The 56,202-nt window shown below is 63.9% G+C and carries 52 protein-coding genes and 2 pseudogenes (2 of these 54 only partly in view); 18 read left to right on the top strand and 36 right to left on the bottom strand.

Features of this window, described 5'->3' with window-relative positions; all coding sequences use genetic code 11:
* The 8 genes and pseudogenes from JANGC3_RS30000 to JANGC3_RS0124060 all read right to left on the bottom strand — a co-directional run.
* Positions 1-58: pseudogene (locus JANGC3_RS30000) on the bottom strand (ATP-binding cassette domain-containing protein) (its annotated part extends 980 nt beyond the left edge of the window); the annotation flags it as partial.
* A 53-nt stretch (positions 59-111) separates the two neighbouring features.
* Entirely contained in the window at positions 112-1,410 is a 1,299-nt protein-coding gene (locus tag JANGC3_RS0124090) for an NRAMP family divalent metal transporter (protein ID WP_026133443.1), read from the bottom strand.
* A 147-nt stretch (positions 1,411-1,557) separates the two neighbouring features.
* Positions 1,558-2,379: a Crp/Fnr family transcriptional regulator gene (locus tag JANGC3_RS0124085; protein WP_017879054.1), complete on the bottom strand. Its 822-nt coding sequence runs from the start codon at positions 2,377-2,379 to the stop codon at positions 1,558-1,560.
* A gap of 214 nt (positions 2,380-2,593) precedes the next feature.
* Positions 2,594-3,616: an extracellular catalytic domain type 1 short-chain-length polyhydroxyalkanoate depolymerase gene (locus JANGC3_RS29995; protein WP_198292051.1), complete on the bottom strand. Its 1,023-nt coding sequence runs from the start codon at positions 3,614-3,616 to the stop codon at positions 2,594-2,596.
* Between the two features lie 210 nt (positions 3,617-3,826).
* On the bottom strand, positions 3,827-4,381 hold the full coding sequence (locus JANGC3_RS0124075) for a hypothetical protein (RefSeq protein ID WP_017879052.1): 555 nt from the start codon (positions 4,379-4,381) through the stop codon (positions 3,827-3,829).
* Between the two features lie 213 nt (positions 4,382-4,594).
* Positions 4,595-5,020 carry a BLUF domain-containing protein gene (locus JANGC3_RS0124070; protein ID WP_026133442.1) on the bottom strand — a complete coding sequence of 142 codons (426 nt, stop codon included), beginning with the start codon at positions 5,018-5,020 and terminating at the stop codon, positions 4,595-4,597.
* Positions 5,021-5,038: 18 nt separating this feature from the next.
* Entirely contained in the window at positions 5,039-5,743 is a 705-nt protein-coding gene (folE, locus tag JANGC3_RS0124065) for a GTP cyclohydrolase I (RefSeq protein ID WP_051068414.1), read from the bottom strand.
* 428 nt (positions 5,744-6,171) lie between these two features.
* A complete protein-coding gene (locus JANGC3_RS0124060; RefSeq protein WP_017879049.1) occupies positions 6,172-6,375 on the bottom strand; it encodes a cold-shock protein in 204 nt (67 codons plus the stop codon).
* 386 nt (positions 6,376-6,761) lie between these two features.
* Here JANGC3_RS0124060 and JANGC3_RS0124055 point away from each other — a divergent pair, with 386 nt between their 5' ends.
* The 4 genes from JANGC3_RS0124055 (at position 6,762) to JANGC3_RS0124040 (ending at position 12,137) form a co-directional block, all read left to right on the top strand.
* Positions 6,762-7,277 (top strand): hemerythrin domain-containing protein, encoded by a 516-nt coding sequence (locus JANGC3_RS0124055; protein WP_017879048.1) that lies wholly within the window; start codon positions 6,762-6,764, stop codon positions 7,275-7,277.
* 360 nt (positions 7,278-7,637) lie between these two features.
* Positions 7,638-8,162 (top strand): transglycosylase SLT domain-containing protein, encoded by a 525-nt coding sequence (locus tag JANGC3_RS0124050; protein ID WP_081611968.1) that lies wholly within the window; start codon positions 7,638-7,640, stop codon positions 8,160-8,162.
* A 343-nt stretch (positions 8,163-8,505) separates the two neighbouring features.
* Positions 8,506-11,193 (top strand): DNA mismatch repair protein MutS, encoded by a 2,688-nt coding sequence (mutS, locus tag JANGC3_RS0124045; protein WP_017879046.1) that lies wholly within the window; start codon positions 8,506-8,508, stop codon positions 11,191-11,193.
* Positions 11,190-12,137 carry a hypothetical protein gene (locus JANGC3_RS0124040; RefSeq protein ID WP_017879045.1) on the top strand — a complete coding sequence of 316 codons (948 nt, stop codon included), beginning with the start codon at positions 11,190-11,192 and terminating at the stop codon, positions 12,135-12,137. Before mutS ends, JANGC3_RS0124040 begins: the two co-directional genes overlap by 4 nt.
* A gap of 173 nt (positions 12,138-12,310) precedes the next feature.
* Here the strand turns inward: JANGC3_RS0124040 and JANGC3_RS0124035 are convergent, their stop codons facing one another.
* Positions 12,311-12,865: an FKBP-type peptidyl-prolyl cis-trans isomerase gene (locus JANGC3_RS0124035; protein WP_026133440.1), complete on the bottom strand. Its 555-nt coding sequence runs from the start codon at positions 12,863-12,865 to the stop codon at positions 12,311-12,313.
* A gap of 151 nt (positions 12,866-13,016) precedes the next feature.
* Between JANGC3_RS0124035 and JANGC3_RS0124030 the strand changes: the two genes are divergently transcribed.
* The 3 genes from JANGC3_RS0124030 to JANGC3_RS29990 all read left to right on the top strand — a co-directional run bounded on the left by JANGC3_RS0124030 (position 13,017) and on the right by JANGC3_RS29990 (position 15,238).
* Positions 13,017-14,138: a ribosomal protein uL16 3-hydroxylase gene (locus JANGC3_RS0124030; RefSeq protein ID WP_017879043.1), complete on the top strand. Its 1,122-nt coding sequence runs from the start codon at positions 13,017-13,019 to the stop codon at positions 14,136-14,138.
* A 55-nt stretch (positions 14,139-14,193) separates the two neighbouring features.
* Positions 14,194-14,670, top strand: coding sequence for a DUF7931 domain-containing protein (locus JANGC3_RS0124025; RefSeq protein WP_026133439.1), 477 nt, complete (start codon positions 14,194-14,196; stop codon positions 14,668-14,670).
* Between the two features lie 301 nt (positions 14,671-14,971).
* Complete coding sequence (locus tag JANGC3_RS29990) at positions 14,972-15,238, top strand: hypothetical protein (protein WP_081611967.1); 267 nt, start codon at positions 14,972-14,974, stop codon at positions 15,236-15,238.
* Positions 15,239-15,404: 166 nt separating this feature from the next.
* Here the strand turns inward: JANGC3_RS29990 and bamC are convergent, their stop codons facing one another.
* The 9 genes from bamC to JANGC3_RS0123975 all read right to left on the bottom strand — a co-directional run bounded on the left by bamC (position 15,405) and on the right by JANGC3_RS0123975 (position 23,679).
* Positions 15,405-16,568: an outer membrane protein assembly factor BamC gene (gene bamC / locus JANGC3_RS0124015; protein ID WP_157406863.1), complete on the bottom strand. Its 1,164-nt coding sequence runs from the start codon at positions 16,566-16,568 to the stop codon at positions 15,405-15,407.
* A 105-nt stretch (positions 16,569-16,673) separates the two neighbouring features.
* Positions 16,674-17,552, bottom strand: coding sequence for a 4-hydroxy-tetrahydrodipicolinate synthase (gene dapA / locus JANGC3_RS0124010; RefSeq protein WP_017879039.1), 879 nt, complete (start codon positions 17,550-17,552; stop codon positions 16,674-16,676).
* A gap of 87 nt (positions 17,553-17,639) precedes the next feature.
* Entirely contained in the window at positions 17,640-18,197 is a 558-nt protein-coding gene (locus JANGC3_RS29985; protein WP_035787926.1) for a class I SAM-dependent methyltransferase, read from the bottom strand.
* A 5-nt stretch (positions 18,198-18,202) separates the two neighbouring features.
* Entirely contained in the window at positions 18,203-19,405 is a 1,203-nt protein-coding gene (locus JANGC3_RS0124000; protein WP_017879037.1) for a tryptophan--tRNA ligase, read from the bottom strand.
* A 6-nt stretch (positions 19,406-19,411) separates the two neighbouring features.
* On the bottom strand, positions 19,412-20,083 hold the full coding sequence (locus JANGC3_RS0123995) for a site-2 protease family protein (RefSeq protein ID WP_017879036.1): 672 nt from the start codon (positions 20,081-20,083) through the stop codon (positions 19,412-19,414).
* Positions 20,084-20,138: 55 nt separating this feature from the next.
* Positions 20,139-20,762, bottom strand: a complete 624-nt coding sequence (locus JANGC3_RS0123990) for an L-threonylcarbamoyladenylate synthase (RefSeq protein WP_017879035.1) — start codon at positions 20,760-20,762, stop codon at positions 20,139-20,141.
* A gap of 46 nt (positions 20,763-20,808) precedes the next feature.
* Positions 20,809-21,690: a protease HtpX gene (gene htpX / locus JANGC3_RS0123985; protein WP_017879034.1), complete on the bottom strand. Its 882-nt coding sequence runs from the start codon at positions 21,688-21,690 to the stop codon at positions 20,809-20,811.
* A 108-nt stretch (positions 21,691-21,798) separates the two neighbouring features.
* Complete coding sequence (locus tag JANGC3_RS0123980; protein WP_026133438.1) at positions 21,799-22,632, bottom strand: 3',5'-nucleoside bisphosphate phosphatase; 834 nt, start codon at positions 22,630-22,632, stop codon at positions 21,799-21,801.
* 171 nt (positions 22,633-22,803) lie between these two features.
* Entirely contained in the window at positions 22,804-23,679 is an 876-nt protein-coding gene (locus tag JANGC3_RS0123975; RefSeq protein WP_026133437.1) for an alpha/beta fold hydrolase, read from the bottom strand.
* 170 nt (positions 23,680-23,849) lie between these two features.
* Here JANGC3_RS0123975 and JANGC3_RS0123970 point away from each other — a divergent pair, with 170 nt between their 5' ends.
* The 3 genes from JANGC3_RS0123970 to JANGC3_RS0123960 all read left to right on the top strand — a co-directional run bounded on the left by JANGC3_RS0123970 (position 23,850) and on the right by JANGC3_RS0123960 (position 25,875).
* Complete coding sequence (locus JANGC3_RS0123970) at positions 23,850-24,374, top strand: gamma carbonic anhydrase family protein (RefSeq protein ID WP_017879031.1); 525 nt, start codon at positions 23,850-23,852, stop codon at positions 24,372-24,374.
* Between the two features lie 6 nt (positions 24,375-24,380).
* Positions 24,381-25,346, top strand: coding sequence for an Hsp33 family molecular chaperone HslO (hslO, locus tag JANGC3_RS0123965; protein ID WP_017879030.1), 966 nt, complete (start codon positions 24,381-24,383; stop codon positions 25,344-25,346).
* A 235-nt stretch (positions 25,347-25,581) separates the two neighbouring features.
* Entirely contained in the window at positions 25,582-25,875 is a 294-nt protein-coding gene (locus tag JANGC3_RS0123960) for a hypothetical protein (RefSeq protein WP_017879029.1), read from the top strand.
* Between the two features lie 158 nt (positions 25,876-26,033).
* Here JANGC3_RS0123960 and ftsB read toward each other — a convergent pair whose 3' ends face one another.
* The 4 genes from ftsB to JANGC3_RS0123940 all read right to left on the bottom strand — a co-directional run bounded on the left by ftsB (position 26,034) and on the right by JANGC3_RS0123940 (position 30,383).
* Positions 26,034-26,387, bottom strand: a complete 354-nt coding sequence (gene ftsB, locus JANGC3_RS29980) for a cell division protein FtsB (RefSeq protein ID WP_051068345.1) — start codon at positions 26,385-26,387, stop codon at positions 26,034-26,036.
* Positions 26,388-26,431: 44 nt separating this feature from the next.
* Positions 26,432-27,715 carry a phosphopyruvate hydratase gene (gene eno, locus JANGC3_RS0123950; RefSeq protein WP_017879027.1) on the bottom strand — a complete coding sequence of 428 codons (1,284 nt, stop codon included), beginning with the start codon at positions 27,713-27,715 and terminating at the stop codon, positions 26,432-26,434.
* A 119-nt stretch (positions 27,716-27,834) separates the two neighbouring features.
* The gene (kdsA, locus tag JANGC3_RS0123945; RefSeq protein ID WP_017879026.1) at positions 27,835-28,689 is read right to left on the bottom strand and encodes a 3-deoxy-8-phosphooctulonate synthase; all 855 of its coding nucleotides are present in this window, start codon (positions 28,687-28,689) and stop codon (positions 27,835-27,837) included.
* On the bottom strand, positions 28,686-30,383 hold the full coding sequence (locus tag JANGC3_RS0123940) for a CTP synthase (RefSeq protein WP_017879025.1): 1,698 nt from the start codon (positions 30,381-30,383) through the stop codon (positions 28,686-28,688). The genes kdsA and JANGC3_RS0123940 overlap by 4 nt, the downstream gene beginning before the upstream one ends.
* 313 nt (positions 30,384-30,696) lie before the next feature.
* Between JANGC3_RS0123940 and JANGC3_RS0123935 the strand changes: the two genes are divergently transcribed.
* The 7 genes from JANGC3_RS0123935 to JANGC3_RS0123905 all read left to right on the top strand — a co-directional run bounded on the left by JANGC3_RS0123935 (position 30,697) and on the right by JANGC3_RS0123905 (position 37,380).
* Positions 30,697-31,098 carry a PRC-barrel domain-containing protein gene (locus JANGC3_RS0123935; protein WP_017879024.1) on the top strand — a complete coding sequence of 134 codons (402 nt, stop codon included), beginning with the start codon at positions 30,697-30,699 and terminating at the stop codon, positions 31,096-31,098.
* A gap of 173 nt (positions 31,099-31,271) precedes the next feature.
* Positions 31,272-32,135 carry an STAS domain-containing protein gene (locus JANGC3_RS0123930; RefSeq protein ID WP_017879023.1) on the top strand — a complete coding sequence of 288 codons (864 nt, stop codon included), beginning with the start codon at positions 31,272-31,274 and terminating at the stop codon, positions 32,133-32,135.
* A gap of 9 nt (positions 32,136-32,144) precedes the next feature.
* The gene (locus tag JANGC3_RS0123925; protein WP_017879022.1) at positions 32,145-32,504 is read left to right on the top strand and encodes an STAS domain-containing protein; all 360 of its coding nucleotides are present in this window, start codon (positions 32,145-32,147) and stop codon (positions 32,502-32,504) included.
* Positions 32,501-32,929 (top strand): ATP-binding protein, encoded by a 429-nt coding sequence (locus tag JANGC3_RS0123920; protein ID WP_017879021.1) that lies wholly within the window; start codon positions 32,501-32,503, stop codon positions 32,927-32,929. Before JANGC3_RS0123925 ends, JANGC3_RS0123920 begins: the two co-directional genes overlap by 4 nt.
* On the top strand, positions 32,914-33,987 hold the full coding sequence (locus JANGC3_RS0123915) for an ATP-binding SpoIIE family protein phosphatase (RefSeq protein WP_017879020.1): 1,074 nt from the start codon (positions 32,914-32,916) through the stop codon (positions 33,985-33,987). Before JANGC3_RS0123920 ends, JANGC3_RS0123915 begins: the two co-directional genes overlap by 16 nt.
* Positions 33,984-35,840 (top strand): ATP-binding protein, encoded by a 1,857-nt coding sequence (locus JANGC3_RS0123910; RefSeq protein WP_017879019.1) that lies wholly within the window; start codon positions 33,984-33,986, stop codon positions 35,838-35,840. The genes JANGC3_RS0123915 and JANGC3_RS0123910 overlap by 4 nt, the downstream gene beginning before the upstream one ends.
* A gap of 7 nt (positions 35,841-35,847) precedes the next feature.
* Positions 35,848-37,380 carry an ATP-binding response regulator gene (locus JANGC3_RS0123905; protein ID WP_017879018.1) on the top strand — a complete coding sequence of 511 codons (1,533 nt, stop codon included), beginning with the start codon at positions 35,848-35,850 and terminating at the stop codon, positions 37,378-37,380.
* 7 nt (positions 37,381-37,387) lie between these two features.
* Here the strand turns inward: JANGC3_RS0123905 and JANGC3_RS0123900 are convergent, their stop codons facing one another.
* Positions 37,388-40,552: an error-prone DNA polymerase gene (locus tag JANGC3_RS0123900; RefSeq protein ID WP_026133435.1), complete on the bottom strand. Its 3,165-nt coding sequence runs from the start codon at positions 40,550-40,552 to the stop codon at positions 37,388-37,390.
* Positions 40,553-40,725: 173 nt separating this feature from the next.
* Between JANGC3_RS0123900 and JANGC3_RS33955 the strand changes: the two are divergent.
* Positions 40,726-40,962, top strand: a pseudogene (locus JANGC3_RS33955) (transposase); the annotation flags it as partial.
* A 426-nt stretch (positions 40,963-41,388) separates the two neighbouring features.
* Here the strand turns inward: JANGC3_RS33955 and JANGC3_RS0123890 are convergent.
* The 13 genes from JANGC3_RS0123890 to JANGC3_RS0123840 form a co-directional block, all read right to left on the bottom strand.
* Positions 41,389-41,907: a hypothetical protein gene (locus tag JANGC3_RS0123890; RefSeq protein WP_017879015.1), complete on the bottom strand. Its 519-nt coding sequence runs from the start codon at positions 41,905-41,907 to the stop codon at positions 41,389-41,391.
* On the bottom strand, positions 41,904-42,695 hold the full coding sequence (locus JANGC3_RS0123885) for a hypothetical protein (protein WP_017879014.1): 792 nt from the start codon (positions 42,693-42,695) through the stop codon (positions 41,904-41,906). Before JANGC3_RS0123885 ends, JANGC3_RS0123890 begins: the two co-directional genes overlap by 4 nt.
* Complete coding sequence (locus JANGC3_RS0123880; RefSeq protein WP_051068344.1) at positions 42,688-44,394, bottom strand: GspE/PulE family protein; 1,707 nt, start codon at positions 44,392-44,394, stop codon at positions 42,688-42,690. Before JANGC3_RS0123880 ends, JANGC3_RS0123885 begins: the two co-directional genes overlap by 8 nt.
* A gap of 2 nt (positions 44,395-44,396) precedes the next feature.
* Positions 44,397-45,584, bottom strand: a complete 1,188-nt coding sequence (locus tag JANGC3_RS0123875; RefSeq protein WP_017879012.1) for a type II secretion system F family protein — start codon at positions 45,582-45,584, stop codon at positions 44,397-44,399.
* 85 nt (positions 45,585-45,669) lie between these two features.
* Positions 45,670-46,149, bottom strand: coding sequence for a type II secretion system protein (locus JANGC3_RS0123870; protein WP_026133434.1), 480 nt, complete (start codon positions 46,147-46,149; stop codon positions 45,670-45,672).
* Positions 46,136-46,525 carry a type II secretion system protein gene (locus JANGC3_RS0123865; protein WP_017879010.1) on the bottom strand — a complete coding sequence of 130 codons (390 nt, stop codon included), beginning with the start codon at positions 46,523-46,525 and terminating at the stop codon, positions 46,136-46,138. Before JANGC3_RS0123865 ends, JANGC3_RS0123870 begins: the two co-directional genes overlap by 14 nt.
* The gene (locus JANGC3_RS0123860) at positions 46,519-47,001 is read right to left on the bottom strand and encodes a type II secretion system protein (RefSeq protein WP_017879009.1); all 483 of its coding nucleotides are present in this window, start codon (positions 46,999-47,001) and stop codon (positions 46,519-46,521) included. The genes JANGC3_RS0123865 and JANGC3_RS0123860 overlap by 7 nt, the downstream gene beginning before the upstream one ends.
* Before the next feature lie 9 nt (positions 47,002-47,010).
* Complete coding sequence (locus tag JANGC3_RS0123855) at positions 47,011-49,311, bottom strand: hypothetical protein (RefSeq protein ID WP_017879008.1); 2,301 nt, start codon at positions 49,309-49,311, stop codon at positions 47,011-47,013.
* A gap of 172 nt (positions 49,312-49,483) precedes the next feature.
* Entirely contained in the window at positions 49,484-50,008 is a 525-nt protein-coding gene (locus tag JANGC3_RS30970; protein ID WP_051068343.1) for a hypothetical protein, read from the bottom strand.
* Positions 50,005-50,565 carry a hypothetical protein gene (locus tag JANGC3_RS32990; protein WP_157406861.1) on the bottom strand — a complete coding sequence of 187 codons (561 nt, stop codon included), beginning with the start codon at positions 50,563-50,565 and terminating at the stop codon, positions 50,005-50,007. Before JANGC3_RS32990 ends, JANGC3_RS30970 begins: the two co-directional genes overlap by 4 nt.
* 331 nt (positions 50,566-50,896) lie before the next feature.
* Entirely contained in the window at positions 50,897-51,805 is a 909-nt protein-coding gene (locus tag JANGC3_RS32985) for a hypothetical protein (protein WP_157406859.1), read from the bottom strand.
* 27 nt (positions 51,806-51,832) lie between these two features.
* On the bottom strand, positions 51,833-55,765 hold the full coding sequence (locus JANGC3_RS0123845; protein ID WP_017879006.1) for an RHS repeat-associated core domain-containing protein: 3,933 nt from the start codon (positions 55,763-55,765) through the stop codon (positions 51,833-51,835).
* Between the two features lie 141 nt (positions 55,766-55,906).
* On the bottom strand, positions 55,907-56,202 hold the final stretch of the coding sequence (locus JANGC3_RS0123840; protein WP_157406857.1) for an FG-GAP-like repeat-containing protein. 3,025 nt of this gene lie beyond the right edge of the window; only the last 296 of its 3,321 coding nucleotides appear in the window; the start codon falls outside the window, past its right edge; its stop codon occupies positions 55,907-55,909.

Below are 56,202 nucleotides of genomic sequence, written 5' to 3'. Positions count from 1 at the left end.
AGGCGGCGTCGACGCCGCGCAGGTTGTGTTCGCGGGCGCCGCGCACCCGTACCATGCCGTCGGCGCCGGCGGGCGCCGCGAGCGCGACCGTTTTGCGCCCGGCGCCGCGCATCAAGCGCCCGCCAGCGACACGTAGGCCATCGTCGCCACAGCGGCGGCCATGACGCCGGTGCATAGCCAGCCCAGCACGGCCAAACGGCGCGAGATGGTCAGCCGGCCCATGACGTCGGCGCGCGCGGCCATCAGCATCATCACCGCCATGATCGGCACCGAGATCACGCCGTTGATCACCGCGCTCCAGTACAAGGCCTGGAACGGATCGATCTTGGTGAAACACAGCGCCACGCCGATCAGGGTCGACAGTACGACGATGCCGTAGAACTCCTTCGCCACGGATGGCCGCAACGCCAGACTGTTTTTCCATTTGAACGCGCCCGCGACGGCGTAGGCGGCCGAGCCGGCGAGCACCGGCACCGCCAGAAGGCCGGTGCCGATGATGCCGACGCTGAACAGGACGAAGGCGAATTCGCCGGCGACCGGGCGCAGCGCGTTGGCCGCGTCGGCCGCCGAGCCGATGTCGGTGAGGCCGTGGGCATGCAAGGCCAATGCGCTGGTGAGCATGATGAAGAAAGCCACCAGGTTGGAGAAGGCCATGCCGGCAAAGGTGTCGACCTTGATGCGTTGGAAATTGGCAGGGGCCAGTTCGGGCGCTTTTCTCAACGCCCGGGCGCGCGGGTCGGCGTTCAGGTCTTCCACCTCCTGCGAGGCTTGCCAAAAAAACAGATAGGGACTGATGGTGGTGCCGAACAAGGCCACGACCGTGGTGACGTAGGCGCGGTCCCATTGCAGTTGCGGCAGCAGCGTACTGCGCGCCACGTCGGCCCAGGGTATGTTCAGCGCCATCGCGGCGGCGAAATAGGCCAGTAGCGCCAGGGTCAGCCATTTCAGGATGCGCACATAGCGGCCGTAGGGCACGCATAGCTGCAGCAGTATGGACACAAGACCGAAGCCGAGGGCGAACAGATGGGCCGGACCGGGAACCAGCAGCGCCAGCGCCTGCCCCATCGCGGCGACGTCGGCCGCGATGTTAATGGTATTGGCGACCAGCAGCAGCCCGACGATCGCATGGAGCAGCCACGCGGGGTAGTGGCGGCGGATGTTGGTGGCCAGGCCGTGCCCGCTGACGCAGCCGATTTTCGCGCTGACGATTTGTATGCCAACCATTAAGGGATAGGTGAACAAGATCGTCCACAGCAAGCCGAAACCGAATTGCGCGCCGGCCTGCGAATATGTGGCGATGCCGCTCGGATCGTCGTCGGCGGCGCCGGCGATCAGGCCAGGGCCCAATCTCCCCAGCCAAGTTTGCGAAGCCTGTTTTTCCGCGACCTTGCCCGTTGCCGATGCCTGCATGGCGTCCCTTCATTTCCTCGATTGCCCGTTCGTTGAGGCGTCGTTATGTAGTAAGGGCATGTTTCGCTGCCCACGCCGTAGTCACCGCGCGGCACGCGCGCACGCTAACGCGCCACGCTCCGCCTCGCCGCAACCCAAGCCGGTACCCTAGTTGTGCATCGGCGTGTGGATCTGCGCCTGCATCTGCTCGTAGCCGGCTTTGGCGGCGCGGTAGCAGGTCCCGGCGGACAGCTCCAGGCCTTCGCGGTCGAGCACCGTCACCTTGCCGCGGCTGTATTCGATCAAGCCCTCGTCCTGCAGCTTGCAGGCGGTGGCGGTAATGCTTTCGCGGCGCACACCGAGCATATTGGCCATGCTGTCCTGGGTCACTTTGATGTCGGGAGACAGCGAACGGTCCAGGCGGTCGAGCAGCCAGCGGCACAGCTTTTGCTCGATCGTGCAATGGCGTCCGCCGACGACGTTCTGGGCCAGTTGCGCAAACAGCGCGCTGTTATAGCGCATCAACAATTGGGCCAGCGCGCCGCCCTCGTAGAACACTTCGCGCAGGAACGAGGTGTGCAAGCGGTAGCCGTAGCCGGCGATTTGCACCACCGCGCTGCAGGTGGCGCGCTCGGCCTCGAACAGCGCCACGCCGACCACGCCCTCGCGCCCGACGACGGCGATTTCAGTGCTGGCGCCGTCTTCCATCACATACATCAGCGAGACGATGGCGTTGGTCGGGAAATAGCTGTAATCGATCTTGTCGCCACAGTCGAAGAGTTTTTTACCGGCCGGCAGGACGACCAGTTCAAGGTGGGCAAACAGGCGTTCCAGGTCGGCCCGGTCGAGCGCCCTGAGCAGTTCGTTCTGCTGCGCGCCGGTCACGCTGACGGCGGCGGAAAGTACCGCCGGGCCGAAGGCGCCGCGGGCGGCGCTCTGGTTGTTGGCACTGGCTGCTTGGGTGGCAGCGTTGGTCTGAAGGTTTTGCATAGCGGCCTCGTCGTCAGATCGATCCTTCGGAATATGCCGTGTGGATCACATTAGCGCCCTGCGCTGCTGATGAGTACTACTTTAGTCCTGCAGCGCACATATGGGCGTGGGACATTCCGACGCGCAAATGTAGGCTGGGGACATTGCAAAATATCATCTTTATCCTACAAAAATACCCGCATTGAGGAAAAAACAAGCTTGTCGCGCCATCCGCCTAGCCCGGCGCGCCATGGCCGGCCGGCCGCGGCTGGGATGCCTCCACCGGTAAAAAGAAACGCAGCATTTCGCTGGCGGCGTCCGGTCCGGGGCCGCCGTGGCCGCCGCACCAGGCGTGGCCGGCGCCATGCACAATCCACTCCTCGGCGATCATTTCGCCGCTGCCGTCGCAGTGCACGTTGTGGGTATAGTCGCGCCCCGCGCCGACGCGCTGGCGCACCAGCGGCCGCCACGGCTGCGCGGCGTCGGGCTCGGTCTGAGCCGCCATCAGCGACTGGCGAATGATGCCGGCGCCGTGGCTGGGGTGGACCGTGGTGTCGCCGTCGCCATGGAACACGATGGTGCGCATGGGCCGCGGCGGCGGCGCAACGGCGCCGGGCGCCCATGCGGCGGCGCCGTTGCGCATCACATCCATGGCCGAGCCGGCGTCGTTGGCGGCGCCGTACGGCAAGCCCGAATGGCTGCCGACGGCCTTGAACACGTCCGGATAGGTGCGACCCAGGACGACGGCCATGGCGCCGCCGGCCGACAGGCCGGCGATGAACACGCGCGCGGTGTCGACGCCGTAGTCGGCGATGACTTCGCGCGCGATGCCGGCGATGATGGACGGCTCGCCCTGGCCGCGTTGCTGGTCGCGCTGGTTGAACCAGTTCCAGCATTTGGCGCAATTCGCCGACGACGACTGCTCGGGATAGGCGACGAAGCATTGGCGCGCCTCCGCCAGCAGATTCATGCGCGTCTCGGTGGCGAACTCGTCGGCGCTCTGGCTGCAACCGTGCAGCATGACCAGCAGCGGCAGCGGCTGCCCGGTGTAGGCGGAGGGAATATAGAGTTTGTAGTCGCGCGCGCCGGCGTCGTTGGCGTAGCGCCGCGCCACGAAGGCGCCGCCGGGCTGGCGCCGCGGCGGCGCGACGGGGTAGGCGGCCGGGTAGGCGAAGTCGAAAAACAATTTACCGATAGCATCCGGCGCCTGCCACGGCAGCACAAGGTTGGGCCACATGGCGCCCCAGGAATCCATCATCACGCTTCCTTCCGAAAAGAACCGGCCGGCGGGATCGCCGGCCAACATGGCTTGAAAGGCCAGTGTGGCCGCCGCGCGCGGCGCCCGGAAGGGGCGTTCCGGCTGTGGCCGGGTAGGACAAGCGGCGGCGCGCAAGAGGTAAGCGCGCCTACACCGGCCAAGCGGAAACGGCGCAGCCGGTCGCGAGCGGCTCGCCGCGCCGTACACGCCTTACATCAGGTTCCTGCTCGACGGCCCCACGACGTGCTGGCCGGAGCTCTCTTTCCAGCTGCTCTCGATATGCTGCGCATCTTCCGGCGAACGGGTGCGCAGGCCCATCAGGATGCCGCCCTGATTGATGCCCTGCTCATAATGCTGCACCCGCTCCTCGGGAATGCCGGCGCCGACCAGCGCGCCGATCAGCCCGCCGGTGACGCCGCCGGCGCCGGCGCCGGCAATCGCGGCGGCCAGCGGGCCGGCCACCACCAGGCCCAGGCCGGGAACCACCAGGCTGGTGCCTAACGCGGCAATGCCGGCCAGTACGGCGCCGATGGTGCCGCCGATACCGGCGCCAATGCCGGCGCCCTCGGCGGCCTTGCTGCCCAATTCGGTTTCAACGGTGTCGCCGCCGGCGAAATGGCGCTTGCGCGTTTCGTCGGACATCACAAGCGATACGTCGTCCTTGCTGTAGCCGCGCGAGAGCGCGGAATTGTAGGCGCGTTCGGCGCTGTCGCGGTCGTTGAACAGGCCGGTCACCATGCTCGAAGTGTTGTCTTGGTTAGTCATGCTATCTCCTTGGGTGAAATGAACAAAAATGCCGAAGAAAAATGCGGCGTTGCCGCTGGCGCTTGCATGAGGCTGCAAACAAACCAGCGACTCCACAATAGAGCGTATCCAACGGCATTTCTGTTCGCTGTTGCACCAAACCGGATAGGCGCTTGGGCCGGCTGATCTGGCGCAAGGAGTGGCGTAGAACGGGGAACCGGCTGCGGCAACCGACTAGGCGCGGCCGATGATGGCCGCGCTGGCCGCCAGTTCGTCGATCAGCGCCAGCGAGTTCTTGCCCGACATGGCGTGCGGGTTCAACTCCGGCAGCGTCGAAAAGCGCAGCAGGATGGAGGCGTTGACCTTGGCCAGGTTGGCCTGTCCCATGGTCCAGCAGGCGTAGCGCCGCTCGTTGATCTCCTCGTAGTGCAGCAGCACCACGTCGGTGTGGCGCGGGTCGCGCAAAATCTGGCCGTACAGCGCGTTGATCGGTTCGCGCCCGCCCTCGAGTACCTGCATGAAAACGCGCTCGCTGTGGCACAGGATGCCGGTGATGCCGTGCTGCGGATTGTGCGCTTGCGCCTGCTGGATGATGTCGTGGATCGCCTCCGGCGCGGCGCCGGCGACGACGCGGCTGGCATACAAAAGTCGAACTAGCATGGTGGCCTTTCGGATAAATTAGCGTTTAATCAGGGACAGGAACTCGCGCCGCAGCGCCGGATCCTTTTGAAACGAGCCGTGCATCACACTGTTGATCATTTTCGCGTCCATGTCCTTGACGCCGCGCCACTGCATGCAAAAATGGTCGGCCTCCATCACCACGGCCAAGCCGTCCGGCTGCATTTTTTCCTGCAGCAGGTCGGCCAGTTGCACCACCGCCTCCTCTTGGATCTGCGGCCGGCTCATGATCCAGTTGGCGATGCGGGCGTATTTGGACAGGCCGATCAGGTTCGAGTGCTCGTTCGGCATGACGCCGATCCAGACCTTGCCGATCACCGGGCACAGGTGGTGCGAGCAGGCGCTGCGCACGGTGATCGGGCCGATGATCATCAGCTCGTTCAAATGCGCGGCGTTGGGAAACTCGGTCACCGGCGGCATCGGCACGTAGCGCCCGCCGAACACCTCGTTGATGAACATCTTGGCGACGCGGCGCCCGGTGTCTTGCGTGTTGTGGTCGCTGACGGTGTCGATGACCAGGCTCTCCAGCACCCCCTGCAGCTTGGCGCTGACTTCGTCGAGCAAGGCGTCCAGCTCGCCCGGCTCGATGAACGGGGCGATGTTGTCGTTGGCGTGGAAACGCGTCTTGCTGGCCACCAGGCGCTGGCGGATGCGCTCGGAGACCGGAACGTTGACGGGTGTGAAGTGTGTCAAATCAGTTGACATGCGGCGGTCCTGTAAAAAAGTATGCAAAAGCTGCGCCGGGCGGCCGAGCGGGTACGCCGGACCGGCCATCGCTTAGGTCGGAAAATATGTTGCTGGCATTGCTGGTTGCACCCAGTGTAACGCCCCAACCCGACCGCATCAACAAGATCGCGGCCGGATCACAGGGCGGATGGTAACAGAGCCGCCCGGCGAACCAGGGCGGATCGCCTGCGGCCGGGGGAGGAGCGCTTACTTTTTCAGCGTCAGGGTTCAGCGTAATGCGTTAGCGCGGCGCCGTGGCTGGGGCACGCGGGCCGGAGAAAAAAAGGGGGGTGGGGAGAAGACGGGGCGGGGCGCATCGCGCGCGGCGGGCGGCGGGCGGCGCCGAATATGCGGGCGAAAAAAAAGCCCTCAATAGAGGACCTTCCTTTTACGGCTCGATCAGCACATTACTGTGGCTGGATGTTCGACGCTTGCTTGCCTTTAGGGCCGGTGGTCACGTCGAAAGTGACGCGTTGGTTTTCAGCCAAAGATTTGAAGCCATTCGAGTTGATCGCCGAGAAATGCGCGAACAGGTCTTCGCCGCCTTCGTCTGGCGTGATGAAACCGAAACCTTTTGCGTCGTTAAACCATTTTACAATGCCATTTGCCATTTCAATTTCCAATATCAGTAAGTTTCAGGATGCACAAACCAGTTCTTCGCAGCAGTCATTAAACGCCAACTAACGGCGCAACGCTGGCCGAGCAAAGCTCATTCTAGCAAAAATGGCGGGATATGCTCGCACTTTCTGTATCGTCCGGTGCAATTAACCCGTTTTTATTCCACAAAATTGTCATTAAGCACTAATTTCTACCGTTCGCAGGCCGATCCGAGCTTGGAAAGGGGGCGCGGCGCCGTTTGCGACACGACGCGCCAAAATCCTACAAAGCGCTGGCGAATCCGCCTATCCCTGAATTTTGGCAACAGATTATAGTGTAATTTCTATAACGCATTGGCCCGTAATTCAGCGCTGGCCAAGCACCCCTAAGGAGAGCCAGCATGACCGCCACAAGCAAAACCGCGCAAGCAATCCCGAAAAAAATCCCCACCGAATCGGCCAAACAACGCGACGCCATCGCGGTGCTGACGCAGGACCATGAGCACGTCAAGGCGCTGTTCGAGCAGTACGAGGCGCTGAGCGACCGCTCCCCGGCCAAGAAGAAAAAACTGGCGCACGAGATTTGCCTGGAATTGACCAGGCACGCGACGGCCGAAGAGGAGATTTTCTACCCCGCCGTGCGCGAGGCCAACGGCGACAACGAAGACCTGATCGACGAAGCAACGGTCGAGCACGCCTCGGCCAAGGAGCTGATCGCGCAGATCCTCGCCATGGAGCCGGCCGACGAGCTGTACGACGCCAAGGTCAAGGTGTTGTCGGAGCAAATCGAGCACCACGTCAAGGAAGAGGAAGGCGAGATGTTTCCGAAGGCGAAAAAAGCCAAGCTCGACCTGGCCGCGCTGGGCCAGGCCATCGAGGCGCGCAAAGAGGAAGTCGAACTGCCCTCGGTGCAATAGGCGGCGAGGCGGCTCCGCGGCGGCACCGAACTGTCCGCTGCGGGGCCGGCGCCGTGCGCTCCTCGTTTGCCCAAATCGAACGGATAGATATACAAGTGGATCGGCCCGCCGGCGAATGCCGGCGCGGCGCGCAGGTTTTCCACGCGCACCCAGTACACGCCGGGTGCCAGGGAAATGTCGGCGATTGTTTTGCAATATGAAGAGATGTGCATGCCGTCATCCCGAATGACTCAAAACAACAACCGCACGCATTGTCCCCTTCCTCCCCGCCCTTCCCGATACAGTCGTCACTGTAGAACTAGCCGGTGTGGCTTCACGCTTCACGCTTCCTGATGCGTCGAATTTCCGAAGAGAGTACCCATGAACAACCCGAGAATGCTGTCCTGGGACGACAAGCCGGTTCGCAAGCCGTGGTCTGAGCAACTGCTCGCGTCCGTCGCCGCGGCGAAGAACACATTGGACCTTGGTAATCCCGAGGGATTTGTCGCCGGTTACTCAACGTTGAGCCTGGAACACCAACTCAAGTTCTGGGCCGAACTATTGGTGGCGATAGCGTGGCGCGAATCAGCATGGAAGCCGACGGCGATTTATCACGAACCCGCGCCGCTGGGGATAGACTCGGTCGGATTGCTCCAGTTGAGCTATGAGGACGCCGTGAATTACACTTTGGAGCCGCTGGACCGCGCCGCGAAGAGCTTGGAGCAACCGCTGGTGAACCTGCGCTGCGCGGTAGTAATAATGGCCAGCCTGGTTTCCCGGGACAAGGTGGTGGCGTCAAGCTCGCGCAACAGGCACGCTGGCGGCGCGCGTTATTGGTCGGTGCTTCGCAAGGGCCATCACATCGTGGAGATTCAAGCCAAGGTCAAAACCGCATTGGGTCTATGACGCCCACGCCCTCCACAGTGGGGACAAAAGTCCACGCCGCCATCGAAAAGCCTCGCCCCATCGTCTGCCCCGCAAAAGCGCGGTGCGATAAAACCGGGCTTTCGTCGTTTTTAACCGCCGCGTCTACCTGCCCGGGCTTGCGGCCCTGATATGGCGCTCGCGAAGCGCGACGGAGAAGACCGGACAGGCGTCTAACTCGCGGTGATTTATTGATAATCGTTGCGCTTTCGTCCTGTCGGCGGCGGCGAAAGCGGTAAAATGGCGGCCTTAACGCAAGCGCAGCGCTGCCCCGCGATTGGCGGGCACATCAGCCGACCTGCCCCGCCCCACCGACAAAGAACACATGACCACCACCCCGACCGAAATCAACGCCGCCGCCATCAAGAACAGCCCGGCGGAAAAACACACTCCCATGATGGTCCAGTATCTGAAGATCAAGGCCGATCACCCGACGATGCTGGTGTTTTACCGCATGGGCGACTTCTACGAGCTGTTTTTCGAGGACGCCGAGAAGGCCTCGCGCATCCTCGGCATCACGCTGACCCAGCGCGGCGCCTCGAACGGCAACCCGATCAAGATGTGCGGCATCCCCTTCCACTCGCTTGACCCGTACCTGGCCAAGCTGGTCAAGCTGGGCGAGTCGGTGGCGATCTGCGAGCAGATCGGCGACCCGGCCACCAGCAAGGGGCCGGTCGAACGCAAGGTGATGCGGGTGGTCACCCCCGGCACGCTGACGGACGCCGACCTGCTGCCGGAGAAATCCGAGCGGCCGCTGCTGGCCCTGTGCGTGATCAGCCAGCGCAAGAGCCTCACCGCCGGCTTGGCCTGGCTGTCGCTGGCCAGCGGCGCGTTGAAGTTGATGGAGTTTTCCGGCGACGCCAAGTCGGTCACGGTGCGCCTGCAGCAGGAACTGGAGCGCATCGCCCCGGCCGAGATCCTGCGCGGCGACAGCGCCGACATGTTCGAAAACCACGCCGGCGCCAACGTCAACCGCGTGCCCGACTGGCACTTCGACGTGCTGGGCGGCCACAAGGCCCTGCTCGAACAGTTGAGCGTGGCGACCTTGACCGGCTTCGGCGCCGACGGCCTGGGCGCGGCGTTCGGCGCCTCCGGCGCGCTGCTGCGCTACGCCCACTCGACCCAGGGCCGCGGCCTGCAACACGTGCGCACGCTGACGACCGAGACCGAAAACGAATTCATCGGCCTGGACGCGGCCACCCGGCGCAACCTGGAGCTGACCGAAACCATCCGCGGCCAGGAGTCGCCGACGCTGTTCTCGCTGCTCGACCATTGCCGCACGGCGATGGGTTCGCGCCTGCTGCGCCACTGGTTGCACCACGCCCGGCGCGACCAGGGCGTGGCGCGCGCGCGCCACCAGGCCATCGCCGCGCTGGCCCATAGCGACGCCAGCGGCGCGCTGGCGGCGACGCTGGCGCAGGTGCCCGACATCGAACGCATCACCACCCGCATCGCCCTGCTGTCGGCGCGCCCGCGCGACCTGGCCGCGCTGCGCGACGGCCTGCAACAATTGCCGGCGCTGCGGCAGGGCGTGCTGCGCTGCGACGGCCCCGGCTTCGACGGCAGCCTGCTGGCCTCGGTCCACGCGGCGCTGGCCACGCCGTCGGCCTGCCTCGACCTGCTGCAGCGCGCCGTCGCGCCGGAGCCGGCGGCGATGGTGCGCGACGGCGGCGTGTTCGCGCGCGGCTTCGACGCCGAACTCGACGAGTTGCGCGCGCTGTCCGAAAACGCCGGCCAGTTCCTGGTCGACCTGGAAACGCGCGAACGCGCCCGCACCGGCATTGCCAACCTGCGCGTCGAATACAACAAGGTGCACGGCTTCTACATCGAGGTCACGCACGGCCAGACCGACAAGGTGCCGGACGACTACCGCCGCCGCCAGACGCTGAAAAACGCCGAGCGCTATATCACGCCGGAACTCAAGGTGTTCGAGGACAAGGCCCTGTCGGCGCAGGACAAGGCGCTGGTACGCGAAAAGGTGCTGTACGAACAGTTGCTGTTCGACTTGGCGCCGCACATCGGCACCCTGCAAACCATCGCCCAGGCGCTGGCCAAGCTCGACACGCTGGCGGCGCTGACCGAGCACGCGCTGCACCACAACTGGAACGCGCCGCAACTGGTGAGCGAGCCGTGCATCAACATCGTCGAGGGCCGCCACCCGGTCGTCGAGAAGCAAATCGAGCGCTTCATCGCCAACGACTGCAACTTCGTCAACGAACGCCGCCTGCTGCTGATCACCGGCCCGAACATGGGCGGTAAATCGACCTTCATGCGCCAGGTCGCGCTGATCACGCTGCTGGCCTACATCGGCAGTTACGTGCCGGCCGCCAGCGCCGTGATCGGCCCGATCGACCGCATCTTCACGCGCATCGGCGCCACCGACGACCTGGCCGGCGGGCGCTCCACCTTCATGGTCGAAATGACCGAGTCGGCGGCGATCCTGAACGGCGCCACCGAGCATTCGCTGGTGCTAATGGACGAGGTCGGCCGCGGCACATCGACCTTCGACGGCCTGGCGCTGGCCTGGGCCATCGCGCGCCACCTAATCGACACCAGCCGCAGCTTCACGCTGTTCGCGACCCACTATTTCGAGCTGACCCAGTTGCCCGAAAGCCACCCGAGCGCGGCCAACGTGCATTTGTCGGCGGTCGAGCACAAGGACAGCATTGTCTTCCTGCACGCGGTCCAGGCCGGCCCGGCCTCGCAAAGCTACGGCTTGCAGGTGGCCCAGCTGGCCGGCGTGCCGCAAGCGGTGATCAAGGCCGCGCGCAAGCACCTGGCGCGGCTGGAGGCGCAGGCGCTCGACGCCACGCCGCAGCGCGACTTGTTCGCCGCGCCGGCCAGCGATCCCTACGCGCAGGAGGAAGAGGCGGCGCCGGCGCCGGCCGCCAACCCGGCGCTGGCCGAGTTGCTGGACGCGCTAGACGTGCTCGACCCGGACGCGCTGACCCCGCGCGAGGCGCTCGAGCAGTTATACCAGTTGAAGCGCCTGTCCGTGCCGGCCCAGGCATGAGCCAGCGCCGCAATGCCGTGCTGGCGGCGCTGCTGGCCGCCGCGCTGGCGTGCCAGCCGGCCGCCGCCCGCAGCGCGCGCGCCGGCGAGACCTTCCAGTTCGGCGTGATCGGGCATTCGTTCCAGTCGGGCCCGGACGACTCCGAGCTGCGCCAGGCGATCCGCGACACCAACCAGGCCAACCTGGCCTTCGTGGTCGCCACCGGCATCAAGGCCGACAGCGAGTCGTGCAGCGACAAGCTGTACGCGCGCCGCGTGGAGCTGCTCGACGAGAGCGAGTGGCCGCTGGTGGTGTCGCTGGCCGCCAGCGACTGGAGCGGCTGCAAGAATTCGGCCGGCCGCTCGAACGCGATCGACCGCCTGAACCGCCTGCGCGAGCTGTTTTTCGCCGACGACAATTCGCTGGGCGCGCGCAAGCTGGCGCTGGCGCGGCTGTCGGCCAACGCCAAGTTCCGCAGCTACGCCGAGAACAGCCAATGGGAGTCGGGCCGGGTGCTGTTCGCCACCATCAACCTGCCGGCCAACAACAACCATTTTTTGCCGGAAGCCGGGCGCAACAGCGAGTTCGAGGACCGCCTGGTGGCCAACCGTTCGTGGTTGCAGCGCCTTTTTGCTGCGGCGCAGCGTAAAAAATTGGACGGCATTGTGCTGTTTTCCGACGGCGACGTCGGCGTGCAAAACGAGGACGAGCGCTCGCTGCTGCCAAGCTTTAACACGAAACAGGATGGTTTTGCCGTGATGCGGCGGCAGATCAGGACGCTGGCGAAAAAGTTCAGCGGCAAGGTTTTGCTGATCGATACGAAGCGCGGGAAAAATCCGCCGGCGCCGGCCATCGAGTGGAACGACAACCTGGGGCATGTCAGCGTCAACGCCGGTTGGGTGCGGATCCAGGTCAACCCCGGACGCGCCAATTTGTTCGATATTAAAAACGGCGAAGCGCAGTAATGGCGGAGGATGCGCGCAGTTGCGGCAAATTTCCGCCCGTAGGTCGGCGGAACGCGTAGCCCGACGCCGAGCCGCTGCCGACGCCAGTCGGGTTACGCCGACGCGGTTAAGCCCAACCCCAACGCCCCGCCAGTTCGCCGCATCTCAGCGGCGTTTGAATAACTTACGCGATCTTAATGGATCGGGTGGCTGCGGAAGTGGTCGCTGTCTTCGGCGTCGCCGTCATCTTCGTCGTCATGGTCGTGGCCGTGGCCGTGGGCGCCATGGACGTGGCCGTGGGCGATCTCTTCGTCCGTTGCGGCGCGCACGTCGGCGACCGTCAGCGAGAAGCGCAGTGCGATGCCGGCCAGCGGATGGTTACCGTCGAGCACGACTTTATCGTCGGCGATATCGGTGACGGTGAAAATCATCGCCTCTTCGTCGGCCGAATCGCTGTCCGGCATACCTTCGAACTGCATCCCCACTTCCAGTGGATCCGGCAGGCGGCTGCGCGGCTCGACCTTGACCAGCGCCGGGTCGTATTCGCCAAACGCATCGTCCGGTTCAATCTGGATGGTGTTCGCATAGCCGACTTCCTTGCCGTCGAGTTCTTCTTCGATTTTCGGCAGGGTGTTCTCATAGTCACCGTGCAGATAGACCATAGGCTGACGGCCGTCTTCGATCAGATTGTCTTGAGCATCTGACAGTTTGTAATTTACAGTCACGACCGTGTTCTTGGCAATCTTCATTGTGCTTCCTTTCATTGTATAAGCTGGCAAATTATACCCTCTTAGCCAGGCGAATGAGGGAATCCGCGCCGGCGCGCCAGGCGCGTTGCGCGGGCGGGCGGCTTGGCGCCCGATTCCCCGCCGCGCCACGGCGCATTGTTATAATGGTGGAATGAAAAAACCATCCATCCTCGGCGATATCACGCCGGCGCAGTTCCTGCGCGACTACTGGCACAAAAAGCCGCTCTTGATCCGCCAAGCCATCCCCGGCTTCAAGCCGTTGATGAGCATTGCCGCGCTGGCGGCGCTGGCCGCGCAAGACCACGTCGAAGCGCGTCTGGTCAGCCACACCGGCGGCGAATGGCAGATGCGGCAAGGCCCGCTGGCCACCCTGCCCGGCCGCGACGAAAAGGAATGGACCCTGCTGGTGCAGGGCGCCAACCTGCACAACGACGACGCCGACGACCTGCTGCGCCGCTTCCGCTTCATCCCGGACGCGCGCCTGGACGACCTGATGATCAGCTTTGCCACCGACGGCGGCGGCGTCGGCCCGCACTTCGACTCGTACGACGTGTTCCTGCTGCAAGCCCAAGGCCAGCGCCGCTGGCAAATCGGCCCGCAGAAGGACCTCAGCCTGGTCGAAGGCCTGCCGCTGAAGATCCTCAGCAAGTTCAAGCCGACCGAGGAGTTCGTGCTCGAACCGGGCGACATGCTATACCTGCCGCCGCACTACGCGCACGACGGCGTCGCCGTCGGCGACTGCCAGACCTACTCGATCGGCTTCCGCTCGCCGTCCTACCAGGAGCTGGGCGAAGCCTTCCTGCAATTCATGGCCGACTCGATCGACCTGCCGGGCCGCTACGGCGACCCGGACCTGGAAGTGACGAAGCACCCGGCCGAAATCCCGCGCAAGATGCTCAGCGCCGTCGCCGAGGAAATGAACAAGGTGCGCTTCACCGAGGACGACGTCACCATCTTCCTCGGCGAACACCTGTCCGAACCGAAGCACAACGTCTTCTTCAAGGGCCCGGCCAAGCCGCTGACGCCGGAACGCTTCGCGCTCAGCGCCGCCAAGAAGGGCGTGGCGCTGTCGCGCAAGAGCTTGATGCTATACCGCGGCAAGCACGTGTTCATCAACGGCGAATCGTTCGCCATCGGCCGCGCCGACAAGGTCGCGCTGGAGGCGCTGGCGAACCAGCGCGCGCTGGAAGGCGCGGCCCTGGCCAGCGCCTCCGAGGATGTGATGGACGCGCTGTACACCTGGTACCAGGACGGCTGGCTGGAATTGGCGTAACGGCTTTTACGGCAAGGCGTCGCCGAAGTGTTGGTTTGACAAGCAAGGAGTGGCAATGGAAAAGCAAGTGTTTCATTTTTCAAGCCGGAGCGAGTTCGAGCAACACCTCAGGCTTTGCCTTGGGCGCGCGCAATGGCGCTTGCGCCTGTTCGACCCCGACTTCGCGCTATGGGGGCTGGGTAGCACCGAGGTCGACGCCACGCTGCGCCGCTTCCTGCTAGGCAAGGGCCGGATTGAACTGGTGGCGCACAGCAACGCCTTGCTGGAGCGCCAGTGCCCGCGCCTGCTGCGTCTGCTGACGCAATTCAGCCACCTGATTGAATGTCGCGTAACAAGCAAGAACCTGCGCCATCTGACCGATTCTTTTTGTATCGCCGACGATCTGCACGTGGTGCGGCGCTTCCACTGCGATTATCCGCGCGGCGAGGCGGTATTCGACAGCGAAGCCGACACCAATTTGTGCGCGGAGCGCTTCGGCGGCATCTGGGCGGAATCCGATCCGGGACTGCACGCGAGCACGGCCGGAATATGAGCAAAATCAAGAAATGCCTTATCATGGCGCCCGTGAATCTGCTTTCGGGGTAACTTTGCATCAAATGGAAATGTATCGCTCCGGTAAATATTGCGTTATCACAAAATAGTTGCGGAATTGACGGTTACTCCTATTGCGATGCACCAAAAATCGCTATAATATTCGGTTAGGAAGTTTCCGTTGTCTGGCAGAGCACCTCTAGGTACGAAAAGCCTTCGAAGAACGACCTAACGAGCGATAATTACCGGTAATTATTCATCGCAACATTGTTGAACATTTTTGAAATATTTAAGGAAAACACATGAAAAAATCCCTGCTGATCGCCTCCCTGTTGGCTGTTGCTCTGGCTGCTTGCAGCAAAAAAGAAGAAGCTCCAGTAGCTCCTGCTGTTGTCGAAGCTCCTGCTGCCGCTCCAGCTGCCCCAGCTGCTGAAGTTGCTCCTGCTGTTGCCGCTGACGCTGCTGCTGCCGCTTCGGTTGCCGCTTCGACCGCTGCTGACGCTGCTGCTGCCGCTTCGGTTGCTGCTTCGACCGCAGCTTCGGCTGCCGCTTCGGCCGCTTCGAAGTAATATCAGCTTGCTGTAAAAAAGCCGGTCTTCGGGCCGGTTTTTTTACGCCTGGACTGCGGCAACGGCGCATGCGCCAAGGCCGCGATCGAAGCGAACGGCGATAAAAAAGCCGACCCCCGGGTCGGCTTTTTAACGTTTGGCCGCGCGCTGGCGGCCAGCCATGGCCTTACTTTAACTGCTCGTTGAGCAGCGTCAGGATTTTCTCAGCGGTGGCCGACACTTCCGGTTTGCCGTCGTTGCTCAGCACCGTGACCAGGCTGTTGGCGCCGCTACCGGCCTTGACCGAGATGCGGTAGCGCAGCGCTTCCTTGTCCTTCTCGGACGCACCAAAGCTGAGCAGCTTCTTGAAGAAGCTTTCGGTCTTGGTGACGTCCGGGTCGAGGTAGCGCACGAAATACGTGCCCTGGGTGCGGTCGCGGTCCTCGACGGTGAAGCCGACCCGGTCCAGCGCCAGGCCGACGCGGCGCCAGGCGCGGTCGAAGCCCTCGTCCACTTCCACCGCGCGGCTGCCGGCGGCGCCGGTCAGCTTGGCGTGCAGCGCTTGCACGACGGCCTTGTCGACGGCGGTCTTCGCCTGCGTGTCGTCGCCGCTGCCCAGGCGCGTCATCAGGCGCGCCAGGAACATGGCCTCCAGGCCCGGGTCGTTCGGCCGCGCGGTCCAGATGGTGCCGTCCTTTTGCTGGCCGGTGACCACTTCCTCGGCGCCGCGGTGGCTGATGTAGATTTCGCTGGAACCGTCCGGCAGGCGCTCGACGCGGGTGCGGTACTTGTCGCGCTCGCCGGTCGAATACAGGGAATCGAAGACCTTGCCGATGGTGCTGCGCACGAAGTCTTGCGGGATCTTCGCGCGGTTTTCATTCCATTCCGTTTCCATGATGCCGGCCGCCGGTTGCTCCAGCGCCAGCGTGAAGCCGGAATCCTCCCAGAAGGTTTTCAGCTGCGGCCACAAGGCCTCGGGCGTCTGCTTGACGACCAGCCAGCGCTGGTTGCCGGCGCGCTCGACGCGCGTCTCGGCGGTGCCGGCGAGCACGCCGGGCGTACCGGCCGCGGCCATCGGCGCGGCGCTTTTTTGCGCGTTGTAGCCGGAAGCCGTGGCGACGCCGTTCTTGGCGTCCGGCAGCGTGTAACGATTGTCTTTCTGCAACTGGGTCAGATCCGGCGGCACGTCGAGCGTGCTGGCTTTCTTGGCCGACTTGTAGTCGACCTTGTCGTTGCCTACCACGGAGCTGATCATGCCGCAGCCGGCCAGGCTGACGACAACGGCGCCGATAACGAGGCCGCGCTGTGCCATGGCGGCGTGGGCCGGGTAAAGTTTATTGCGAATAGTCATGTCGTTACTGGATGAGAAGCTAAACAGCAGCTGAAATCAGGGAAGATCCGGACCGTTTCAAGTCGGGGCTCATGGCCAGCCCGCCGGGTCGCGGCGGACTGGGCCTTATGGTAATACGCCGGCTTCGCGCAAGGCGCCGCGGACGGTGTCGTGGCAGTCTTCGGCCAGGCCGACTAGCGGCAGGCGTATGCCCGACGGCATCATGCCCATTTCCGTCAACGCCCATTTGACCGGCACCGGGTTCGGCTCGACAAACAATTTCTGGTGCAGCGGGATCATCTTGTTGTTGATCGCCACGGCGCCGGCGATGTCGCCGCCCATGGCCGCCACGCACAACTCGTGCATCGCGCGCGGGGCGACGTTGGCGGTCACCGAAATGTTGCCCTGGCCGCCGCAAAACATCAGCGCCATCGCCGTCGGGTCGTCGCCCGAATACACGGCGAACGACGGCGGCACCATGCGCAGCAGGTCGGTGCCGCGGCCGATGTTGCCGGTGGCGTCCTTGACGCCGACGATGTTCGCAATCTCGGCCAGGCGCGCGATGGTCTCGTTGGACATGTCGGCCACGGTGCGGCCCGGCACGTTGTACAGGATGATCGGCAGGTCGACCGCCAGGGCGATGGCCTTGAAGTGCTGGTACATGCCTTCCTGGGTCGGCCGGTTGTAGTACGGCACCACTACCAGGGCCGCGTCGGCGCCGGCTTCCTTGGCGAACTCGGTCAGCTTGATCGCCTCGGCGGTCGAATTGCCGCCGCTGCCGGCGATGATGGGAATGCGTCCCTTGGCGTGCTCGACGGTCGCACGGATCAGTTCGCAGTGTTCTTCCACGCTGACCGTTGCCGATTCGCCGGTGGTGCCAACGATGACGATGCCGTCCGTACCCTCGGCGATGTGCCAGTCGATCAGCTTGCGCAAGCCTGGAAAGTCCAGACTGCCGTCCGCGTGCATCGGGGTGACGATTGCTACAATGCTGCCCTTGATCATAGTAAGTATGGTGCGCCGAGAATTAAAACATCGATTGTAGCGGATAGGCCGCGCCTGTGGTGCATCTTGCACCTGTTTTACAGTTCATTACAGTACGCCGTCGCACGCGGCCAGCAGCGCCGCCTGCGGCGGGAAATCGGCCCGCACCGCGCACAGGCGCTGCACCATGGCCGCTTTCGGCGCGTCCACCCTGCCCTCCTCGAACGCCACCACGCGCAAGCCGTGCCGGGCGGCCCAGGCCAGCAACTCGCCGGAGGCCAGCAGGAAGGCCGGATTCGACGGTTTGCCGAACTCGGCGTTGCCGGCGCTGAAGGTTTCGTACAGCAGCACGCCGTCCGACGCCAGGCTGCGCGCGATGCCGGCCAGCAGCGGCCGGTGCAGGTAGTTGGTGACGACCACGCCGGCGAAGCGCCCGGCCGCGTAAGGCCAGGCCGCGTCCGCCTCCTCGAGGTCGAACTGGGCCGTGACGACGCCCGGCCCGGCCGCGCGCGCCAGCGCGTCCGGGTCGCGGTCCAGCGCCAGCACCTCGTGGCCCAGCGCCGCCAGGTGGCGCGCGTGGCGGCCGCCGCCGCAGGCCAGGTCGAGCACCTCGCCGGCCGGAATCAGCGGCGCCCAGCGCCGCACCCAAGGGGAAATGGCGTCCATCCCCATCAGCTGTACGCCAGGCCCATGGCCTCGCGCACGTCGCGCATGGTTTCCTGCGCCAGTTTGCGGGCCACGTCGTTGCCGTCGGCGACGATGGCGCGGACCAGCGTCGGGTCGTCGAGGTATTGCTGGGCGCGCTCGTGCATCGGTTCCTGCTCCTTGATAATGGCGTCGATGACCGGCTGCTTGCATTCGATGCAGCCGATGCCGGCCGACTTGCAGCCCTTCGCCACCCACTCCTTGGTGGCGTTGTCGGAATAGACTTCGTGGAATTGCCAGACCGGGCACTTGGCCGGGTCGCCCGGGTCGCTGCGGCGCACCCGCGCCGGGTCGGTCGGCATGGTGCGCACTTTCTTGGTGACGCTGTCCTTGTCCTCGCGCAGCGCGATCGCGTTGCCGTAGCTCTTGGACATCTTGCGCCCGTCCAGGCCGGGCAGGCGCGAGTCCGCCGTCAGGCGCGCGTGCGGCTCCACCAGGATCAGCTTGCGGCTGCCCTCGAGGTAGCCGAACAGGCGCTCGCGGTCGATCATCGACAGGCTCTGGGCGTCGTCGAGCATGGCCTTGGCCTGTTCCAGCGCCGCGTCCTTGCCCTGTTGCTGGTAGTCGGTGCGCAATTCGTTGTAGAGCTTGGCGCGCTTGCTGCCCAGCTTTTTCACCGCCTCCTGGGCCTTCGCCTCGAAGCCCTTCTCCTTGCCGTACAAATGGTTGAAGCGGCGCGCGATTTCGCGCATCATTTCAATGTGCGGCACCTGGTCGTCGCCCACCGGCACCTGGCTGGCGCGGTAGATCAGCACGTCGGCCGCCTGCAGCAGCGGGTAGCCGAGGAAGCCGTAGGTGGCCAGGTCCTTGTTGCTCAGGTTCTCGATCTGGTCCTTGTAGGTCGGCACCCGCTCCAGCCAGCCCAGCGGCGTGGCCATCGACAGCAGCAGGTGCAGCTCGGCGTGCTCCGGCACCTTCGACTGGATGAACAGCGTCGCCTGCGACGGGTCGATGCCGGCCGCCAGCCAGTCGACCAGCATGTCCCAGGTGCTGCGCTCGATCAAGCCCGGGTCGTCGTAGTGCGTGGTCAACGCGTGCCAGTCGGCGACGAAGAACAGGCAGGGCAACTCGGACTGCATCTTGACCCAGTTCTTCAGCGCGCCGTGGTGGTGGCCGAGGTGCATGGAGCCGGTCGGGCGCATGCCGGAGACAACGCGGTCGGGGTACATAGTTGATCAGTTCAAAAGAAGGGTCAGGGGCAGCACCAGCACCTTGAAGACGCCGATCAGCAGTTGGACCGCGGCGATCAGCGCGCCGTCGAGCACGTGGAAATACATCAGCGCCACCAGCACGCCGAACACGTACACGCCGTACTGCTCGATGCGGCCGAACTTGCGCGCCAGCGCCAGCGGCAGCAGGCCGGTCAGCACGCGTCCGCCGTCGAGCGGGGGCACCGGGATCATGTTGAAGACGCACATGGCGGCGTTGACGCTGACGCCGGCGGCGGCCATGCGCAGGAAAAACGACTCGTGCACATTGGCCGTGGCCAGCAGCACCGCCAGCACCATCCAGCCCAGGCCCATGCAGAAATTGGCGCCCGGGCCGGCCAGCGCCACCCAGGCCATCTGCTTTTTCGGATTGCGCAACTGGCTGTAGTCGACCGGCACCGGCTTGGCGTAGCCGAACGGGATCTGGATCGTCAGGTATAGCAGCAGCGGCAGCAGGACGGTGCCGAAGGGGTCGATGTGCTTGGCCGGGTTCAGGCTCAAGCGCCCCTCGTTGGAGGCGGTGGGGTCGCCGAAATAGCGCGCCACGTAGCCGTGGGCAGCCTCGTGCAGGGAAATCGCGAACAGGACCGGAATCAGGAAAACCGCAATGGTTTGTACTATGTGGTTGATGTCATTCATATCGCGATTCTACCAGAGCGCCGACAACGGCCCGCCGCGGGCGCGCGCGGCGCCGTCACAGGCCCAGCAACGCGGCGTCGCCGCGGCCCTGGCGCACCAGCACCGGCTCGGCGCCGGTCAGGTCGACCACGGTGGTCGGCTCGAAACTACAGGCGCCGCCGTCGACGATCAGCTCGATGTGCTTTTCCAGCCGCTCGCGGATGCTGTCGGCGTCGGTCAGGGTGTCGTCGTCGCCCGGCAGGATCAGGGTGGTGCCCAGCAGGGGCTGGCCGAGTTCCTCCAGCAGCGCCTGGACGACGCGGTTTTCCGGCACGCGCAGGCCGATGGTCTTGCGCGACGGATGGCTCAGGCGCCGCGGCACTTCCTTGGTCGCCTCCAGGATGAAGGTATAGGGACCCGGCGTGGCCGCCTTGAGCAGACGGAACTGGCGGTTGTCGACGCGGGCGTAGACGCCGATTTCGCTGAGGTCGCGGCACAGCAGCGTCAGATGGTGCTTTTCATCGATGCCGCGGATGCGCCGCAGCCGTTCGACCGCGCCCTTGTCGTCGAGGTGGCAGACCAGCGCGTAGCACGAGTCGGTCGGCAACGCGACGATACCGCCGGAGTGGATGATGTGCGCGGCCTGCTTGAGCAGGCGCTGCTGCGGGTTCTCGGGGTGGATCTGGAAAAATTGGCTCATGTCGCGTTATGCCGGGCATGCTCGGCATGCCGCCTTGTTAGAATTGTCACGATTGTACGCCACGCAGCGCGGCGATGCGCGCCTCCAGCGGCGGATGGGTGGCGAACAGCGCGGTCCAGCCGCCGCTGCCGGCGGTGATGCCGAGCGCCGCCATCGACTGCGGCAACTGTCCGGGCGCCACGCCGCCCAGGCGCGCCAGCGCGTGCATCATCGGCGCCGGGCTGCCCAGATACTTGGCGGAACCGGCGTCGGCGCGAAATTCGCGCTGGCGCGAAAACCAGGCCACGATCAGCGAGGCGGCGATGCCGAACAGCACTTCGCAGGCCATCACGGTAACGCTGTAGCCGATGCCCGGACCGCGCTCACCGTTGCCTCGCAACAAAACCTTGTCGACGAAAAAGCCGACCACCCGCGCCAGGAACACCACGAAGGTGTTGACCACGCCCTGGATCAGGGTCAGCGTGACCATGTCGCCGTTGGCGACGTGGGCGATCTCGTGGCCCAGCACCGCTTCGACCTCGTCGCGGTTCATGCTTTGCAGCAGGCCGGTGGAGACCGCCACCAGCGCCGAGTTCTTGAACGCGCCGGTGGCGAAGGCGTTTGCCTCGCCCTCGTAGACGGCGACCTCGGGCATGCCGATGCCGGCCCGCTCGGCCAGCGCGCGCACGGTGTTGACCAGCCACAGCTCGGTGGCCGAGGACGGGTTGTCGAGCACGCGCGCGCCGGTCGACCACTTCGCCATCGGTTTGCTGATCAGCAGCGAGAAAATCGCCCCGGTAAAACCGACCACCAGCGAAAACAGTAGCAGGCTGCCGAGGTCGAGGCCGCCGCCATACGGCTGGCGCCCGACGCCGAGCACGGTTAGCACGATCGACAGCACCAGCATCACGGCCAGGTTGGTCAGAATAAACAGAACGATGCGTTTCATGGCGGGGCTCTCCGGTGTGAGTGGCCGAGACTTCAACGGCGTAAGCATAAGGTAGGAGCGGCGCCGCCAAAAACAAGGCGGCGGGCGCGCAGCGGCGCCGCCGGCGGGCTAAAACCAGTCGTGCCAGACCGGCGTGACGTTGCCCGGCAACGGCGGCAGCTGCGCGAAGTCGACGCGCGACTCGCCCGGCGCGTGGAAGTCGGTGCCGCGCGAGGCCAGGAAGCCGTAGTCGTTGGCCAGCCGGGCGTACTGCGGATACTGGTCCGGGCTGTGGCTGCCGGTGACGACTTCGATGGCGGCGCCGCCCAGTTGCTTGAACTCGTCGAACAGCGCGCCCTCGGCGGTGTCGCTGAAGCGGTAGCGGCCCGGATGGGCGATCACGGCGACGCCGCCGGCGCCGCGGATCCAGCCGACCGCCTCGGCCAAGGTGGCCCAGCGGTGCTCGACATAGCCGGGCTTGCCTTCCGACAGGTATTTGCGGAACACCTCGGGAATGTTGGCGCACTTGCCGCATTCCACGATGTAACGGGCGAAATGGGTGCGCGACATCAGGTCGGGATTGCCGACGAAGCGCAGCGCGCCCTCGTAGGCGTCGGGGATGCCGGCGGCGGCCAGTTGGGCCGAAATGTCGCGCCCGCGGGCGTCGCGCCCGGAGCGGGTGCTGGCCAGGCCGCGCAGCAGCGCCGGGTTGGCCTCGTCGATTTGCAGGCCGACGATATGCACCGTCTCGCGCGCCCAGGTGATGGAAATCTCGACGCCGGCGACGAAACGCATGCCATGCCCGGCCGCGGCGGCGCGCGCGGCGGCGACGCCCGAGACCTCGTCGTGGTCGGTCAAGGCCCAGACGTCGACGCCGGCCTTGCGCGCGTAGGCGGCCACGGCGGCCGGCGCCAGCACCCCGTCGGAAATATTGGAATGACAATGAAGATCTACATTAAGCATACGGAAAAAGCCTAGCGTCAGCTGAACAGGAGGTAAGGATTCATTGTACGCTGCTTGTCCAAATCGCACGACGCGGCGCCGGCGCGCCTGATCCCGCGCAACACGCCACCGGGGACAGACCACGATTTCCGAGCAACTAGTTGCTCGGAAATCGTGGTCTGTCCCCGCCCCCTACGCCAAAAACTCCTCCACCATCCGCGCCAGCACCTCCGGCTGGTCGTGGTGCAGCATGTGGCCGGCGTCGCTGATCATCTTCGCCGTCACATCGCGCAGGAAACCGAGGCGGCGGTCGATCTCGATGCGCGCCTCCGCCTTCGGCCCCATCCACAACCACATATTGGTATCGGCCGCCTCGACCCACAGCACCGGCGCGGTAATCGCGCTCCAGCACGCCATGAAATCCTCGACGTGGTAGGGCAAGGGGCTGGCCTTCTTATGCTGCGGATCGCCCAGGATGTCCCATTGGCCGGCGGCGTTTTGCGCGGCCCAGTGGCGCGACAGGTACTCGGCGCGCTCGTCGGACAGGCGCGGATTGGTTTTTTGCAGGCGCGCGGCGACCGCGGCGCGGTCCGGATAGCTGCGCATCTCGGCCGGCTCGAGCAATTCGTCGAGCCACTTGGCGTAGCGGCCCGGCACCTGCTCGGGCAGGTTCGAGCGCAAACCGAAGCCCTCCAGATTGATCAGCTTGCGGATGCGCCCCGGGCGCGCGCCGGCATAGATGCCGATGACATTGCCGCCCATGCTGTGGCCGAGCAGGTTGACGGCCTGATCGGGCGAATAATGGCGCAGGATCGCGTCGAGATCGGCGACATAGTCGGGGAACCAATAGGTGTCGGCGCGCGGCCGCTCGCTCAGGCCGAAGCCACGCCAATCCGGGGCGATCACATGCCAGTCGCCCTGCAGCGCGTCGACGACGAACTGGAACGAGGCCGACACGTCCATCCAGCCGTGTAGCATGAACAACTTGGGCGCGCCCTCGCGGCCCCAGTGCCGGACATGGGTGCGCAAGCCGCGCACGGTGATCATTTCGGAGCGAGACAGTTGCATAATGGTTCCACCTTGAAAGTAACAAAGGCGCCGCCAACGACCGGCGACGCGCTACAATAAACCCGAATATAAAAGCACGATCGTTCCATTATACAGAATTGCGCTTGCCGGACGGGAAATGCCGGCGAGGGCGTAAAATAGCGCGATTCCAACGTTCACCGGACCCCACCATGACCATCTACCAATTGGGCGAGCACGCGCCGCATATTGACGCGTCCGCCTTCATCGCCGACACCGCCACCGTGATCGGCAAGGTCAGCGTCGGGGCCAACGCCTCTGTGTGGTTCGGCGTGACGCTGCGCGGCGACAACGAGCGTATCACCATTGGCGAGAATAGCAATGTGCAGGAATCGTCGGTGCTGCACACCGACATGGGTTTTCCCTTGTCGATAGGCAAGAACGTGACGGTCGGCCACCAAGCCATGCTGCACGGCTGCAGCATTGGCGACGGCGCGCTGATCGGCATCCAGGCGGTGGTGCTGAACGGCGCCAAAATCGGCAAGGGCTGCCTGGTCGGCGCCGGCGCCCTGGTGACGGAGGGCAAGGAATTTCCCGACAATATGTTAATCATCGGCTCGCCGGCGAAGGCGGTGCGGCCGCTGACGCCGGAAGACATCACGCGTTTGCAGGGCAACGCCGCCAGTTATGTGCAGCGCGCCCAGCTGTTCAAGACGCAACTTACAAAGATTGGATAAGAAACAATGACGACAGACGTAAAGACAGACGCCGGCATCGACACGCTGCAAAAATTTATTTTCGATAACGCGGCCGTGCGCGGCGAGTTCATCGACATCTCCGCCACCTGGCGCGAGACGCTGTCGCACAACAGCTACCCGCCGGCGGTGCAGGCGGTGCTGGGCGAAATGGTGGCCGCCGCCGCCCTGCTGTCGGCCAACCTGAAGTTCAACGGTTCGATCATCATGCAAATCCACGGCGACGGTCCGGTGCGCCTGATGGTGGTCGAGTGCGACGCCGAACTGCGCCTGCGCGCCACCGCCAAGCTCGACCCGAAGGCGCAGATCGCCGACGACGCGACGGTGCCGGCGCTGCTCAACGCCAACGGCAACGGCCGCTTCATCATCACCCTCGACCCGAACGACAAGATGCCGGGCCAGCAACCCTACCAGGGCATCGTGCCGCTCGACGGCGACGACCTGGCGACGGTGATCGAGAATTACATGCTGCGCTCCGAGCAGCTCGACACCCGGCTGTGGCTGGCCACCAACGACACCACCTCGCGCGGCCTGTTGCTGCAAAAGCTGCCGCACCACGGCGGCAAGGCCGAGGCGGTGCCGCTGTCCGAGGAGGACGCGCTGGACACCTGGAACCGCGCGGTGATGCTGGCGTCCACGCTGAAGCCGGAGGAGATGCTGTCGACCGATATCGACACGCTGATGCAGCGCCTGTTCTGGGAGGAAACCATCCGCGTGTTCGAGCCGACCCACCCGAGCTTCCATTGCTCGTGCACCCGCGAAAAGGTCGGCAATATGTTGAAGATGCTGGGCCAGCCCGAGGTCGACGGCACCCTCGATGAATTCGGCGAAGTCAGCGTCAACTGCGACTTCTGCGGCCAGCGCTACGCCTTCGACAAGGTCGACTGCGCGCAACTGTTTGTCACCGACGCGCCCGCCGAAGCGCTGATCAGCGCCAGCGCCGTCAAGCACTAAGCCTTCCAAGCGCCCCGCCCGGCCTCGGGCCGGGGCGCTCCGCCCCAGCCGCCACGCCCGCCGCGGCGGCAAAAAAATTGTCACGCACGAGTATATTTTTACGCACCAAAAAGGCGCATCTACGCCCCCATTATGTGCATTGTGAATTTCTGAAATTTGAAAAGGGAATTGGACGTATAACCGCGACTCCGATATTGTGCAATGCAGCATCCCCTCTATCTTAAGGAGTCACACCATGTCCACGATCACCAACAACTTCGCCGCCCAATCAACCCCATCGAGCGGCTACCTGAGCCAAGTCGGCGCCGCCGCCCGCTCGCTGCTGTCAGCGCTGCTGGCCGTCAAGCCGTACCAGGAATTGGCCGTCAAGGACGCCGGCGCAAGCAGCCGCGCGTCGCGCGCCGCCACCAAGCCGTCGCCGCGTCAACGCGCACGCGATATCGCCGCGCTGTACGCCGAAGCGAACCGTCACGAGTCGAGCATGCCTAACCTGTCGGCCGAGTTGCGTTTCATGGCGTCGCGCGGTTAAGTCGTTTTGTTTAATTGAGCAGTGTTGGAAATACAGCAGGTAAGCGGCAAGTCGTAGGCAGCAAGTAGTAGGCAGCAAATAGTAGGCAGGCAGGTAGTACAGTTGAGCCCTCCGGGACGAGAGTCGAACATTGCTTCCTCCGTCCTCCGGGGCTAACGTCAGTGTGGCGCGGGCGCGTTGCCGGTGCTTACAGCCGGCGCCGGGGCGGTGGCCGCGGCGGACACAATCGGCGGGGTCTGGCCCTTGCCGACGATTTGCACGAAAATTTCGTTTTTCTTGACCATGCCCAGTTCAAAACGGGCACGCTCCTCGACCGCTCCGGTGCCGTCTTCCAGATCGCGCACTTCGGAATCGAGTTTGGCGTTGCGGGCTTTCAGTTCCACATTCTTCTTTTGCGCCATTTCCACCTGGTTTTCCAGGTCGGACACGCGCAACCATCCCCCTTTGCCTATCCACAGCGGGAATTGAATCAACAACAGCAGGGCCGCGAGTGCGAGCGTAATCAGACGCATGGGAATGAAACCGGCCGGAGTACAATCCGGCCGGTTGAGGTGAATTACTTCAGGTTATAGAAAGCGTCGCGGCCAGGGTAGCTGGCGATGTCGCCCAGGTCTTCCTCGATGCGCAGCAACTGGTTGTACTTGGCCATGCGGTCCGAACGCGACATCGAGCCGGTCTTGATCTGCAGCGCGTTCATGCCGACGGCGATGTCGGCGATGGTCGAGTCTTCCGTCTCGCCGGAACGGTGCGAAATAACGGCCGTGTAGCCGGCGCGTTTGGCCATTTCAATCGCGGCGAAGGTTTCGGTCAGCGTGCCGATCTGGTTGATCTTGATCAGGATCGAGTTGGCGATGCCCTTTTGGATGCCTTCTTTCAAGATCTTGGTGTTGGTGACGTACAGGTCGTCGCCGACCAGTTGCACCTTCTTGCCCAGCGCTTCGGTCAGGATCGCCCAGCCTTCCCAGTCGCCCTCGGCCATCGCGTCTTCGATCGAGATGATCGGGTACTTGTCGCACCAGGTCGCCAGCAGGTTGGTGAAGTCGGTCGCCGACAGGCTCAGGCCCTCGCCGGCCAATTCATACTTGCCGTTCTTGTAGAACTCGCTGGCGGCGCAGTCCAGGCCCAGCGCGATCTGCGTGCCCGGCTCGTAGCCGGCCTCTTCGATCGCCTGGATGATCAGCTTGATGGCTTCTTCGTGGCTGGCCACGGAGGGCGCGAAACCGCCCTCGTCGCCGACCGCCGTGGTCAAGCCCTTTTTCTGCAGGATCTTTTTCAGCGTGTGGAACACTTCCGCGCCGTAACGCACGGCTTCCTTGAAGCTCGGCGCGCCGACCGGGATAATCATGAATTCCTGAATATCGAGGTTGTTGTCGGCGTGCGCGCCGCCGTTGATGACGTTCATCATCGGCACCGGCATTTGCATCGCGCCCGAACCGCCGAAGTAGCGGTACAAAGGCAGGCCGGCTTCTTCGGCGGCGGCCTTGGCGACGGCCATCGAGACGGCCAGGATGGCGTTGGCGCCCAGGCGGCTCTTGTTTTCGGTACCGTCCAGGTCGATCAGGGTACGGTCCAGGAACGCTTGCTCATTGGCGTCCAGGCCCATGATCGCTTCCGAGATTTCGGTGTTGATGTTCTCGCACGCTTGCAGCACGCCCTTGCCGAAATAACGTTTCATGTCGCCGTCGCGCAGCTCCATCGCTTCGCGCGAGCCGGTCGAGGCGCCCGACGGCACCGCCGCGCGGCCCATCACGCCCGACTCCAGCAGGACGTCGCATTCCACGGTCGGATTGCCGCGCGAGTCAATGATTTCACGGCCGATAATATCAACGATAGCACTCATGTCATTCTCCAAAGTTAAGCGTAACAGGTCTCGGCAAGCGGCGTTTTCACGCCACTCATCCAGGAATTTTCAGGGTATTCCCGGCGCGGCGCCGCGCCGGGGGAGTCCAGCTTGCAAGATCAAGTAAAGCTGTTTTCCAGGAAACCAGCCCTCTTGGTGACGCGGTCCAGCTCGATCAAGGTCGACAGCAACTCTTTCATGCGCCCCAGCGGCACCGCGTTCGGGCCGTCGGACAGCGCCTCGGCCGGGTTCGGATGGGTTTCCATGAACAGGCCGGCGACGCCGACGGCGACGGCGGCGCGCGCCAGCACCGGCACGAATTCGCGCTGGCCGCCGGACGAGGTGCCCTGGCCGCCCGGCAACTGCACCGAGTGGGTGGCGTCGAACACGATCGGGCAAGCCGTCTCGCGCATGATCGCCAGCGAACGCATGTCCGACACCAGGTTATTGTAGCCGAACGACACGCCGCGTTCGCAGGCCATGAAGTTATCTTCCAACAGCCCCTTGGCGCGGGCCGCGGCGCGCGCCTTGTCGATGACGTTTTTCATATCGCCGGGGGCCAGGAACTGGCCCTTCTTGATATTCACCGGCTTGCCCGACTGGGCGCAGGCGGTGATGAAATCGGTCTGGCGGCACAGGAAGGCCGGCGTTTGCAGCACGTCGACCACCGCCGCCACCGCGGCGATGTCCTCGACCGCGTGGATGTCGGTCAAGACCGGCACGCCCAGCTCGCGTTTGACGTCGCCGAGGATTTCCAGGCCCTTGTCCATGCCGAGCCCGCGGAACGAGGTACCCGACGAACGGTTGGCCTTGTCGAACGAGGACTTGTAGATGAACGGGATGCCCAGCGCGGCCGTCATGTCCTTGAGCGCGCCGGCGGTGTCGAACGCCATCTGGCGCGATTCGATCACGCAGGTGCCGGCGATGAGGAAAAACGGCTGGTCAAGGCCGACGTCAAATCCGCATAATTTCATGCTGCATCTCCTAAGGCGGTGCCGGCGACGGCGTGCAGGTGCGCCACGGTGGTGCCGCCCGCCGCTTGATGCGCCAGGGCAGCCTTGATGAACGAGGTAAACAGCGGATGGCCGGTGCGCGGCGTCGACTTGAATTCAGGATGGTATTGCACGCCCATGTACCAGGGATGGGCGTTGGCGCCGGTGCGCGGCAATTCCATGATTTCGCACAGGTCTTCGCTCGGGGTACGGGCCGACACCACCATGCCGGCCGCTTCGACGCGGCCGAGGTAATGGTTGTTGGCTTCGTAACGGTGGCGATGGCGCTCGGTGACGACGCTGCCGTAGATCTCGGCGGCCAGCGTGCCCGGGTTGACGGCGCAGGTTTGCGCGCCCAGGCGCATGGTGCCGCCCAGGTCGGAGTTCTCGTCGCGCAACTCGACCTTGCCGTCGTGGTTTTGCCATTCATTGATCAAGGCCACCACCGGCTGGTCGGTGTCGAGGTCGAACTCGGTCGAATTGGCGTTGGCCATGCCGGCCATGTGGCGGGCGTACTCGATCAGCGCGACCTGCATGCCCAGGCAGATGCCCAGGTAGGGGATCTGGTTTTCGCGGGCGAAACGGGCCGCCGCGATCTTGCCTTCGACGCCGCGCTTGCCGAAGCCGCCCGGCACCAGGATCGCGTCGTACTTCGACAGCTCGGCGCAACCCTTGGTCTCGATCTCTTCGGAGTCGATGTACTCGATGTTGACGCGGCTTTCGGTGTGGATGCCGGCGTGGCGCAGCGCCTCCGTCAGCGACTTGTACGACTCGGTCAGCTCGACGTACTTGCCGACCATGCCGATCGTCACTTCCGCCTTCGGATGCTCGAGCGCGTAGATCAGCTTGCTCCACATCGACAGGTCGGCCGGCGCCGGGTCCAGGCCCAGCGCTTCGCAGACGATCGCGTCCAGGCCCTGGTCGTGCAGCATCTGCGGCACCTTGTAGATGGTGTCGGCGTCCCACACGGAGATGACGGCCTTTTCCTCGACGTTCGAGAACAGCGAGATCTTGGCGCGCTCGTCGTCGGGAATCGGCCGGTCGGCGCGGCACAGCAGCGCGTTCGGCGAAATGCCGATTTCGCGCAGCTTTTGCACGCTGTGCTGGGTCGGCTTGGTTTTCAGCTCGCCGGCCGACTGCAGGTAGGGCACCAGCGTCAGGTGGACGAAGGCCGACGACTTGCGTCCGGCGCGCAGGCTCAGCTGGCGCGCCGCCTCCAGGAACGGCAGCGATTCGATGTCGCCGACGGTGCCGCCGATTTCCACCAGCGCCACGTCGAAACCTTCGGCGCCGCGGTAGATGTAGTCCTGGATTTCATTGGTGATGTGCGGGATCACTTGCACCGTCTTGCCCAGGTATTCGCCGCGGCGTTCCTTGCGGATCACCGATTCGTAGATCTGGCCGGTGGTGAAGTTGTTGACCTTTTTCATGCGGGTCGAGATGAAACGCTCGTAGTGGCCGAGGTCGAGGTCGGTTTCGGCCCCGTCGTCGGTGACGAACACTTCACCGTGTTGCATAGGGCTCATCGTGCCAGGATCGACGTTGATATACGGGTCGAGCTTGAGCATGGTGACTTTGAGGCCGCGCGATTCGAGGATCGCGGCGAGAGAGGCGGCGGCAATCCCTTTACCAAGGGAAGACACGACGCCGCCAGTGACGAAGACAAATTTGGTCATTGCGGATAGTGCCGAACGGCACGTGCGGGAAATTGAAATTATACACTAAAGACCGCCCGGCGTTCCCGCCCGGCGCGGAAAAATCCGTCAAACCGCGGCCAACCCCGGCCTCCATGCTGCAAGCGCACAACATCGTCGGGCCGCCGCGTTTCCCGGCCGCCCCGCCATGCACCCAGCTTAGCCCACACCGGGCGGCGCCGGGGCGCGCCGCGCGCATGCCGCCCATTCCCGATCAGATATATATGTGTGCGTCAGCGAACAGAAACTTTTCCGCCGCGCAGGCACTCTCACGTCTTTCACCACGGAGGTCACCATGAGCTACGAAGAACGCGACGTATATGGAATGTATGTGGACACCGGCCACAAAGGCCCGGGCCCGGAACTGATGGGCGCCGACACGCTGATCGGCGACCACGTCCACAATCTGAAGGACGAGCACCTGGGCGAGATCAAGGAAATCATGCTGGACATGCGCTCGGGAAAAATCGCCTACGCGGTCATGTCGCGCGGCGGCGTCTTCACCATCGGCGAAAAGCTCTTCGCCGTGCCGTGGGAGGCGCTGACGCTGGACACCGTCAACAAGCGCTTTACACTGAACATCGACCAGCAGCGCTTCGAGACGGCGCCCGGCTTCGACACCGATCGCTGGCCCGACATGGCCAACCAGGCCTGGGCCACCGAAGTGCACGGTTTTTACGCCACCAGCGGGCGCTAAGTCCGCTTGTACCGCGCCGCCGCGCCGGTGCCCGCGATGTGTATTCGCGCCGTCCGCGACCGGCGGCGCGCCACCCCGCGGCCGAGCAGGCCGCGCCAACCCCGGCGACAGCAGCATCGCTGAGGCGAGGCGGCGCGACGGCGCCGCCAGCCGGCGCCGCCCCGAGGAACAGCATGAACCACTACACCACCACGCAATTAGGCGCCATCATCGAACAACACCAGAACAGCCTGCTCGAAGGCTGGCTGGCCGGCATGATGGCGCGCATGATCCGCCGCGACAAGGCGGCCGAGGCGCAGTTGCGCGAGCAGGCCGGGCAGTTGCTGCCGCTGCTGGCGCAGGCGATACGCCAGGGCGCCAGCAGCGACATCGAAGGGCCGGCGTGGGACGACACCCGCCACCTGCTCAGCGAGCTGTCGCAGGCGCGCGTGCGCCAGGGCTTTTCGTCGATTGAAACGGCCAGCTTCGTGTTTTCGCTGAAGGAGCCGCTGTTCGCCCACCTGCGCGCCGAACTGGCCGGCGACCCCGCCGCCATCGTCGCCGAGAGCGCCTACACCAGCGCGCTGTTCGACCAGCTCGGCCTGTACACCGTCGAGGTCTACCAGAAGGCGCGCGAACAGGTGATCTTGCGCCAGCAGCAGGAATTGCTGGAACTGTCGACGCCGGTGGTGCAACTGTGGAAAAACGTGCTGGCGCTGCCGCTGATCGGCACGCTCGACAGCGCCCGCACCCAGGTCGTCATGGAAAGCCTGTTGCAAAAAATCGTAGACACCGGCGCCTCGATCGCCATCATCGACATCACCGGCGTGCCGACGGTCGACACGCTGGTGGCCCAGCATTTGCTCAAGACCATCGCCGCGGCGCGCCTGATGGGCGCCGATTGCATCATCAGCGGCATCCGCCCGCAGATCGCCCAAACCATCGTGCACCTGGGCGTCAACCTGGAGGACGTGACCACCAAGGCCACGCTGGCCGACGCCTTCGTGGTGGCGCTGAAACGCACCGGCTCGACCATCAGTTATTCGGAACCCGACTAGGAGGCGCGCATGGACCGCATCCCGATCTTGAAAATGGGCACGCTGCTGCTGGTGACGATCCAGGTCGACATGCACGACCGGCTCGCCATGACGCTGCAGGACGACCTGACCGAGCGCATCGTCAAGGACCGCGCGCGCGGCGTGCTGATCGACATTTCCGCGCTCGACATGGTCGACTCCTTCATCGGCCGCATGATCAGCAACACCGCGGCGATGGCGAAGATCCTCGACGCCCGCACCGTGCTGGTGGGCATGCGCCCGGCCGTCGCCATCACGCTGGTCGAACTGGGGTTGACGCTGGACGGCGTGCGCACCGCGCTCAACGTCGACGCCGGCATCAAGCTGTTGCGGCGCGAGGCGCCGTTTTGAACGCCGCCGCGGCGCAACCGGCGGCGCTGCCGGCGGTGCTGCCGCTGAACAGCGACGAGGACGTGGTGCGCCTGCGCCAACAGGTGCGCGAACAACTGGTGGCGCTCGGCTTCAGCCTGATCGAGCAGACCAAGATGGTCACCGCCGCCAGCGAACTGGCGCGCAACACCTTGCGCTACGGCGGCGGCGGCAGCGCGCACATGCGGCGGCGCGACAACGGCGCGCGCCGCGGCGTCGAGTTGCGTTTCGTCGACGAAGGCCCCGGCATCGCCGACGTGGCGCTGGCGCTGACCGACGGCTACACCAGCGGCGGCGGGCTGGGCCTGGGGCTGAGCGGCGCCAAGCGCCTCTGCGACGAATTCAGTATCGATACAACGACGGGCAAAGGCACTACGGTGACGATAACCAAATGGACACTCTTTTAAACCTGGCCGGGCCGCAACACAACTACCGCATCGGCGAGCCGAGCGAAGTGGCGGCGGCGCGGCGCGCCGGCAACGAACTGGGCCGCCGGCTCGGCTGGGACGAGGTGCGCGTCGGCCAACTGGCCCTGCTGGTCACCGAGGCGGCCACCAACATCGTCAAGCACGCCGGCCACGGCGAAATCCTGCTGCGCCCCTTGTACGGGTATGACGGCGGCGGCGCCGCCGTCCTCGGCGTCGAGGTGACGGCGCTCGACGCCGGCCCCGGCATCGCCAACCTGGCCCGCCAGATGCAGGACGGCCATTCCACCGCCGGCAGCTACGGCGTCGGCCTGGGCGCGATGCGCCGCCTGGCGCACGAATTCGACGCCTACACCGCGCCCGAGCGCGGCACCGTGCTGCGCATGGCGCTGTGGGGCGCGGCGCCGCTTCCGCCGGCGCCGCTTCCGCCGGCGCCGCTGTTCCAACTCGGCGCGGTCTGCCTGCCCCTGCCCGGCGAGCAGGAATGCGGCGACGCCTGGCTGGCCACGCCCGGGCGCGACAGCCTGACGCTGCTGGTGGCCGACGGCCTGGGCCACGGCCCGCAGGCCGCCGCCGCCGCCCAGGCCGCGCTGGCGGCGGCCGCCGGCGACAGCGCCAGCGCGCCGGCGGCGCTGCTGCAACGCCTGCACGCGGCGCTGCACGGCAGCCGCGGCGCGGCGCTGGCGATCGCCCGCATCGACCTCGGCGCGGCGCAGCTGCGCTTCGCCGGGGTCGGCAACATCGCCGGCTGCGTCTTCGACGGCGCCGCCCGGCGCCACCTGCTGTCGCACAACGGCATCGTCGGCAGCAACCTGCGCAAGGTGCAGGAATTCGCCTTGCCGTGGCACGCCGGCGCCACGCTGGTGCTGCATTCGGACGGCGTCGGCACGCGCTGGAACCTCGACCACTACCCCGGCCTGGAGCGCTGCCACCCGGGCATCATCGCCGCGCTGCTGTACCGCGACTTCGGCCGCGGGCGCGACGACGTCGGCGTATTGGTGCTGCGCGACTGCGGCGCCGGCGCGGAGGCGGCGGTATGACGCGGCGCATCCTCACGGTCGCCGTCAAGACCGAACTCGACGTCGTGGCCGCGCGCCAGCGCGCGCGCCAGGTGGCCGCCCTGTGCGGCTTCAACAAGCAGGACCAGGTGCGCATCGCCACCTCGGTCTCGGAACTGGCGCGCAACGTCTACAACTACGCCGGCGGCGGCAGCGTCGAGTTCGCCATCGAGGGCGCGACCTCGCCGCAGATCCTGCGCATGCGCATCGTCGACCACGGCCCCGGCATCGCCCAGTTGGAGCAGATCCTGGCCGGCGCCTACCGCTCGCCGACCGGCCTGGGCCTGGGCATCCTCGGCGCGCGCCGCCTGATGGACCGGGTCGACATCCAGACCGGGCCGGAGCGCGGCACCGAGATCACCTTGCACAAGCTGTTCCCGCGCGAGGCCGCCGCGCTGGACGCGACCATGGTCGGCGCGCTGGGCGCGCAACTGGCCGCGCCGCAGGAAAACACCACCCTGCTCGAGGTGCAGCGGCAAAACCAGGAACTGCTGGCCACGCTGGCCGAGTTGAAGACGCGCCAGGACGAGTTGCTGCAACTGACGCGCGAGCTGGAGGACACCAACCGCGGCGTGGTCGCGCTGTACGCCGAGCTCGACGAACAAGCCGGCCACCTGCGCCGCGCCGACCAGATGAAGTCGCGCTTCCTGTCGAACATGAGCCACGAGTTCCGCACCCCGCTCAGCTCGATCCGCGCGCTCGCCAAGCTGCTGCTCGAGCGCGTCGACGGCGAGCTCTCGGGCGAGCAGGAAAAGCAGGTCAGCTTCATCCTGGAAGGCGCCGTCGCGCTCAACGACCTGGTCAACGACCTGCTCGACCTGGCCAAGATCGAGGCCGGCAAGGTCGAGATGCGCCCGGTCGAGTTCGACGTCGCCGACACCTTCAGCGCGCTGCGCGGCATGCTGCGCCCGCTGCTGGTGTCGGAAACGCTGAGTTTGAGCTTCCACGCCCCGGACGGGCCGTGCCCGATGTATACGGACGAGGCGAAACTGTCGCAAATCCTGCGCAACTTCATTTCCAACGCGCTCAAGTTTACCGAGCGCGGCGCCATCACCGTCAGCGCCGTCGCGCTGCCCGGGCAGGACAGCGTGCGCTTCGACGTCGCCGACACCGGCCTGGGCATCGGCGCCGCCGACCTGGAACTGATTTTCGAGGAATTCAGCCAGGTGGAAAACCACCTGCAGCGCGGCGTCAAGGGCACCGGCCTGGGCCTGCCGCTGTGCCGCAACCTGGCCGGCCTGCTGAACGGCCGGGTCGGCGTGCAAAGCACGCTGGGCGTTGGCTCGGTGTTTAGCGCCGTGATCCCGGCGCGCTACGTCGCGCCCGGCGCGGCCGTGGCCGGCGCCGGCGCCGGCGTCGACGCCGGCGCGGCGGCGCGCGACCAACGCATCCCGGTGCTGGTGGTCGAGGACCACGCGCCAACCCGCCTGCTGTACGAGAAATACCTGATGGACAGCGAGTTCCGCGCGGTGCCGGCGCGCAGCCTGCGCGAAGCCGACGACCTGTGGCCGGCGCTGCAGCCGGCCGCCGTGATCCTCGACATCATGCTGCACGGCCAGCACTCCTGGCATTGGCTGGCCGAAGTGAAAAGCGACCCGCGGCGCCAGCGCGTGCCGGTCCTGGTCGCCACCGAAATCGACGACAAGCGCAAGGGCCTGGCCCTGGGCGCCGACGCCTACTGCTCCAAACCGCTGTTCCGGCAGGAGCTGCTGGCCACCTTGCGCCTGCTGACCGCGGCGCCGCCGCAAGCCGGCGGCGGCCGCCCCGCCCCCGCCCCCGCCCCGGCAGCGCCGGCGCCGGCGGGTTCCACCAGCGTCATCACCAACCCGGATTGAGGCCACCATGTCGCCCCCCACCTTTCCCGACTCCGTCATCCTGAACGTCGACGACAGCGACGGCGCGCGCTACGCCAAGTCGCGCATCCTGACCCGCGCCGGCTTCCAAGTGATCGAAGCGGCCAACGGCGGCGACGCCCTGCTGCGCGCGCGCGCGGCGCGGCCGAACCTGATCCTGCTGGACGTCAAGCTGCCCGACATCAACGGCTTCGAGGTTTGCCGCCGCCTCAAGAGCGACCCGGACACCCAGGCCATCCTGGTGCTGCAAACGTCGGCCTCGTACATCGGCGTCGCCGACAAGATCAGGGCGCTCGACGGCGGCGCCGACAACTATTTGTTCGAACCGATCGAGCCGGAGGAGCTGGTGGCCAACGTCAAGGCCCTGCTGCGCCTGGGCAACGTCGAACGCGAGCTGCGCGAGGTCGACCGCCGCAAGGACGAGTTCCTGGCGACGCTGGCGCACGAGCTGCGCAACCCGCTCGGGCCGATCCGCAACGCCGTCGAACTGCTGCAGCGGCTCGACCCGGACGTGCCGGAATGGCAGCGCAAGGCGCGCCAGACCATCCGCCGCCACACCGACCACATGGTGCGCCTGGTCGACGACCTGCTCGACGTGTCGCGCATCTCGCAAGGGAAAATCACGCTGCACCAGGAGCGCGTCGAACTCCACACCGTCATCGACAGCGCGCTCGAAAGCAACGCCCACATCGTCGCCAGCCGCCGCCACGCGCTCACGCTGGACTTGCCGGCGCAACCGGTGTGGCTGCCGGGCGACTATGTGCGGCTGTCGCAAATCGTCGGCAACCTGCTGCAAAACGCCGCCAAGTTCACCGCGCCCGGCGGCGCCATCGCGCTGTCGGCCCGGCTCGACGGCGGCCAGGTGCTGATCCGCGTGGCCGACAACGGCGTCGGCCTGGCGCCCGACCGCATCGACTTCATCTTCGGCCTGTTCGCCCAGGACCGCCACGCCAACGACCGGGTCCAGGACGGCCTGGGCATCGGCCTGTCGCTGGTGCGCAAGCTGGTCACGCTGCACGGCGGCAGCGTCGGCGCCAGCAGCGCCGGCCCGGGCCACGGCAGCGTCTTCGAGGTGCGCCTGCCGGCCGAGGCCGGCCCGGCCGACGCGCCGCTGGCCGGGCCGGCGCCCGACCCGGCGCCCGCGCCCGGCGCGCCGCTGGCGGCGCGCATCCTGGTGGTCGACGACAACGAGGACGCCGCCGACACCCTGGCCGACCTGCTGGAAATCGACGGCCACCAGGTCAAGACCGCCTACAACGGCGGCCAGGCGATCGACTGCGCGCGCAGCTTCCGGCCGCAGTACGTCTTCCTCGACATCGGCCTGCCGGACCTGAGCGGCTACGAGGTCGCCGTGAAGCTGCGCGAACTGCCCGACATGCGCGACGCCACCCTGATCGCCCTGACCGGCTACGGCCGCCAGCAGGACAAGGACCAGGCCTTCGACGCCGGCTTCGACAAGCACGTCGTGAAACCGATCGACTTCGCCAAGCTGGCCACGCTGAACCTGCATTCGCAGGGCTAGCCCGGCGTCAGCAAAAGTCGCGGCTGCCGGTGGGCAGGCGCCCGAGCAGGCGCGACATGTCGACCAGGCGCTTGGCCACCAGGTGGCGCACGATGCCCTGGCGCTGCCAGACGCCGTACACGCCCAGCAGCGGCGCGCCGAGCACCTCGCGCCGCTGCTGTTCGACCAGCGAGGGCCAGACGATGACGTTGACGGTGCCGGTTTCATCCTCCAGCGTGATGAACAGCACGCCCTTGGCGGTGCCGGGGCGCTGGCGCACGGTGACGATGCCGCAGGCGCGCGCCAGCTGGCCGTCCTGGAAGTGGGCCAGCGCGGCGGCCGGCAGGAAGCGCTGCTCCAGCAATTGCGCGCGCAGCAGCGCCAGCGGATGGCGCCCCAGCGTCAGCCCCTGCGAGCGGTAGTCGCCGAGGATCTCGTCGCCCTCCGAGGGCGGACGCAGCAGCGGCAGCGCCTCGTCCGGCGTGGTCGGGCGCAGCAAGTCCTTGTCCGGCACCGCGCCGACCGCCTGCCACAGCGCCTGGCGCCGGTTGCCGGCCAGCGCCAGCAGCGCGTTGCCGCCGGCCAGCACCTGCAAGTCGTGCCGGTCCAGGCCGGCGCGCCGCGCCAGGTCGGCCACGCCGGCGAACGGCCGTACGGCGCGCGCGTCCTCGATGCGCTGGGCGCTATCGGCGCGCATGCCGCGCAACAGCGCCAGGCCGAGGCGCACCGCCGGCTGCCCGCGCGGCCCCGGGTCGTCCTCCAGCGCCGACTCCCAGCCGCTGGCGCTGACGTCGACCGCGCGCACCTCGACGCCGTGGCGGCGGGCGTCCTGCACCAGTTGCGACGGGCTATAAAAGCCCATCGGCTGGCTGTTCAGCAGCGCGCACAGGAAGGCCGCCGGCTCGTGGCATTTCAGCCAGGCGCTGGCGTAGCTCAGCAGCGCGAAACTGGCCGCGTGCGACTCCGGGAAGCCGTACTCGCCGAAGCCCTGGATCTGGCTGAAGATCGCCTCGGCGAACTGCGGCGAGTAGCCGCGGTCGAGCATGCCGCTGACGATGCGTTCGTGGTGGTGGTCCATGCCGCCCTTGCGCTTCCACGCCGCCATCGCCCGCCGCAAACCATCGGCCTCGCCCGGCGTGTAGCCGGCCGCGATGATCGCCACCTGCATCACCTGCTCCTGGAAAATCGGCACGCCCAGGGTGCGCTCCAGCGCCGGGCGCAGGTCGTCCTTCTCGTAGGCGACCAGCTTGGGGTTCTGCCGGCGCTGCAAATACGGGTGCACCATGCCGCCCTGGATCGGCCCGGGCCGCACCAGCGCGACCTCGATCACCAGGTCGTAGAAGCGGCGCGGCTGCAGCCGCGGCAACATGCTCATCTGCGCGCGCGACTCGATCTGGAACACGCCGACGGTGTCGGCCAGGCAGATCATGTCATAGGTCGCCGCGTCCTCGGCCGGAATGTCGTGCAGCGCGAACCCGCTGCCGCGGCGCCGGCCGACCAGCTCGAGCGCGCGCCGCAGCGCCGACAGCATGCCCAGCGCCAGCACGTCGACCTTCATCAGGCCCAGCTCCTCCAGGTCGTCCTTGTCCCACTGGATCACGCTGCGCTCGGCCATGCTGGCGTTCTCAATCGGCACCAGGCGCGACAGCTTGCCCTGGGCGATGACGAAGCCGCCCGGATGCTGCGACAGGTGGCGCGGAAAGCCCAGCAGGGCCTGCGCCAGCGTGGCCCACTGCTGCGACAGCGGCGCCTGCGAATCGAGGCCGCACTCGGCCAGGCGGTTCAGCAAGTCCTGCTTGCCGTCGAACCAGTGGTGCGCCTTGGCCACCTTCTCGACCACCGCCAGGTCGATCCCAAGCGCCTTGCCGCTGTCGCGCAGCGCGCTTTTGGGCCGGTACGAAATAACCACGGCGGCCAGCGCCGCGCGCTCGCGGCCGTATTTGGCGTAAATATACTGGATCACCTCTTCGCGGCGCTGGTGCTCGAAGTCGACGTCGATGTCGGGCGCCTCGGCGCGCTCCTTCGAGATGAAGCGCTCGAACAGCAGGTTGCCGCGGGCCGGGTCGACCTCGGTCACACGCAGGCAGTAGCAGACCGCCGAATTGGCCGCCGAGCCGCGGCCCTGGCACAGGATGCCCTGGGAACGGGCGAAGCGCACGATGTCGTAGACGGTCAGGAAATACGGCTCGTAGGCCAGCGCGGCGATCAATTCGAGTTCGCGTTCGATCTGCCCCTGCACGGCGGCCGGGATACCCTCGGGGAAGCGCTGGTGCGCGCCGATATAGGTTTCGCTGCGCAGATAACTGCCCGGCGTGTGGCCGGGCGGCACCAGCTCGTCGGGATATTCATAGCGCAGCTGGTCGAGCGAAAACGTGCACAGGCGGGCCATGCGCAGCGTCTCGGCCAGCGCCTGGGCCGGGTAGATGTTGGCCAGGCGCAGGCGCGCGCGCAAATGCTGCTCGGCGTTCTGCGCCAGCGCGTAGCCGCACTCGCCCACCGGCTTGCCGACGCGCACCGCGCACAAGGTGTCGTGCAGCGGCTTGCGCGAACGCACATGCATGCACACGTGGCCGACCGCCACCACCGGCAGGCCGTGCTGCCAGGCCACCTCGTTGACGCTGAGCCGGTGGGCCTCGTCGAAGGCGCGGTGCAGCAGGTTCAGGCCGATCCAGCCGCGCCCCGGGAAAGTGGCCGCCAGCCACGCCGCCTGCGCGTGCAAGCGGTCGACGCCGGCCGGCTGGTGCGTTGGATAGCTTGGTAGTAGCACCAGCAGGCAATCGGCCAGTCCCTGCAGATGCGCCTGCTGCGCCTTGGGCGCGGCGAAGTCGTCCGGCGTCAGCAGATAACTGCCCTTGACCGCGCCCTCGCGGGTGCGCGCCAGCGTAATCAGCTCGGACAAGTTGCCGTAGCCGTTGCGGTTTTGCGCCAGCGCCAGCAGCGACAGCGCCGGGCTGCCGTCCGCCTGCCTCAAATGGAAATGCGCGCCGATGATCAAGGGCAGGCCGGCGCGCTTGGCCTGGGCGTGCGCCCGCACCACGCCGGCCAGCGAACACTCGTCGGTAATGGCCAGCGCCGCGTAGCCGAGCTGTACTGCGCGCGCGACCAACTCCTCGGCGTGCGAGGCGCCGTACAAAAACGAAAAATTCGTCAGACAAAACAGCTCCGCGTAAGCGGGCAAGCCGGCTGATCCCATGATACCCACGATACTGTATATAAACACAGTATTATAGGCGCGTTTTTGCGGCTTGCCCACCGCTATGCTACGCTACAATATTGCCCTGATACCAAGCAGAGAACATGCTCGCCAGCCACAAACTACTGTGCTTCGGCGCCACCTCCGGCGGCGGCAACCCGGCCCTCGTCGTGCCAGAGGCCGTGCGCCTGTTTGACGAATTTCCCTATGCCGCCGGTTCATGGCCGAAGCCATGGCGCGTGCTGCTGAAGGCCGAAGTGATGGCGCTGGGCGAGAATCGGCGTTTCATGGTCACCTCGCTGCATGGACTCGACGCCGGCATCCTGTACGAGGAAATCTACTGCGCCCGCGGCCAGTCGGAAAATTTTATCAAGCATCTCAAAGGCGACCTGGCGTCTGACCGTACCTCGTGCACGACACGCTCACCGAGCGCCTGTTCCTGTCCATCCCAGCGCCAGCCGTCAACTCGTCCTGACAGCGTCCACGTCCGGTCCGCCGAGAATCGACCCTCCACCGCCAACGATCACTATCCAACACGCTTCACGCAGTTCCCCATCCGCATGGGGAGGGGGGATTTCGTCCAACGCATTGGCATTCGTTCCGTGGACCGATAGCGCGGGCAAAATTCCAACGCAACGCCAGCTTACGAAACATTCCGGCGATGGCGTTGTTTACATTGGTACCGATCAAAAGATCATATACACCCAGCTATTAGCCACCAAACTGTCAGGAAAGCGCATAGTGACACTTGACTACACCCAGCCAGGTGGCAGCGGGAGGGCGTGCAATGTTTATGGCGTGGTGATGGGGACTAAAATCTTCACCCTGGCAAAATACTATTTCAACACAGTCGCCTTCACTGCGGCGGGACTATTTGGCGGCTGCATTTGATAATTCGCGACATACCAGCGCTTTCCCTCCTCCCCTTCGTTCAACTGCTCAACGAACCGGGTCAACGCTGGAAAGTCCAAGGCTTCCACCGACAGTTGGGCCGAATCGGACGACTGGTCATGCAAAAACGACAAGATCGCGATGTCGTTCCTGGCGGTTTGTTCGATCGTCGCCAAGAGCCGGTTCCACGGGTAGTTCAGCGACTTCAATATTTTCTGCTGTTCCTTGAGCCGCAGCTCGGCTACCGGATCCGCTTTTTTCTGCTCCTGCAGCGCGCTGCGCTGCCGCTCTTTTAAGGTGCGCTCAAGTGTGGCGATCCGCTCCAACTTTTCCTTCTGATCCGCCCGCAGTTCCATCCACTCCGCGGCCAGACTCCCGCCCCACGCGAGCAATATCGCGAGGAAAGCCAGCCCGGCCCACGGCACCTGGCGCCGATTAATGAATTCCAAACGCAATTTTCTCATTGCTGTTGCGCCTCCGAGACAAACAAAAGATCCCGAAAATCGGCATAGATGGCTTCTTTCAAATAAGCCGTCTTGAACAGGATTCTGTCAGGATTGGTTTGCGCCATACCGGCCAGGCTGTCGGGGAGCGCCACACCGATTTCCTGCTCTACGCCACTGGCGGACATGCCCAGTCGCTTGATCTCCCGTTCGACCAGCCCGCTTTCGCGGCGATGATATAGGCTGCTCATCGATTCCAAGGCTCCGGCGCTAGCGACGAAGACGGTAAAGGCGTCCTCTTCAATCGCGATCAGGGCCGATTCCGGAGCTTTTTTCCGCTCCTGGAACGCGTTCCACACGCCCGCCACATAAGGCTGCAGCGACATCAGACGCAGCCCGTGTTGCGTCGACAATGCCTCGATCCGCTCGACCACGTTGCGGCGCACCGCGCACACCACCGACTTGGCCGGCGCGCGCTGCGGATCGAGCGTGAAATTCCAGTCCGCCGGATTCAAGCCCAGTTGCTGCTGCATCTGCGCTTGCGCCGCGGCGCGCTGCTCGCCGAGATCACGCAAACCGACCGGCAATGCAAGCACCATGAACCGGCTCAGGGCCGAACCGACATAAACGTGCAGATTCACCCTACGCTTTTTCGGCAACGCCAATTGGTCGAACGTCAGCGACGACGGCGCCGCGGCGTCCCAGCCCCACGCGCCCAGCGACTCGGTTCGGCGGCGCCACGGATAGCCGGATTGACGCCGCGCGATAAGCTGCTTGCCGCCGACGTAGAGGTGGATAGCCTCAGTCATATGCCACCACGCGGTCAATCTCTTCCAGGGTCGTCGCGCCCGACGCCACCAGGTCCAGCGCGCGCACGCCCAGAGGACGCACGCCCATGGCCAGCGCGTGGTTCTTGATCACCGTGACATCGGCGCGGCTCAGTATCATCGTCCTTAAGGCGTCGTCAAACGGCAGCACTTCAGCGATCGCGTAGCGGCCCTTGTAACCGGTATTTCTGCAATGTTCGCAGCCGCGTCCGCGCGCCACGCGCACTTGTCCGATGTTCATGTTGGCGTTCTTCATCCGCTCGATCAACTCCTGCGGCACGGTTTCGGGCTCCGTGCAAACGGGGCAATTGCGCCGGATCAGGCGCTGGGCGACGACGCCGTTCAACGCCGACATCAGGCTGTACAAATCAATGTCCATATGGACGAAGCGGCTGATCACGTCGAACACGCTGTTCGCGTGCACCGTGGTAAACACCAGGTGCCCGGTCAGCGCCGCCTGCACCGCGATCTCCGCCGTTTCGGCATCGCGGATCTCGCCCACCAGGATCTTGTCGGGATCGTGGCGTAGGATCGAGCGCAGGCCTTGCGAAAACGTCAGCCCCTTCTTCTCGTTGACCGGAATTTGCAGCACCCCGGGCAGTTCATATTCGACCGGGTCCTCGATCGTGATGATCTTTTCCTGGCCGGTTTGGATCTCGGTGAGCGCGGCGTACAGCGTCGTGGTTTTGCCGCTGCCGGTCGGACCGGTGACCAGCAGCATGCCGTGCGGCCGTTTCGCCAGGCGCCTGATGCGCTCGATCGCGTCCGCGTCCAGCCCCAGGCTGACCAGCGAAATCACCTGCGCGTCGCCGCGCAACTGCGATTTGTCGAGCAGCCGCACCACCGCGTCCTCGCCGAAAATGCTGGGCATGATGGAAACGCGGAAATCCAGCTGGCGTTCGCCCAGCTCGACCTGGAAGCGGCCGTCTTGCGGAATGCGGCGCTCAGCGATGTCCAGCTGAGCCAGCACCTTGATGCGCGAAATGACCTCCTCCGCCAGTATCCGGTCCGGCAACTCGGACGACGGCACAAGCACGCCGTCGAGGCGCAGTTTGACGCGCACGCCTTCGCGCCCGCACTCGAAATGAATGTCGCTGGCGCCGGCCTTCCACGCGTCGTAAATCGCCGCGTCGACAAACCGCACCACCGGGCTGTGGCTGCGCTCGATCGTTTCAATCGAAATGACGTTGGCGGAGTATTCGGAGCGCGACGCCCGGGTGTCGGATACTCCGGACGGCAACTCGCTGGACGCCTTGATGCGGTGCTGCGCATGCTCCAGCGCGGCCAAGATGTCGCTCTTGGCGCCCCAGGCCAGGTTGGGATAGCCGCCGACCTGGTTGGCCAGCCACTGCAGCACATGGTCGTCCCACGGGTCGGGCACGACGAAATAGCACTCGCCCGCCGATTGCAGCGGATAGATGGCGCGGTTGACGCAATCCGTGAAGCTGACCTGGGCGAACTCCGGCGGGTTTTCCAGCAGCGCCGGCAGCGCGAAATAGCGCACGCCCAGCTGCGCCTGCGAGGCCAGCGCAAGCTGCTCGACGCTGCAGCCGGCCAACAGCGCCAGTTCCAGCGCCAGGGCGCGTCCGCTGGCGGCGGCGCGCGCGCGCGCCTGCGCCATCAGGGCGCCCAGGGACGCGGCTTGCGCCACCGCCTCCGGCGAGGAAGAGCTAGTGTCCATCGTTAAATCCCTCCTGCCAAATCAAACACCGGCATATACATCAAAATAATAATCGCCCCGATCATCAGGCCCACCGCCATCAGCAGGATGGGCTCGGCCAGGCGGGTGGCCCGCTCGATAAACAACATGAACTCCTGGCGGTAGGTCTGCGCGATGATATCCATGATCTTGGCCAGATTGCCGGAACGCTCGCCCACCTGCAGCAAGCGCTCGGTGACGCTGTCGGTCAAACCGTTGGCGGCGAACGCGGTGCTCAGGCGTTTGCCCTCCATGACGGCGGCGCGCGCGTTGACCATCTGGTTCTCCAGCTTTTTTTCAAACGCCAGGTTCTGCGCCAGGGGAATCGCGTCGGCCAGGGTATATCCGCCTTTTAACAGCATTGACATGGTCTGGTAAATCCGCGCCAACTGGTACAGGCGCAAATAGTACTTGGCAAAGCCGAATTGGCCGAGCAGGTACAAGAGGCCCGCCTTCAGCTTGCCGTTGCGGTACAAGAGCACCGTGGCCACGACCAGCGCCGCCACGGCGAACATCAGCACGCCGAAATAATCGCCGGCGAATTGACCCACCTTGATCAAGACCATGGTCGAAAAACTCAGGGTCTTGCCGAAGTCGTCGTAGACCTTGGCGAAGCGCGGCACCACGTACGAAATCATGAACAGGCACACCAGCATGCCGAAGCCCACCACCAGGCTGGGATAAATGGCGGCGCTGACGACCTTGCGCCCGAGCTCCTGTCCGACCTTGTCGTAGCCGATGAATTCGTCGAGCGCGTCGTCCAGGCGGCTGGTGCGTTCACCCGCCTTGATCGACGCCACCAGCAGCGGCGGGAAGGCGCAGCGGTTCAATTCCAGCGCCGCCGACAGGGGCTTGCCCTCCAGCAGATGCTGCTTAATCTCCAGCAAAACGCTCTGCTTGTAGTCCTCGTTGTTTTTCGAGCAGAGGGTCTCGATCGCCTCCACCAGCGACATCCCGGAAGAGAGCAGCGTGCGCAGCTCCTCGCAGAACAGCGCGACGTTGAACACCGCCTTGCGGGCGCCAAGCTGCCACCGATTGGCGACGGCGATGGACAGCACCGTCGCGCCCTCGCCTTCCAGCACGTGCCTGACCGCCTGCGCGCTCTGGCCCTCGATGGTGCGCTCGGCAACGGCCCCGGAAGCGGCGTAAAAGGTGCGGACGTGAAATTGCATCGGGCGGTAACTCAGCTTAAAACGGAAGAATAGCGGCCGCCGTCCGGCACAAGGGCCGGCGGCGCGTGGTTACGGCTGTTTGTCATCATTGCTTCATCTTATAAATGAACTTCCACTCCGAATAGCGCGTCCCGACCAGCGGGAAAGCCCCCGGCAGCAGCAGCGGCTGCTTGCGCAAGGTCGCCTTGTCGCTCAAGCTGTAGACGCCCATGATGCCGCCGTCGGGCGCGCGCACCAGCCCCCATTCCGGCGCGTTGCTGATCGGGTCACGATAGGCCCGGCGCAAATGCCGCTCGACGCCGACGAAGCGCTTGTCCTCGAGCAGTTCATCCAGCCGCAAGGGGTAGTTCTTGGGCGTGCCCGGCGAACGCGTGTAGTAATTGCCGATCGCCCACACATACGCGCGGCCGACCTGAATCAACTCCTCCTCCTTTTCGCGCTGCGAGGCGGCGCTCCACGATTCGCCCAGGGCCGCCAGGCCGACCCCGAACATGGCCAGCGCGAACAGCATCGCCACATACGTGAAGCCGCCCTGCCGGCGCCGGCGGCGTTCACCAAGTCGCATAATCGCTGCCGTCGCGGGCCTTGCCGGGGGCGCCGCTTTTGACGTCGAACACCTTGCCCGCCTCCTTTTTTTCCGGCGCCACCACGATCCAGCTGTCGGCCCGGTCCGTAATCGGGTCGACCGGGATCTTGCGCAGGTAGCGCTTCTCGACGATCTCCTCGAGCGACTCCGGATAGCGGCCGACGTCGCCGAAATACTTGTCGACGGCGTCGCGCATCTGCGCCAGGTCCTGGCGCAGCACCGACTCCTTGGCCTTGTCGACGTTGCCGAAGTAGCGCGGCACCGACAGCGACAACAGCATGCCGATCAACGCCATGACGACCAACAGCTCGATCAAGGTAAAGCCGCGGCGCACGCCGCCGCTCCGGCTCACCATAGCCGATACGGAACGCCGTTCATGCCGGTTCCCTCCGAGGTTGAATAGACGTCGAACACGTCCGCGCCCGGCTTCGGCTCGTCCGCCGTCGACGCGTAGCTGCGCACGCCCCACGACGGCACGGCGCCCGGCTTGTCCTGGCCGTCCGCCGGCGCGAACGGATCCTTCGGCAGCCGCCGCAACAAATACAGCGGCTGGCCGCCGGCCAGCAAATCCGGCACGCCCTTGGTCAAGGCCTCCAACGACGGCGGGTAGCCGCTGGTGTTGGTGGTGGGGGCGATGCGGCCGGCGTCGAAGGCCAATTTATATGCGTCGATGGCGCGGCGGATTTCCCACACCGCCTGCTTGAGCTCGCGCTCCTTGTTGCGCTTCGCCGTCAACTCCACCAGCGGCATCGCCGCCGTCGCGAGAATGCCGAGCACCGCCATGACGACCAGCAGCTCGATCATCGAATAGCCCCGCCTGAACAGCAGCATCGCGCGGGCTCACTTCACCGTGATATTGGTCGGCGGCGGCGGCGGCGGCAACGCCACCGGCGGCATGGCGATCGCGCTGGCCGAGGCCAGGCGAATCTGCGTCGGCCCGGCGGCGATCGCCTTGAACTTAAACGTCATCGCCGTCCCCTCCCCCTTGGCGCCCTCGGCGATGTTGCGCAGGATCGCCATCGAGGCGTGGCCCTTGTTTTGTTCCAGCACCTTGGTTTTGCTGATGGCCGCGCCGTCCTGGGTGAAAAAGGCGCCCTCGTCGGCGTCCAACACCTCCAGCGCCTTGGCGTTAAACACCAGCTCCACCGGCATGCCGCGTAGCGGCGAGGTTGCGCTCACGTTCAAATGCACGCTGAAGGTCTCGCCAAGCTTCACTTCCGCCGGCGCCACCAGCTTCAGGGACGCGGCCGCCGGCGCTTCCGGCGCTGCCAGCGGCACCAGCGCGGCAGGCACGGCGCCGGCCGGCGCGTTGATGGCCGGTCCATTGACGGCGCCCGGTGCGTTGGCGGCGCCCGGCGCCTTGTCCGCCGGCGCCTTCGGATCAGCCACCTTTGGCAGCGTCAGCGGCCGGCTACGAATGTCGTTCTCGGTGCCGGACCAGAATTCGGTCTGGTTCACGTCCGGGCGGCGAATATTGCGCACGATGCGCGGGGTGATCGACAACACGATCTCGGTGCGCTGGCCGTCGTCGCGCTGCGAAGAAAACAGCCGCCCGACCAGCGGCAGGTCGCCCATGCCCGGCACGCGGTTCGCGCTCATCCGCTCCTCGTTGCTGATCAAGCCGGCCAGCAACTGGGTTTCGCCGTCGCGCAGGCGTAGCACCGTGTTGGCCGTGCGCGTGCCGATCTGGTACACCAGCGAGCCGCCGGAAGTCTTAATCTCGCGCACCAGCGAACTGACCTCCATGCCAATCTTGATGGCCACCTCGTCGTCCAGATAGATGTTCGGTTCGACCTCCAGCTTGAGGCCGACGTCGACGTACTGCACCGATTCGGAAATGAAGCCGCTATTGGTGGCGCTGCCGGTGGTGGTAATGACCGGCAGCTTATCGCCGATAAGGATTTTCGCCTTCTCGCGGTTGCGAGCACGGATTTTCGGATTGGCCAGGATGTGGACGTTGCCAACGTCGCGGTGCAAATTGATAAGCACATTGGGCACGTTGATACCGATCGTATCGCGGTTGATATTCTTCACGTTGCCCAGGTTGAAATTGGTGGTGCCGGCCGCCGTCATCGGCGTCAGCGTAAAACTGTCCGGATACTTGACGCCCAGCTCGGTCAGGCTGGAACTCTTAATTTCCAGCACCTCGACCTCCATCATCACCTCCGGCTCCGACAAATCATGCAGCGCGATCAGGCGCTCGGCCAACCGCACCGTCTCCGGCGTTTCGCGGATCATAATCAGATTGAGCTTTTCATCGATGAAGGGCTCGCGGATCTTCAGCATGGTTTTCAGCAGGCTGGCGGTTTGCTTCACGTCGGCGCTGGACAGGTAAAACGCGCGGATCACCAAGTCCTGGTATTCGCGCGCCTTTTCCGGGGTCTTCGGATAAATCAGCACGGTCGCCGTGTCGAGCACCTTGTACGTCAACTGGCTGGTGGTGGTGATCAGGTCGAGCGCGTCCTCCAGGCGGGTCTGGCGCAGAAACACCGTGGCGCGCAAATCCTGGCGCACGTCCTTGTCGAGAATGAAATTGATGCCGCTGTTACGCGTCAGTACTTCCAGCACCATGCGCAGATTGGCGTCGCGAAAATCGAGCGAAATCGGCCGCGTCTCGGCCAGCCGCGCCGACACCAACTCGGACTGGCGCACGTCGAGTTCCCACTGGCGCTGCAAGGCCAGCAGCTCGGCGTTCTTCGGATTATCCTTCAAGGCCGCCTCGACCGTGACCATCGCGCGCTCGCGCATACCCTTCGCGGCCAACTCCTTGGCGTTCACCACCGCCTCGCGCTGGCGCAGGTCGCGGTCGATATCCAGGCGCATCGCCTTGGCGCGCTCCTCGTTCGGGTTGATGGCCAGCGCGCGCTGCAAGATATCCAAGGCGGCCTTGTCGTTGCCGCCGGCACGCGCCGACGTCGCCGCCGTCAACAAGCGGTTGAAGACAGTTTCGCGCGCGCTGATCTGGCCGGTGCGCAGCGTCACGTTTTCCGGGTAGCGCGCCAGGGCGTCGTCATACGTCTTGAGCGCCTTTTCATACAGGCCGGCCTTGATCTGCTCCTGCGCGTCGTCGCGGATGAATTGCGCGCTGCAACCGGCCAGCGACGCGGCCGCCAACGCCGCGGCGGTCCACCTGAAATACATTCCCCTGTCAAACAACGCGATACTCCTGAATTATGAAGACTGGCCATTCCATTGAATGGCCGATAGTGGCAACTTCGTGACGTAGGGTGGGCACGTTCTTGTGCCCACGCGTGCCATGGCGCCCGCAGCGTGGGCACAACAACGCAAGCCGATACGCCAACGAACGCAGAAACTAGTTTGACGCCGACTGCGTAGTGATCGTTACTTTTTCATTCGAAGGCAAATGCGTCACCACGATTTCCGTCTCGGTCATCGCATCGATGCGGTATACATTATCCAGTGTTTCCTTGGCCCGGATTGGAATTAATACATCGTCACGCGTCAGATAGGTGACCAGCTTGCCGTTCACGTCGACCATCCGGCCGAAATAGAGGAAGGGAAAAGGCGGAGCGACCGGCTTGACCGGGGCCGGCGGCAGCGCCGGAGGCGGCGGCGCCACGAACTTCGGCTGTGGTGGAAAAAAAGTCACAACCTGGAAGGGGTCGGCGGTGGCCTCGAGCAAGGGGTCGCGGTCAAATTCGCCGCGCGCCGCAGTGGCCGCCGGCTGGCCAGTTACCACGTCCACTGATTTAGCTGCATGCGGCACCCTAGCGGAGGAAGCAGGTAAATCTGGCGAATCACGCCATGCGGTCCACGCAACCAGCATCATCGTGACCATGGCAGCCAGCACTAAGCCATGTCGGCGCGTAAGCATCATGCGTCCTTCCGATAAAAAAAAGTAAACCGCAATTCCATGTCTAGGACCGCGTCGACCGAACGATTGCGCCGCAGTGAGACACCTTCCAGTGCCAATCCTTCATGCGACATCAATAGCTCCGCAAGAACTTTTTTCAGTGGACGGTAAGCGCCCTTTAAACGCGCATTGATTTCGATCCGTCCAAACCTCGTGTTTGAAACATCGGAACCAGGCCTATAGCTCGCCTCCAACAATTCTAATCCATTTTTTGTACTCAAATCTTGAAAACTACTAATTACTGCAGGCAAGCTACTGTACGGTGCGAAACCAACGCCAAAACTCTCTCGCACTTTAACAATAGATGTATTGACGGAGGTGTGCAATCGGGTTTCCAGTGAACGTTTTTTGTGGGCCAACAAATAATTATTCGCATCCATCTCTGGCAACTCCCGCAGCGAAATTCCGATAGATAAAAAAAACAATACCACACTCATTAACCAAGGAAAATGAAGACGAATTAAAAAATGCAATCCAGCCGCCCGTTTCAACAAAAAATTTGATATATTAGAATAATACATATTTTATCAAAACTCAAACAATACACTTTCACCAACCCGTCTTATTTTTCCAGTTATCACAAGAAAATTCCGGTCGCGACATGCAAGAAAACTCCCAACCAAGCTTCCCCTTCCTCACATAAATTCTTTCTTGCTCATATTAAAGTGGATCAAGGCTAGCAAAGATTTTTCCGAAATAGAGCAACTCATAATAAACAAAAATAGCAGACCAATCTACAACAAATTTAGCAGGAAGAGTCAAAATATTTGTAGTTTTTTCGCCACGGGGGCTCCTTACAGGAGAAGGTGTTGCACTTCGTTTTTAAAAATTTTTTACATCAACACAATTGCATTAAATTTTATCTTCATTTTTACAAACTGGAAAACACAATTTAAAAAATTCTATATTTGCAAGCACCCCGAGCACCACGCTATCCCAGTCCTCATTCCTCCACGCATACCAGTCTATACCGGGAGCCATCCCTCCTAAACTAGCTACATATGGCCAAGCTCGAAATTGATTTGGGGCCCAAATCGGCAAATCAGATTCTTGTACCATAACTGATATTTGTAACGCCCCCCACTTTCGCAGCACAACGGGATCGCTCCATTCAAAATACGCATACAGCTCATCAGTAATCATCGACCGAAGAACGACTCTACAATTCTCCCCCTTCTCAACCAAACAGCACTCAACCCCCAGCTCATTTGCAATAGAAATAATTAATCTCGTTGCATTTATTGCAGTTAAGTCCATACAGCGCGGCGAAAAATGTGCAATCTTTTTATTGAATTTATCGATTTCTCTTTTTTTTTGCAATTTCACATCAGAAATATATTTTTTCCACCGGTCATTAGCATCAATTGCCAATCGAGAATAAATAAAATAATTTACATCTATTATTTTATGAATCGGCGAACCAACTGGTAAGACAAGCGATTTAGAGTCTATTTTAGCTTGAAGCAGATCAATATAACTAGACCGAAGATGAAGGGGGAGAACCTTTCTGGCGTCAACGTTCCAAATACCTCTTGGCAAATTAAATGACTCCCTGGTTATCTCATCAAGATAAAACTCTAGCTCTCGCTCGTCCTCGCCTCTGCTTCTCAGCGATTCAATATAACGCATCTCCATACTTGGCAAACAAAATCCACTTTTTTCAAAATCTCCTCGAATACCACCAAGTCTCTTTCTCCAAGAAAGCATTGAATCAATTGACTTGCTTGATAATTTAGCATTAACATCGGGTTCATGACTCATGTTTCCCTCCATATTCACCGGAAAAAATTAATATTGCGATGGGTCAGGCAAACGGTTGGCACTTGATCCTGGCAATGGGAGCGGAAATGGAAGTCGAATCTGGAATCGCACTGGATCCACCGAGTAGAGGATTAGCCCTCTCCCCATATTTTTGAACGTGTATGTCGAGTGATCCCCTCTGAGATTTAAGGTATCACCAACCTTCAATCTTGGCAAATCTCCTCCTCGCTGAAACCCAGTGTTATCCGTATAGGCATTCAACACAATCTCACCTGCTGCAATTCCAGCGATACTAAATCGCTTAATTTCCCAAAGTTCGAGCGTCTCAGCACGTGCTATATCGAAACGGCCGTTCACTTCGCGCCCACCGGCACTTTTTCGCTCAACCACTAGTCCGTCCTGATACATAATATCTTGCAATGTCTTATGTGCATCCCTGCCATACACAGCAAGTTCAAGCTCGTGTGCCCAGTGATTAAATAAATACCCAAACGCCCCAGTCGTCGCCCCATTTGCGAAGTTTCCTCCACTCAAAACCGACGTAGTACCGCCGATTGCGGCAGCAACCATAGTATTTTGAATAATAGATCCCGCTGTATTACCAACGACATATCCCGGCCCATAATTTCCCCAAGCAGCCGAAAGTCCACCCGCTACCGCACCGCTTTGACAACTGCCACTGTTCGCCAATGAAGAAGCGCAGCCCACTGCCGCATGGCCAACGGTGTTCATAAAAGATGAGTAAGCGGTAGCTGTATCACCAGATCCAACCCATTCGCCCCCGACCGCGTTCATGGCATAGGAAGTCGCACCGGCTATAACCCCAATTTTTACCGCCTCGCCAAATGATCTACCGGCGAAACCAGCCCAAATGGCTTGCCCCTCGGCATTGCACGCCCAAGCTCCGCCTTCACAATAGATAACGGAAAGAACACCAATTGCAATAGACCCTAACTGATAGCCAACTTTAGTGTGCGCAACCTTAGAAAGAACGTATCCGCCTGGATCAGCAAGCCCGCCCCCAGAAAAGGGACTTTGAGGCCTAATTTTCATCCACAGACTCTTATATCCCGTAGGATCGGTACATGTCATCGGATTGTTATAGCAATAGCCATAACGATTGTAATTTTGCAAATCGGACGGATCCTGAATGTAGGGATCGCCTTGCATGAAGAGGCCCAGCAGCGGATCGTAGAGCCGCCCGTTCATATGGATCACGCCGACATCGTCCAGATGCTCGTGTCCAGTATAGCCCCGATCGGTGCCACTGCTGGTGCCGTTCCAGTCGTACAACAACCGGCCCTGTTCGTCATACTTGCCGCTGGCTGTGCGGCGCTTGCCGAACGGGTCGTAGGAATAGCGCGCCGTTACCACGCCGCTCTCGTTGGTCGTCGCCACCAGGCTACCCAAGTGATCCTTGTGCCAATACTCGACCTTGTCGAATACGATGCTGGAGAGCGCCGTCGGCTCGGTCTGAGCAGCAGCCAACACCGGCAAAGCGCCGCTCGACACCAATACGCCGATGCTCATGCCACCCGCAGACAGGTAGTGCCGGTTACTGGTCGCCGCACCGTTTTGTTCGCTCTCGAACGACAGGCCACCGGCGTTGTCCGGATGTACCATCCAGGTGGTACGGGTGCCGCTGGTATTAACCCGAGTTTCCTTGATGCGCTGGTGGTTTTCGTCGTATTGCCAGGTGTATCGCACGCCGCCCACGCCCTTCAAGCCGGTTTGCGCGTCGGGAAGGTTGAAGCTGGTATAGCTGACGCTGCGATAGGCGGCACCGGTCGATTCGGTCACATTGCCGTTGAGATCGTATTTATAGTAGCTGCCGAACTTGCTGCTGCTATCCCTCCCGTTTACCCACTGCACCGCGTGTGGCTGCGTTACGCCGGCGCCCTGTACTGGATAGCCGTATTCGCCGACGTCGCTTTTGTACAGCATGCTGCCGAGCGCGTTGTATTCCAGCGTGACGACGCGCGTCAAGCCCGGAATCTGCGCCGCAGAAACGCTGTAACTTTTCAGCCGTCCGACGGCGTCGTAGTCGAAGCCGTCCGTGACCGCGCCGGTGGCGCCGTCGCCGTTGGCGTCGGCACGCCCGGTCAAGTGGTTCAGGCTGTCCCAGGAGTAGCTGTAGTTCATCACGGCCGTTGCCGCGCCGATGCCCGCGCTTGTGCCGCTTACCCGGCCGGTGGCGGCGTCGAAACTGGCCCTGCCGACCACGTTGTTGCCGTAAAGCTGTTTTTCAACCTGGCCCAAAGCATTGTAGGCCTGCGCCTGCCACAAGGTGGCAACGGCCTTGCCGCCAACGGTCGCGGTGGTGGCCATCGTCAGCGTCGACAGGAAACCCTTGGCGGTGTAGTTATAGTTGACCTTCAATCCGCTCGGATAGGTCTGGCTGGACGGCCGGCCGTCGTCGGCGTCATAGCTGACCGCGCTGGCGAAGCTCGGACCGCCGCTTACCGTGGTCCGCGCGTTCACCGGGCGGCCCAGCGCGTCGTAGACCATTTTCCGGCTGACGCCGTTCGTGGTGCTGGTGGCGCACAGCTTGCCCACGCCTTTGACGCAGTTGTCGTACGTCCAGGTGCTGGTGTATTCCGGTTCGATCCGGCTTGTCATGCGGCCAAGCTTGTCGTACGCCATGGTCGTGGCCTGCCCGTTGGCAAGCTGGTTCGGGTTGCGCTGCCAGACCAGTTCGCCCAACGCGTTGTAGTTGTATTCCCATGTCCCGGTATCCGGATCGGTCATGCCGATTTTGCGGCCACGGATGTCGTAGCGGACGGTGACGATATTTTGCAGCGCGTCCTTGGTTTGCAGCAGGTTGCCGAACGCATCGTGTTGATAAGCGATCTGGGCGCCGAAGGCGTCGGTGACGCGCACCAGTTTTCCGTCGGCGTTCTTTTCCTCGATCCGCGTCTGGCCCTTGTCACTGGTGGTGGTAACGGTCAGGCCGCTGTAGGCTATCGTGGTCACGGCCGCCGGCACAGTCCCGCGGCTGCCGAACGTGGCCGAGTCGCCGCCCAGCGGGTCCCGGTTATAGACGCGGATTGGACGGCCCAGCGCGTCGTATTCGCTGGTGCTCATGCCGTAGCTGTTGGCGGCACCGCCATTGATGGACGCCCGCGTGTCGAGGAAATACGGCTGGGTTGTTACCAAAGGCGCGCCATGAACGCTGTAGTCGGTGTCCTGCACGATCAGCCGATCGACGCCGCCAGGCTGCGTGGCGCCGTCGAACGCCTCCGTGACGGTGCGGATCTTGCGGCCGACGCGGTCCATGTACGCGCGGGAAAACGGCCCGTTCTTGACGTTGGAGGTGTTGCGCTGCTCGCTGTGGACAAAGCTGATGGCCTCGACGGGCGCCTCGGAACTTGTTGGCGCCGGGCACCCCGGGGTGCTGCTGCTGGTGTCGACGCCCTTTCCGGCCAGATAGCAATAATAGCTGACGCTGCTGGTCCCGTCGGCCCGCGACTCCCTGACCGTGCGTCCGAAATCATCCAATTCCCACGTGGTGGTCAGGGCGTTCGGACCGGTCAGGCTGAGCACGGCGCCAAAGCGCGGATCGAAGGTCTTACTTTCCGATTGCGACAGGGCGTTGTTGACAACCGTGGGAAAAGTTCCCGGAGGGATGGCAACATTGATTCCCGCCACTGTCACGGTCTGAGCGCTATACGTACTGCTGCTGGCGCGGGTAAGAAATACGTCGTTGCCGCCGGCGCCGGCGCAATTGGCCACGCTGGCGCTTCGCTTGTTGCCATAACTGTCGTACAGGTAGGTAGTCGTGACGCAAGACGCAGGATTGTTCGGCTCCACCGTTTCGCTGGTCAATAGACCGCTCGTCGCGTCATATTCAAAGGCGCTGCCCCGACTGTAGTTATACGGGTTCGGCGGCACCTGAGCGTTGGCGACACCCGCGCCCAGCACGGACACGAATAGGAGGAGAGAAGAGACTACTTTGCGCATCGCTTGCCTTGTGCAGGAAATGTTGAGATGGTTCGTATGGTGGTGACCGGGGTGGAGAGTCTCGCAACGCAGGACGCTCCCCGGCCGCGTTTCAGCAATCGCGATGTCAACGATTCGGAAACGGGCCGTGCGTATGGCGGGCTATTCGTCGAGAATTATCGACAGAATCGCACTGAGCGCACCCGGGCTCAAGGGCATTGGCATAGCTTTGGTCCAGCGCCCGAAGTTATTGCTTGCGTAGGGCGCGGTTCCCGCCGCCGTAGCGATACTTGCCAGGCTGTTGGGTGCGGAGCTTGTCACGGTCGCCGTTTGCAGGCGCCCCAGAATCCATTTATCCAACAAAATGTCATCGGGTTTGTACACGTTAACCGTGGTTTTAGTGAATGTCTGCGTTACCCCGGCGCCTTTTCCAGTAGTCTTGACCGTGATCGTAAGCG

This window comes from Janthinobacterium sp. CG3 (assembly GCF_000344615.1).
Taxonomy (GTDB): Bacteria; Pseudomonadota; Gammaproteobacteria; order Burkholderiales; family Burkholderiaceae_D; genus Janthinobacterium.
This window is presented reverse-complemented; position numbering and strand designations above follow the sequence as displayed.

Bases quoted from the DNA above. Each gene is read 5' to 3' on its own strand.
- JANGC3_RS0124090 (WP_026133443.1), bottom strand. From the start codon at position 1,410: ATGCAGGCATCGGCAACGGGCAAGGTCGCGGAAAAACAGGCTTCGCAA.
- JANGC3_RS0124085 (WP_017879054.1), bottom strand. From the start codon at position 2,379: ATGCAAAACCTTCAGACCAACGCTGCCACCCAAGCAGCCAGTGCCAAC.
- JANGC3_RS29995 (WP_198292051.1), bottom strand. From the start codon at position 3,616: ATGATGGATTCCTGGGGCGCCATGTGGCCCAACCTTGTGCTGCCGTGG.
- JANGC3_RS0124075 (WP_017879052.1), bottom strand. From the start codon at position 4,381: ATGACTAACCAAGACAACACTTCGAGCATGGTGACCGGCCTGTTCAAC.
- JANGC3_RS0124070 (WP_026133442.1), bottom strand. From the start codon at position 5,020: ATGCTAGTTCGACTTTTGTATGCCAGCCGCGTCGTCGCCGGCGCCGCG.
- folE (WP_051068414.1), bottom strand. From the start codon at position 5,743: ATGTCAACTGATTTGACACACTTCACACCCGTCAACGTTCCGGTCTCC.
- JANGC3_RS0124060 (WP_017879049.1), bottom strand. From the start codon at position 6,375: ATGGCAAATGGCATTGTAAAATGGTTTAACGACGCAAAAGGTTTCGGT.
- JANGC3_RS0124055 (WP_017879048.1), top strand. From the start codon at position 6,762: ATGACCGCCACAAGCAAAACCGCGCAAGCAATCCCGAAAAAAATCCCC.
- JANGC3_RS0124050 (WP_081611968.1), top strand. From the start codon at position 7,638: ATGAACAACCCGAGAATGCTGTCCTGGGACGACAAGCCGGTTCGCAAG.
- mutS (WP_017879046.1), top strand. From the start codon at position 8,506: ATGACCACCACCCCGACCGAAATCAACGCCGCCGCCATCAAGAACAGC.
- JANGC3_RS0124040 (WP_017879045.1), top strand. From the start codon at position 11,190: ATGAGCCAGCGCCGCAATGCCGTGCTGGCGGCGCTGCTGGCCGCCGCG.
- JANGC3_RS0124035 (WP_026133440.1), bottom strand. From the start codon at position 12,865: ATGAAGATTGCCAAGAACACGGTCGTGACTGTAAATTACAAACTGTCA.
- JANGC3_RS0124030 (WP_017879043.1), top strand. From the start codon at position 13,017: ATGAAAAAACCATCCATCCTCGGCGATATCACGCCGGCGCAGTTCCTG.
- JANGC3_RS0124025 (WP_026133439.1), top strand. From the start codon at position 14,194: ATGGAAAAGCAAGTGTTTCATTTTTCAAGCCGGAGCGAGTTCGAGCAA.
- JANGC3_RS29990 (WP_081611967.1), top strand. From the start codon at position 14,972: ATGAAAAAATCCCTGCTGATCGCCTCCCTGTTGGCTGTTGCTCTGGCT.
- bamC (WP_157406863.1), bottom strand. From the start codon at position 16,568: ATGACTATTCGCAATAAACTTTACCCGGCCCACGCCGCCATGGCACAG.
- dapA (WP_017879039.1), bottom strand. From the start codon at position 17,552: ATGATCAAGGGCAGCATTGTAGCAATCGTCACCCCGATGCACGCGGAC.
- JANGC3_RS29985 (WP_035787926.1), bottom strand. From the start codon at position 18,197: ATGGACGCCATTTCCCCTTGGGTGCGGCGCTGGGCGCCGCTGATTCCG.
- JANGC3_RS0124000 (WP_017879037.1), bottom strand. From the start codon at position 19,405: ATGTACCCCGACCGCGTTGTCTCCGGCATGCGCCCGACCGGCTCCATG.
- JANGC3_RS0123995 (WP_017879036.1), bottom strand. From the start codon at position 20,083: ATGAATGACATCAACCACATAGTACAAACCATTGCGGTTTTCCTGATT.
- JANGC3_RS0123990 (WP_017879035.1), bottom strand. From the start codon at position 20,762: ATGAGCCAATTTTTCCAGATCCACCCCGAGAACCCGCAGCAGCGCCTG.
- htpX (WP_017879034.1), bottom strand. From the start codon at position 21,690: ATGAAACGCATCGTTCTGTTTATTCTGACCAACCTGGCCGTGATGCTG.
- JANGC3_RS0123980 (WP_026133438.1), bottom strand. From the start codon at position 22,632: ATGCTTAATGTAGATCTTCATTGTCATTCCAATATTTCCGACGGGGTG.
- JANGC3_RS0123975 (WP_026133437.1), bottom strand. From the start codon at position 23,679: ATGCAACTGTCTCGCTCCGAAATGATCACCGTGCGCGGCTTGCGCACC.
- JANGC3_RS0123970 (WP_017879031.1), top strand. From the start codon at position 23,850: ATGACCATCTACCAATTGGGCGAGCACGCGCCGCATATTGACGCGTCC.
- hslO (WP_017879030.1), top strand. From the start codon at position 24,381: ATGACGACAGACGTAAAGACAGACGCCGGCATCGACACGCTGCAAAAA.
- JANGC3_RS0123960 (WP_017879029.1), top strand. From the start codon at position 25,582: ATGTCCACGATCACCAACAACTTCGCCGCCCAATCAACCCCATCGAGC.
- ftsB (WP_051068345.1), bottom strand. From the start codon at position 26,387: ATGCGTCTGATTACGCTCGCACTCGCGGCCCTGCTGTTGTTGATTCAA.
- eno (WP_017879027.1), bottom strand. From the start codon at position 27,715: ATGAGTGCTATCGTTGATATTATCGGCCGTGAAATCATTGACTCGCGC.
- kdsA (WP_017879026.1), bottom strand. From the start codon at position 28,689: ATGAAATTATGCGGATTTGACGTCGGCCTTGACCAGCCGTTTTTCCTC.
- JANGC3_RS0123940 (WP_017879025.1), bottom strand. From the start codon at position 30,383: ATGACCAAATTTGTCTTCGTCACTGGCGGCGTCGTGTCTTCCCTTGGT.
- JANGC3_RS0123935 (WP_017879024.1), top strand. From the start codon at position 30,697: ATGAGCTACGAAGAACGCGACGTATATGGAATGTATGTGGACACCGGC.
- JANGC3_RS0123930 (WP_017879023.1), top strand. From the start codon at position 31,272: ATGAACCACTACACCACCACGCAATTAGGCGCCATCATCGAACAACAC.
- JANGC3_RS0123925 (WP_017879022.1), top strand. From the start codon at position 32,145: ATGGACCGCATCCCGATCTTGAAAATGGGCACGCTGCTGCTGGTGACG.
- JANGC3_RS0123915 (WP_017879020.1), top strand. From the start codon at position 32,914: ATGGACACTCTTTTAAACCTGGCCGGGCCGCAACACAACTACCGCATC.
- JANGC3_RS0123910 (WP_017879019.1), top strand. From the start codon at position 33,984: ATGACGCGGCGCATCCTCACGGTCGCCGTCAAGACCGAACTCGACGTC.
- JANGC3_RS0123905 (WP_017879018.1), top strand. From the start codon at position 35,848: ATGTCGCCCCCCACCTTTCCCGACTCCGTCATCCTGAACGTCGACGAC.
- JANGC3_RS0123900 (WP_026133435.1), bottom strand. From the start codon at position 40,552: ATGGGATCAGCCGGCTTGCCCGCTTACGCGGAGCTGTTTTGTCTGACG.
- JANGC3_RS0123890 (WP_017879015.1), bottom strand. From the start codon at position 41,907: ATGAGAAAATTGCGTTTGGAATTCATTAATCGGCGCCAGGTGCCGTGG.
- JANGC3_RS0123885 (WP_017879014.1), bottom strand. From the start codon at position 42,695: ATGACTGAGGCTATCCACCTCTACGTCGGCGGCAAGCAGCTTATCGCG.
- JANGC3_RS0123880 (WP_051068344.1), bottom strand. From the start codon at position 44,394: ATGGACACTAGCTCTTCCTCGCCGGAGGCGGTGGCGCAAGCCGCGTCC.
- JANGC3_RS0123875 (WP_017879012.1), bottom strand. From the start codon at position 45,584: ATGCAATTTCACGTCCGCACCTTTTACGCCGCTTCCGGGGCCGTTGCC.
- JANGC3_RS0123870 (WP_026133434.1), bottom strand. From the start codon at position 46,149: ATGCGACTTGGTGAACGCCGCCGGCGCCGGCAGGGCGGCTTCACGTAT.
- JANGC3_RS0123865 (WP_017879010.1), bottom strand. From the start codon at position 46,525: ATGGTGAGCCGGAGCGGCGGCGTGCGCCGCGGCTTTACCTTGATCGAG.
- JANGC3_RS0123860 (WP_017879009.1), bottom strand. From the start codon at position 47,001: ATGCTGCTGTTCAGGCGGGGCTATTCGATGATCGAGCTGCTGGTCGTC.
- JANGC3_RS0123855 (WP_017879008.1), bottom strand. From the start codon at position 49,311: ATGTATTTCAGGTGGACCGCCGCGGCGTTGGCGGCCGCGTCGCTGGCC.
- JANGC3_RS30970 (WP_051068343.1), bottom strand. From the start codon at position 50,008: ATGATGCTTACGCGCCGACATGGCTTAGTGCTGGCTGCCATGGTCACG.
- JANGC3_RS32990 (WP_157406861.1), bottom strand. From the start codon at position 50,565: ATGTATTATTCTAATATATCAAATTTTTTGTTGAAACGGGCGGCTGGA.
- JANGC3_RS32985 (WP_157406859.1), bottom strand. From the start codon at position 51,805: ATGAGTCATGAACCCGATGTTAATGCTAAATTATCAAGCAAGTCAATT.
- JANGC3_RS0123845 (WP_017879006.1), bottom strand. From the start codon at position 55,765: ATGCGCAAAGTAGTCTCTTCTCTCCTCCTATTCGTGTCCGTGCTGGGC.